The sequence below is a fragment of the Pseudomonas sp. Pseusp16 genome (assembly GCF_047324915.1).
GTDB classification, from domain to species: Bacteria; Pseudomonadota; Gammaproteobacteria; order Pseudomonadales; family Pseudomonadaceae; genus Aquipseudomonas; species Aquipseudomonas fluorescens_CD.
This window is the reverse complement of the sequence record NZ_CP168522.1, coordinates 6927484-6974647: the sequence shown is the minus strand read 5'-3', so window position 1 is coordinate 6974647 and position 47164 is coordinate 6927484. Positions and strand designations below refer to the sequence as shown.

Here is a 47164-nt window from a genome sequence, read left to right as displayed (position 1 = left end):
GCTTTCATCTCAACCGAGGTGCGCATTCTACAGAACTCCCCCTAACACAACACCCTTAAAAGTCTCTGATTTTTTAATAAAATCAATCACTTAAGCCAAGATCAACATCAAGCTGCTCGCTAGCGGGAGGCGAATACTACAGCATTAAAATACGTGGTCAACCCCCCTCTAAAAATTCTTTTCCTTACCGTGACGCCTAGGTTGCCACTATGAAAACTTCCAAGGTCCATACAAGGCATCAGGGCAGCAGAGAACCCAGACCACGTCGTAATTGAAGCCCCCCTTATTTCGTGGAAGCTGACTAACTGTCGCTACCGTCAGCTCTGGGTCGACATCTGCCCGCTACGATTGGCTGCGAATGGCCAGACGCTGACGCTCGCCTGTATCTGGTGGCCATCTAACTCGTCAGGTCTGACCCTGCGACGCGTTACTACAGAGTCCGGCCATGCTGATAGAATCGCTCACGTTATACATAACGCCCTACTGAGAAATGGTATGAATGCAGAATTGACGGAAGAAGAGATGCGCCGGGCGCTATTCGGTGGTTCTGAGCCCCATGCGCCGGCAATTAACTCACACGTGCAAAACACCGTCCCGGATGTCGTAATCGTGCAACCGGTAAAGGCTGCGAAGAAAAAGGAAGTCTCAAAAGGCTTCACGCCTAGGCTGAGAGTAACGCTGCGGGTGGGTAATGAATTTGAAGGCGAGACGCACGAGATGGTACATGAGGCCGATACGCTGAGTTCCCTAGTTGCAGAGCAAGAAGCTACTAAGAAGGCCAGAAAAAAATTCAGGTTTGTGGAAGTGGTGTCGGTCAAGTCGATGTAAGTTGGCACTCTCACTTGGCATTGAACAACCTTCGGTTACCGCGGGTCACTCGACTGACCGGTCGTGTCGATTGAGGCCTCAAACCTCAGAGTGCGGTAGTAGTATCGCGGACTGACTCTAACACTATCGCTCCATTCAAAATCTCATTGCTTAACTGATCACCAGTCCTAGGACTCGTAGCTGACGGTGGCGATAGGCAGAAAGCGGCCAATAGCGGCCCTTCATGATCGACTGCTATCGGGCTTAACCGTTACAAAACTTTCCTGATTCCCTCCTTCTCGGCGTCCTGCTGACCGTTAAAAATTCTTCCTGTAACTCAATGCTACGCTAACCTCATTACCGAGGATTCGCCACGCCAAACTCTGACCTGCTCCCTTCACTGCTGTTCAAGATCAACGAAAACCAACTCGCCCTCGAAGCCGCCATCATGGAGCTGTCAAATTGGGTCGAGCAGTACGGCTCGACTGAGGTTGCCGACAACGTGCGCGGAGCCCTGGAAGCGATCGATAAAAATGAAGAGTTCATCAAGATGACGCTCGCGGTGATGATGGCGCCGGAGTGACGACTATCGGCCATAAGCGGTCGAGGCTGCATCGCATCGAGTAGAGGTCAGATATGTCCAGCAACTCCATTCGAGCACTGCTCGCCACAATCTTGGTCACGGCCTCCTGCTTATCAGGCGCCACCGAGTCCGACGCAGCGAAAAGTACAGGAGAGAACGATATGTCCCACCCTTCGACATTGTCCTATGAAGTACTCGTTACTGCTGGGGTAACTCGGGCGAGCGACAAACGCCTGCCCAATGGTGATCGCATCGTTTCATCGCCGATCACCTCAACCCTGATCCTCGGGAAAACCGACGCTGTGCTGATCGATCCGCCAATGAGCCGTGAGCAAACGCAGCAGGTCAGCGACTGGATCGCGCAATCCGGTAAACACTTGAAATACATCTACGTGACCCACGGACATGGCGATCACTGGTTCGGTACTGAACAGATCCTCGAGCGGTTTCCAGGGGCGACTGTATATGCCACCGAAGGCACGATCCGGCTCATGCACCAGCAGGCCACTGTCGGACGTGAAAAGGTATATGACAAGGACTTTCCCGGGCTCATTGGAAAGACCGATGTTATTGCTCAACCGATACCCGCTGAAGGCTTCACGCTTGAAGGCAATACCCTCCAGGCTATAGAAGTCGGTCATTCAGATACTGACGACACCACCGTGCTGTATGTACCGTCCATGGGACTGGTGGTGGCCGGCGACATTGCCTATAACGGCGTACACCAATATCTCCTCGAAGGCGGCAACGGGGGGCTCCAAGCTTGGATCAAGGCGATTGACCAAGTAGAAACTTTGAAACCGCGCATCGTTATTGCTGGGCACAAACAGAAAAATCGTGCCGATGATCCAGTCATTCTGGAGCAGACCCGCCAATACCTGTTGGATGCCATAGAACTACTCGCCGAGAAGCCGACCCCACTTGAGTTCTTCGACAAGATGATCGAACTCCACCCCGACCGCATCAATCAAGGACCGCTCTGGTACAGCGCTGTCGGACTGCTCGGAGCCCCGACTGCATCTTCGGACGATGCCCCCAAGCCCAAGAATTAAACTTTTACCCGTCTAGCTGAGTATCCCCCATGCCTACTTTTTTGACCCGTATAGTCCTTCTCGCAAGCCTGGTTGCAGCCCCGTATCTCGCGTCTGCGGCTGAAGAAAAAGTCACCTTTTCCGTTGAGGGAATGAACGTCGTCGGCACTCTGAACCTACCCGACGGCGTTAAGAAGCCCCCGGTAATTCTGTTACTTCACAGTTTCGGGGGCAGTAGGGATGAGGGGATCATTCCGGCCGTCAATGAAGGTATCTATGCCCGTGCCGCACGTCTTTGGGCCGAACAAGGCATTGCCAGCCTCCGCATCGATTACCGTTTTGACGGCGACAGTGAGGGTGCCAAGACCGACGGCACACTCGATACGTATGTTGTAGATGGGCTGGCTGCGCTCGACTTTCTGGCCAAGTCCAGGCGCGTCGATGCCAGCCGCATGGCTCTTGTTGGATGGAGCATGGGCGGAGCAGTTGGTGCTGCTGTAGCAGGACGGACCCCGCATAAACTCGACGCGGTCGCACTCTGGAACCCCGCAACCAATATGGGAGCCGCTTTCCCGTTGCTGTGGGGCGCCGAGAAGATCAAGGAAGCGTTGCACAGCGGTGACACCCCCGTCGCACTAGCACTACCTAGTGGTGGCGAGGTCAAGCTTAAATCCGCGTTCTTTATCAGCTTGATGACCCTCGATGCCGCCGCCGAGATCACCCGTTACAAGGGGCCGCTGCTCGTCGCCGTCGGCACTAACGACGATATCGTTTCTCCGCAGCCAACCCTCGGCAAAAGCTTTATCAGCTATCACCCTGGAAAACATGAGTTGCTTGTCCGGCCCATGGATCACTTCTTCAACATGAAAAAAGACGAGAAGCAGATCGACGAGCTGATCTCGACGACAGCTACCTTCGTCAAGAAACACACCCACTGATCCCGGTATCCCCGACTATTTCAAGTTGCTTGAAACGAGTCCCTTGCCGTTGATTAATGACTGGCAAGGGGCCTAGTCGCTGGAGCCGCATCACGTGACTGTGTTCGGCGAATGAGTGAGCGTCAACACGAAGACCACGCAACGGCATCTGGACTCTGACGTTGACTAGAAAAGAACCGTTCCGTGTCTCAATCGAATCAACAAAAGCAGCCGTTTTCTGCCCTTCACGACTGACTGCTTTGGGACTGCTGCCCTGCGTGACAGGCAGCGAACGGCCAGAAGCAATCAGTCACTTTTTGGAGCTACGCTGGCTCTGTATGTTGCATTCGTCGAAAAGCGCGCCCTTAAAACTGCATTTTCATTACAATTCAATGACAGGCGTTTCAGGCCAGAAGATGAGAGTCAGAGCTACAGTCATATGCGAGAGAGATAGGGAAATCTTGTTCGTTCGCAAACCGAGATCAAAATGGTCTTTGCCTGGTGGCAAGGTAGAGGCTGGCGAAGCTATCGCGGAAGCTGCAGCGCGAGAACTCCAAGAGGAAACCGGGCTAAACGCTGATCAGCTCCTGTACATTTTTGAGCTCGATGCAGGAAGCACACGCCACCATGTTTTTGAGGCCTCTGTTCCAGATGCCGAAAACGCCACACCTCAAAACGAGATCACTGAGTGCATCTGGCATTCCTTGAGTACGTTTCATGACCTAGACACAAGCGAAGCTACGAAGTCTATTGTCAGATCATTTCTACGGCGCCTTTAGTCCCTCCTGAATCATCCTGTCGCATTGTTTCGAGCGACCACTTCACGCCCTTCGTGACAGGCAGCCAAAAGCAGGCGTTCGAAAGCCTCTAAGAGACCGAGAGCGAATTGACTAGTCCGATTGCGTACGTGGGCGATACATGTAGTGCGCCACCATCACAATAAGAAGTTTGCTGACGACGAAGCTGCTTATTGGCGTACATCGCGGCATCGGCACCGGCGAGCAGCTCACCCAGAGGCTTCAGCTCCTTCGGCGAGCAACGAACAGCGCCGATACTTAAGCCGACAGGATAACGGCAACGATCACTACCATTGAACTCATCGACCAGTGTTTGCACACGAGCAGAGAGAGCATCGACCGACTCCCTCACGTCGACAGCCAAGACTACAAACTCATCCCCCCCGATCCTAGCAACAACATCGCTAACTCTAAACGCTGCCTTAAGCACCTGCGCCGCAGCTATGATCGCCAAGTCGCCCGCCTCATGGCCATGGACATCATTAAGTTTTTTCAGGCCGTCGAGATCAATAAAAAATAGCGCGCAGGGTTGATCGTTACGGCGAGCTGAGCGTAATAGCTGGTCAGCCAAAAGGAAAAAACTGCGGCGATTGTGCAAGCCAGTCAGTTCATCCGTCAGCGACAGTTGGCGCACGTCATCTTCGACCTTTTGTCGCTGCAACATTTCGTCCATTAGTTTGCGGTTCACCGCTTCGAGTGCACTGGTTCGCTCGACCACCCGCAACTCAAGGGATGCATTCAAAGCAGCCAGTTCCGCTTGGGCACTTCCTCTCGACTTATCGATCTGATGAAGATGCCTCGCAGTTCTCAGGATTACCGCAACGAGCGTGGCTATGCTCAGCGTCGCCATCAACGCTAAGCTGAACCGCTTGTCGTAGTAGCCCAGCGTTTCTCCGACTAGCAGGGCACCTCCGATGCAGAGAATTACTACCGGGATACTAGCCAGCAAGCTTCTGGCAACCTCGCCACCCGCTGTGTCGCTTATCAGCAACTCGACGAATTCCGAACGTTCCTGGATAACCAGCAGTCCGGTATTGAACAGGATCAGCGAAATAGCCGTATGGATGGCCATTGAGCTATAGAGACCCACCGAGTAGAGCGCACTAACGCTGAACAAATAACCAACAAGCGCCATCAGGCTTACAAATAGCGCTGACGACGCAAAAAAATGCGGCAGTAACGGCCGCCCCTCAAGAAGCAAGCCAAAGCCAGACAGCAGAAGGCACAGTGCCGTCGCGGGAGCCATTCGCCCCGGAAAAGTAACGGCTTGGCTGTGTTGAAGCTCGAAAGGAAGTAGCAAATCAATCGCTAGATCAACCGACAGGACATACTCAACTAGAGTCAACCCACCAACAAGTATCACCAAGACAGCGCCAAGCCGTCTTATCAGGCCTCCGGCCAGGGAAGCTCTGAACGTAGCGCACCACAGCCCCACTCCGAGGACAGTGAACATACTGGCGGTATTGACCATCATCGCAGTCCAGCCAGGATGCACGGTTCTCAGCGCGGGCACATCAAACTGCCACCCAGCCAGCACACCTATGCCGACTATCATCACAATGGAGGCAGCCAACCGGGCATAGGTAATGAATTGACAAAGCCTTTTTACCTGGCTGACTTCGGGCTCCACCCTCATTGCGTCTCCTGTAACGAGTGATTGAATGCCGGCATTATGCAATCACGCATTCTGCCCTGCCAATGCGCACAGACTGCCTAGAGGGATCAGGATCGGCGACCGGCAGAGAACGGCCAAAAGGAGTCAGTCGCAAGTGTCCAAATCGGTGAGTAAACTTGGTCGTCTCGTTCACGGTTTATCTGTCGAGCTTCCGTCATCGTTGAAGAAATCGTCCGCTTCAACCATGCCGAAATTGTCAGTTAATTTGTCCTTTTCATTTTCACTGAACATCGTTTGGGCACGCCTTTCCTGCTTAAGGCTGGCAACTGTCTGGAAAAAGCAGCGTTCACACAGATGTATCTCATAGCGCTCACCATCGTGGGCCGAGCCGTATCCCCAGTGGGCCTGCAACATGGCGTATTGGAGGCCATATTCCTCGACGCGAGTGCTTTCGAGGCAGACATCGCACAGGATGTCGCTGACGATCTCAACTTCTTTCTTTTCTTTGATCTTCATCATCACCTCCCGTAGCCCAAAACAAACCCACCTAGAAAAGCATAGTAGACACTGAACAACGACAAAACACTGCCCACGGGAAGCCGCATACACCGCATTCATTCTTTCCGGCTTAGTCCCCTACAATCTCGGATCGTTGCCTTATGATTTAGCCAGCCGCTATCGGCCGATTCTGTTGAAAAAGTCGGTTCGCCCAAACAGCCTGGTCATTGACTGGTTAAAACGCCTTTTTTTTGCACACTGTTACGTGAAATTTGAGTCCGGAAGCCTCTGCCGAAAGTAAAGATTTCAATCTCGGACGCATACTTTTCTGTTGCGGAAACCATGGTCGACTTTTTCAACAGAATCAACCCATAGCGGACGATCGCAACAGGCGCCTTTCGGCCAAAAGTGGTCTATCGAATTCGCCTAGGAAGTCAGGGGCCATTCAGTGCTCATTTCGATACTTTCGCCAAAATCGTCTTCCAAGGCATTGACTGCATGTAAATCTCGACCTGCGAGAGTCGCTCGAAAGCGGCGAATAGATGTCGCGAGCCATTCGTTTTCTGGCATTCCTTCCTCACGTAGCAACCTATTGGTTCTCTCCAAAACAATATCTGCATCGACCATCAGATCAAGGGTGCTCCGATCGCAAATAATACCCGGAGGCAACATAAGTGCAGCCAACGATGCTATAGCGACCATGGAGTCCAATTGCGAGGTAAAGCTTTGTCTCAGATCTTCATCCCAATAATTGCTGTTGATCATGCAGAAAATCGCCTCGGCATCAGGGAGTCTGCGAAGTGGGATGCCTTCCAGCACGGCTGAGCGATACCGAGGTAGCTCTCGTTCACGTAATGCCATGGTCTCGCTCAAATCATAGATTTGATCGCCATTACCTTGGCGAGCAAAGGACGTTAGCCCATGAGCAAATAGATGCTTTCTTAATATCCAGGGAGCGATTAGAAGATCTCCATTGTTGATCAAGGCATCCATGATGTGCCTCAAACGTGATGCCCCTCCCTCTACAGTTTTAGCAAGACGCCAAAGGATTGAGCCGATATCGTCGACGAAGCCACGCTCTGCCTCCTCATTCGAGCACCAATCATGTTCACGGATCAGTACTCTTGAGAAAGCGCCCCAAAAAACTTGATCGCCAAATTGAGGCAACATAAGTGAAAGGTCGCCGATTCGATCCAGCAAGGCCTCAAGTCGACCCGCTCGCTGCAAAGGTCTAAGTTCATTGACTAACTCATCCGGGCTGGTGAGAGCCCAGAGCCGCTCAATGTGTAGTCTGGAAAACTGTGATGGTGGATTTCCTAAATAAAGCAGCCGGGTAAGATTTCTGCGCTTCGCAATCCTGTGGCCGTCGGAGGTTTCGATAGAACGCTGCCGGCTATCGCTGAAACGAGGGAAAAGTAGCTGCAATATTTCTAAATGGCTCTCAGCAGATACGCCAAGCACATCCACTAGTGTTTCGTTAGTATCATTATGGTTTCTTCGCCATCGTTGCTGTCTTATTTGTTCGGCGACACTCGGATCATTCACAAGAGTCTGAATTTTGTCCGAGATATTCTGGCGTATGCCCGGCGCCTTGGTGACTAACCAGCTATAGGCTAGTACCTCAAAAGGGCATATCTCCCCACGCACGATTTCCTCCAGCACAGAAAACGCGCCTATCAACCGCTTGATCTCGCGCGGGGTTCGAACAACCCGAAGCAGCTGGTTGAAGATTTCAGTCTGATAGGGTTGCGTGACCGCAGGCATTGCAACGCCGTTGTTTTTCATCGCATGGAGTAGCAGATTGCGGGAGTCGTCTTCAAACAAAGGCCGCAAAGGAATAGGAAACTGGATTATTTTTTCCAGGTAGCTTTCGCCAGTTCTTTGCCTGTCCTCTAGGCTGTCTCCTCTGCCTAGAGCTTGAGCCACTCGGTCAGGGTCATAGGCCACAAGGTAGGAAATGCCTTTTATGTCACCTACCGCTTTGACGAGCTGCGCGACCGCACGCACCTCTTCATCTTCAACACGATCTAGTTCGTCGATCAACACTACAACGGCTACTTTTTCGTCTGCGAGTTTTGTCTCTAGGCTTTTCCGCTCTTGGATCGCAGATAGCTCTTTCGGTTTAATCGACGCGCTGACTATTTTCAGAAGCCATCTGTTCCAGAATGTTGTGGCTGCGCCGCTCCCGATAAATACATCAATCAGACCAGCAGTCGTTGCACCCACATACTTAATCGAAGCCTTGTATCGCTCTAGCTGTTGCAGCAGCTTTCTTGTTTTTTCAGTGGTACTGTATCCAAGTGCCTCCCGAAGGCTATCGAAATATGCCTCTATCAATTCGTCTCGACCTTTGAAGAGCCAGGGATTCAGAGTCGCCACAACCACATATTCCATCTGTTCGAGTTCAAGGCCAAGCAGGTTCAATACGCTGGATTTACCCAAACCCCATTCGCCTGTGAGCCCAACCACAAATCCGGTCGCCCGGCGGGATTCCACAGCACCCGAGCTGGTGTATTCAGTGTGAACAAGCGTCTTAACCAAACTGGCTACAAACGGACCTCGTTCCAACGCGTCTGAGTCAGGGTTTTCAATGGCGCGATCCTGGCGGGCAATATGATCAATATTTTCCACGATCAAACTGATCCTTCTTTGGTTGACTCGATTGCCACAGCCCTACGCTCTCGTGGCAAGGTTTAGGCATTCCGCCAATCTGCGCAGACGGCACCATCAATACCGTCACGCCAGCTTAGCGTACAAAGCGTTGCAAACGCCGCTACTGAGGCAATCCCCAACACGGCTTTACACAGCAAGGGTCGGTTGCAGCCCTTGATGACAGGCAGAAGTCGGCCATTTCCGGTCAGTCGTGTAAGACATCAACTCGCCTTTGTGATTGTGAGCCTCACCATCCCTCATCAGGCTGGACCTCCCCATCCAAGGGTCTGAAGGACACGGCGAACTTGTTTGGCTCCTATCTCCGTTTCGCAGAGCATGATCGGAGCAGTCCCACCGAGCGCTTTATTTGGTGTCGACATCCAATGTGCGGCAGTCACTGGTGTCTCAAATATCTCCTCGGCCAAGTGACTGACTGTAGCAATTCTGTCCAAACGCTCGGAGGCGACAGGGCCAAGGTTCATTTGCGCCCGCCGCAGTCTTTCAAGCGTCGCAATTGATGCATTGAGCAGCGTTTCCAACTGGCGTTCTTGAAGGTCGAAGGCCCAGCGAAAAACCTGGATGAGGTTAGCGGGAAACCCTACTTTTATTTGCTGCAGCCTTTCCGAATCCGTCAGCGACTCTCGATCGGAGCTGAATCGCCAAAAGGCCGCAATGCCCTCCTCACGGGACACCTCCTTCTTTTTTGCCGGACGTCGAGTCGCAGGTGAAGTGCTCATCAACACGTCCTCCCAATGATTTCCCATCAAACGGAATATGAGCTATCTCCCGTCTAACCGGAACTGCCATTGAGTGCTAGTGCAATTCCGAAACGCACTAGGTCGATAAGGCGATGGAGCCATTTCCCCTAGGCGTATCAACAGCTCAGGATCAGCGGCTGTTGGCCGATGATGGGTAGCTGGCGGTCAATCGACACTTGAGCTCAGGAAGGGCTCGATCAGGCGGTCGACTCTTCGCTCTTCGAGCTGCCCTGCCCGCAGTATCTCGTTTGCATTGGGATAATGCCGTAACAGTTGGCGGGCCTGACGTCGAATGGACTCGGACAGCGCGGGATCTTGCGCCAGCTCGACCAGAAGGTCTCGCGTCCGAATCAGCGCGCGTGTGCGCTCGCACGGCATCGTCATGGTGTCCTCCTCGCACGAACAGGGCACGGCGCGAGCCGCGCTGAGCCTGATGGCTGCCGACGAAGTTTTCTGCCCCGTCAATCGCCTTAAGCCTACACCGAAAACCAACTGCACATTGATCCTATCGCCCGGATCAATCCGGGCTTTCTGTGAAGAACGCCCCTCGCCTCCGCGGCGTACTGCCAATCGAGCCTTCGCGCGCCAAAAACGCCCTGAGGTTTGAGAAACTTGGTTTCTCAAACCTATTAAGCCGCCCACATCCAGCCGTGATTAACCACGTTTTACAGCTGTTATTCCGTAGGCCATACCGCAGTACGAAATCATCGCCGCGCAGTCATTTTGACTCATCCGGGTGACGTGAGTTAGCTATGCGCGGTATCGCAAGATGTGCGGCATTCAGCTTTTGTGACCTCCAAAAAATGACCAAAGGGACTCGTTGAACGCCAGTTGGTGCCCAGCTTAAATCAATGGTTTCGCTTTCGATAACAGCCTGCATCAAGCCACGCCTTCCCACTTCAAAGCTTCAAGTACACAACGAATTTGCCTGGCTCCGATCTCTGTCTCGCAGAGCATTATCGGTGAACAACAATAAACCTGATGAATCTGCAATCGTCCTCAAGGTGACCAGGCGGATCACCCCTGTCGTATTCCTGCTCTAAATCGTCTCGTACCTCGACCGGGCCGACATCGGTTATGCCGTGTTGCAGATGAACAAGGAACTGGCCCTCTCCAGCGAGGCCTTCGGCTTTATTCCGGGGATTTTCTTCATCGGTTATTCCTCTTGTGCCGAGCAACGTGCTGCTCAACTAGTTCGGCGCCCGAGTGTGGATCGCCCGGATACTGGTGACCTGGGTTTCATCGCCGCCCTCACCACCTTCGCCCAGACCACCAACCAGGCCGAGGTCGGTTTCTTCCCCGGCATCATCGTCTACCTGACCTACTGGTTCCGCTCCAAAGAGCTGGCAACCACCGTCGCCCTGTTCACCGCGGCTATCCCGGTCAGCTATATCATCGGCGCGCCGACGAGCACAGCCAGAGCGCCGCCAATGGTTTGTCGAGCGGAAGAAGGCTGAGGGGTTTGTTCTGGCCGCTTTGATTAAGAGTTCGCAGACCGACGTTAGCGTCGCGCCGTCGGCATAAGACACGCCCTCTGGCTTCAATCCCCCCTGACCCAACCCAAAATGCGCATCAGCGCTTGAAGATATCGAGGACGGGGCGGAGTAAAGTAGCGACAGCCGTTGGTTTGTAACGATCTAACGATGTGATGGAGGTGAGCATGACCATGCCCTGCGAGCGTACGCGCAGCATTATCCATACAGGTGATTTTTTGCGCGACCTATCAAAAAACCCGTCTGTTCCAGAATTGATTCGCCGCAAGGCCAAGCACCTGCTACGCCACTACCCGGAACCCTGGATCGTGCTCAGCGTCGGACAATTCGAGGAACTGCTGCAATCTACCGCTCCTGACGATCCAAAGCGGGAGATGGCGATCCAAATGCACTCAGCTATGTTTAGCTCGAGCCTCGAACACTAGCCCGGTCACTAACTATCGCGGTTTTCCGTGTTCGAGACTTCCGTTTGGACACTGGCTTCTGATGTAACTGTATGAGTTGCTGCTCCAGAGTTTCAGCTCGAGCTTGTTGCGCTGCCGCGCGTTGCTGAGCTTGACTGAGCTCGGTTTTTATTGACTCCAAACGCCGTTGCAACTGCTCTGTTTGCCGCTCGGCTACCTTGAGCTGAGTCGTCGTGGCTTTACCCTCCTCTCGCGCATGATCGACCTCACGGTGCGCGCGGTCTTCAACTCCGCGTACATAGACCTCCAGTGCCACACGCTCCTGTTCGGCCTTAAGCCTTGTCGTCTGTAAATCTTGCTGTAGTTCTTGATTGTGCTGCCGGGATTCGCCGCGCTCGCGGAACAGTCCTTCACGCTGACGCTGCAGGTCTTCGATTTGTGTCTGGCGCTGCGCCAGCAATTGCTCCAGGTCCGCTAGGCGGGTCTCCGCGACTTGGCGGGCCGCCAAGGCGTCCGCGGTCTGCTGGCGGTCTTGGCTCGCCTCCAGGCGCACCCGCGCTTCCCGGGCGGCCAGCTCCTCACGCTCAGCAACGAGCACCTGACGTTGTCCCGCCAGCGCCTGTTCCGCCAAGCCTTGGGCCAGTGTCGTTGCCTGCTGCCACACCTTAACAAAGTCCTGTGCCACCTCAGCCGGCAACCCCGGCAGCCGGCTTTCGCTGCGCATGCGCCCAGCCAGCTGTTCCCACCACTGATCGAGCAAGGCGCCGACCCGCGCCGGGCTGCCACGACCGAGCTGCAGGCGCACGCGTTCAACCGTTGGCCGCTCGCCGCGCGCCAACACGGCGTCCGCGGCGGCAAACACGTCGTTTTCTGGCACTCCTACCGCCATACCCAACCCTCCGCTATATTGGGTCTGATAATTGGTTCTTATCCGACCTAGCACCTATAGGAAAATACGGTGGACGTATTAGATAAAACGAATCAACCGATTCCAGCGACCGAAACGCGCCTGGAACCCACGGTATTGGCCCGCAGTACGCAAGCCGCCGCCGAGGCGTTCATCGCCGCTGGCACCGCGGCCAACACGGTGCGCAGCTACCGCAGCGCCTTGGCCTATTGGCAGGCGTGGCTGCAGCTGCGCTACCAGCGGGCGCTAGGCGACGCGCCCCTGCCCGTGCCGGTCGTCGTGCAATTTATCGTTGACCACCTGGCGCGCCCGGTCCCCGACGGGACCTGGCACCACCTGTTGCCGGCCGAGACCGACCTGGCCCTGCGCCAGGCCCGGGTCAAAGGCAAACCCGGGCCCCTGGCCTTCAACACCGTCAGCCATCGCCTGGCCGTGCTGGGCAAATGGCACAAGCTCAAGCACTGGGACAACCCCTGCGCTGCGCCGGCGGTCACCACCCTGCTGCGCGAAGCCGGCAAGGCCCAAGTCCGGCAGGGCATCAGCGTGCGCAAGAAAACCGCGATCACCCGCGAGCCGCTGCAGGCGTTGCTCGCCACCTGTACCGATGGCCTGCGCGGTGTGCGTGACCGGGCCCTGCTGTTGCTCGCCTGGAGCGGCGGTGGTCGGCGCCGCTCGGAAGTGGTGGCGTTAAGAATAGAAGACCTGCGCCGGCTGGACGAAGAAACCTGGCTGTACTGCCTGGGTGCCACCAAAACCGTGACCAGCGGCGAGGTCCGCGAAAAGCCGTTACGCGGCGCCGCGGCGCGGGCCCTCGACGCCTGGCTCGCGGTGGCGCCCTGCCCCAGCGGACCGATCTTCCGGCGGCTGCGCCAGTATGGCGAGGTGGCGCCGACCGCCCTCAGCGGCGATGCGGTGGCGCGGATGATCCAGCGTCGGGCGAAGCTCGCGGGCCTGGCCGGGGATTGGGGCGCACACAGCTTGCGTTCCGGTTTTGTCACCGAGGCCGGACGCCAGGGGGTGCCGCTAGGCGAGGTCATGGCCATGACCGAACACCGCAGCGTCAACACTGTCATGGGCTACTTCCAGGCTGGCTCCCTGCTGTCCAGCCGGGCCACCCGCCTGCTCGAGGAGGAAGATGGCGAGGCCCCAGTCGGCCCTGCGTGATCCGCTAGGGCTGACTGACGGACACGCTGGCGCCCCGCGTGAGGCATCGGCCGGGCCCCCTAAGCCAGGGCTACCAGCGAAAGCGCGGCCGCAGGGAAAAGCGCCAGGCCCTTGGCTGTCCAAAGGCGGCCAATGGCCAGCACAGATGCCCCCGCCACCTGACTAGTGTCGAGCCGCCAAGGCTGGCGGCATCACCTGCAAAAAAGTGCATCCAACGCATCCCTATAGACCTTGGCTTGCTACCGAAGCTCGACGAGTCATTGCTGGAAGACCCAGGTCTGCCCGAGACAACGGGTCCAGCTCGCTGTGACTCAGCCCGTGCGCCGGCCCTGGCGTTGCACTCAATGGTTGGCGCAACGCCTCAAGCCGCAGCCCCAGCACGCCCTGCGCCGCTTCCAACAGCGGCCTGAAGTCCCGCCACAGGCTATGCACCGCGCCGTCGGTTGCCGACGCGGGGCCCCAGCGAGCCTGCAACGGCCACGTGACGACTGAACAGCTCGAGTTACCCCGCGTGTAACGCCTGCGCCTGCTCGTGCTCACGCCAGCGGCGCCGCGCGTTAACTGGCTGGGCGAACACCCGCTCGTACTGCGCCCTGCCCAGGCTTTTTCGCCGCGCCCCGCGCAGCGACTGTCGTGCCCTTGGCGGTTTCGCGAGACTGACGCAGACGCTCGCGCAACCGTTCATGGCCTGCCAGTGAACGCTGGCGCTGCTCGGCCAACACTTGCCGTTCCTTGCCCAGTCGCTACTCCAGCGCCTGCCGCTGCAGGGTGAAGGCCTTTCTCCAGCACCCAGCGCTTGTCAGCCCCCGCCTGCCGCTGGCGCGCGCAAGCCTGCTCGGCGTTCATGCCCCGCCTGCGCGGTCGCCTGTTGCCACAGCCTGGCCAGGACTTCGTTGAGCGTGGTGGAAAGCGTCTCCTTGTGAACTCGAGCGACCCGTTGCCCCCACTATCGATCGAGCAGCGCGCCAATACCTGCCGGGCTCCCGCGCCCGAAGTGCGCACGCACACGATCGGGGGGTGGCATGGCGGCCACCGATCAGGACCGCGTCGGCTGCAACAAAGAGGTCTTCATCACTCAGGTCTACGCTCATGCCTGATTCTCTGCGCCACTATTGGATTGGCTCACGATCGGGGTATGACCCAGGCGAACGGTTGTGTGTGGCCTCGCGAGGAGTCGCACCAGCGCCATGCCCCCGGTGCAGCCTCGGCAAAGCTGACATGATCGCGTTGCGCCTGACGCACCCAGTGCCGCGCCTGACTGACGAGATCCCCTCTGGTTAAACTGACAGCAGGGGCACTGGTGAGCAAACGGGCCAATGCATTTCGGTTCCCTAGCAAACGCCAAAACAGCAGGCGCTCGCTGAAACCCCAGCCCTGCAGCCAGCCTCTGGCTTGCAAGCGCCGCCGGAGTCGTTGGAAACGGGACAACTGATATTGGAAGCTGGCGCGTGTGTTTGGCCAGTCACTGACCCGACCAAATTTGCCCAGACGGTAGGCCTCTTCCAGGAGTACGTAAAGGTCTAGCGGATCAATCCGTCCCGGCAGATCCAGACAAGCGCACAACACGTAATCAGTGAGCACCCGGCGTAGCCATACATGTGACCAGTAGTCTTCAGTGCGCTCACTGCCCAGCAGCGCCAGCAGACCTGCCAGTCGCCGCCAATTCGGCACGCCACACAGCCGAACCAGGCGCCCAGCGGAGAAGTAGTAAAACACCCGTCCATTGAGGCGTAATTGCATGGCCCAGCAACCGGTGTCCTCCAGCGGATGAAGCAGGCGTTGCAGCAGCGGCCACAGCGGATCGTCCAGCACCGTCTGCAAGATCGGGAAATCCTCAATCAGGGCGGCGCGCACGTCGCTGCGCGGCAGTCGGCCCGTGAGGTAATCGGCCCATTTGTGATTGAGCGGATCCGGCAGGGCTCGCCCGGTGCGCCTGGCCCACCAGGCGTTTCCCCAACGCGTAATCGCCGGTCCCGTGGGTGCAAATCCCGCCAACTCAGCCAGCGTGTGAGCAAAGAACATTGCCCGCAGTTGACCCACCGTCTTGTTGTCCGACATCAGATGAGCTCCCCGTACAGGTGCCATCACCGAGTTGCTCATCATGGACCTCGCTGGTGAAGATTGCTGAAGGATGTCTCTATGCCCTGTGCGGTGCGGTCAATGCACAAACTTTGAGTGCCTTTGAAACAGCCGGATTAGAGCTATTGATGCATTTTTTGGGGTGAACAATCTCGGTTCGTTTTTTCAAACCGTCTGTTCGATAAGGATGTCTCTATGCCCTCTGCGGTGCGGTCAATGCACAAACTTTAAGTGCCTTTGAAACAGCCGGATTAGAGCTATTGATGCATTTTTGGGGGTGAACAATCTCGGTTCGTTTTTTCAAACCGTCTGTTCGATAATGAACATTGCAAACCTTGGCCCTTCGTTACCTGAGGAGCTCGGAAATGTTGACCAGTATCCGCAGCATGCCGCGCGATCCGGCTCCTGCTTTCCCTTGGCCACCGGCGGGTCATCGCAACTTTTCGACGACCTTTGCGTCCCGCAAAAATCACCGCTCGCTGCGCTGTGGTCCCCGCTTGCAGGCCGATGACTGCGTACGTCTGGAGCGTGCCCCCCAAGTGGAGCAGTACCGGGTTGAGCTGCATGTGTTGACCGGGATCGCCGGCACGGCAGAACACCGTTATGCCCCGCTTTTCTTGATCGCCCATGTGGATGGCGGGGGTGGTGATTACGAGGTACAAGCAGACGTTGTCCAGATGCCGACGCAATGGATGAAGCCTCTGGCCGCCTGCGACCGCTTGTGTCGTGAGCACGGCTGGGAGTTCCACCGCGTCACGGCCACCAGCGTCCACGGGCCGACGTTGGTCACACTGCCGAAGTTGTACCTGCGCATGGAGATCGTCATGAGTATTCGGGTAGATCCATAAATTCCGGCAGCCTGGGTCAAAGTCGCCTCAACGCCATCACGTCCAGAATGCCAGGGCCCGGTCGGCAGCCGCTGCGGTGTGCTGAATTATTCCGCCCTATTGCGCCCCGTTGACGCGGGCAGGCCACCCTCCCCGGACCGACCCGCTCTGCAATTCAAAGGAGACATGCTATGAGCACGTTAAGAGTTCGCCACGAGCCGACGGTGTTTAGCGTCGGCGGCAGGCTGTACCGGCTGGCTGACTACAGCCCGACCTGCGTGCGCCTGCAGGACGTGCTGGACGGATACTGCTTGTCATTCAACCGAGCCGAAGTGCTGCAGATGATCGCGCAGCAGGACCTGATCATCCTCAGGCTCTCGCCCCTAAAACGCGGGTGTCCAATGGACCCTCGCTACCGGCAGTACCTGCCGGATTGGGCTCAAGGGGACGCCCCTGAACGCCGAGTCGAAGCGGCGGATCTGTCGAAACAGACGACCCGACGGCCATCGGTGAGCCCGTGCGACGCGCCGAACGATGAATCTCGGAGCAACGGCGCAGTGCACCATCCGTGCCGTTGCGCCAAACAACTGCAGCAGCTCCTTGCGCGCTCAACCCGTCCGGGCTACCCCGCTAGGGCGCCCATGCGCTCGATCATCCTGGATGAGGTCTGGTACTTTCAGCCCCCTGCTGCTGTGACCCGGGAGCAATCCCTGATCCTGCATAAAATCTACGCGCAGGCGTCGAGACTGTGTCCGGACTTCGGTGGAATTGCGCGCGGCAAGCAGAGCGAAAAGCACTCGCTGTCGGAGCGCCGCAGCCAGACCGCGCCCATCGCCCCTGGCGGCCGCCGCCTCAAGAAATCCACTTCGGCCTTCATCACGCTACATCTGACCCAACCTGATCAGCCGGTCGTCGGCCTGGCGCGAATGGCCGATCGCGGCGCCGTTGAGCGTGCAGAGTGGCGGCGGGCAATGGCTGATCGCCAACTGATCTCGACGCCGGACGCAGAGGTGGACGATGTGGAATGAACAGGCGTGGCTGGCCGGTGATCGTGCGCCCGTGCGCGACATTCGTCGCAAACGGCGGGGTTACTACATGATCTGTTTCCCGTCGCTGAAAAACCACAAGGTCGTGCTGTGCGAAGGCTCGGTGGAGGCGGCGTACTGCGTGTGGCTGGAATGGGACCACGATGTGATTGCCTATTACCCGCAGCCCTACACCTTCACCTGGGAAACGGAACGTGGGCCCATGCGTTACACCCCCGACTTTTTTGTGCAGCACGCGCAAGCGGCCAATCATTTCACCGAGGTCAAATCGGACTTTCGGCAGTTAAAGGAACCCACCCGGTTCAAACTCGAGAGCTTCGTGGGGCAGTGTGAAGCCTGGCAGATCGAGTGGCGCCGCGCGGACAAACGGCAACTTATGTCGCCTATCTTCGCCAACCTGCGATACCTGTACTTTCAAGGGTTTGGCGTTAACGACCGGGAGCAGGCCTACCTCGTCGATTTCCTGTCCCACTACCAACACTGTTTCACCCTGGGTGAATTGCTCAGCAGTGCTTACCCACCGAGCCTGCGGGCTGTCTACCACTGGTTATTTCGGGGTGAGCTGAGCACCGACCTGAACCAGCCGCTGAACCGGTGCTCGCTGATTCAGCAGAGGGCAGTGTGAAGACGCTGAGCGTGCCGCCACCTGGCGTCGGCGGACGCTACCGGATGGACGATGGTCGGCTGTATGAGGTCATCAATGTCACCCGCGAACTCGTTTCATTTCGGGACACCCAAGGCAAGCGCACGTGCTTTCTCACGCCGGAAGATCTGCAGGCCTTGCAACTGAAAAAACAAATCGTGCTGGCCGAGTGCCCGCCGATCGAACAGTCCGCCGCGGCACGGTTTGTGGCCTCAAACGAAGCCGACGTGAAAGACGCTCAACGTAAGTACTACTACGTCATGGGGTTACGGAACGCCTTCCAGGGGGCATTACCCCGCGCGGCCTGCGTCGAAAAGTTGAAAGCACTCGCGACCGAACGCGGGGAAAGCAAGGGCCCCAGTTACACCACCGCGTGGCGATGGACGGCGTTAAGCAAACAAGGCAACTGGTCACCGTGGTCATTACTCAAACAGAAAAGTGACCTTCCACGTGGCAAACAAACTCCGGAAGCCGTGCGCAGCCTTATGCTGCAAGTGATCGAGGATAGGGAGGATGGGTACCACACTGGGCAGCAAAGGAGTATCGCGCTGGTCTTCCAGCTAATCAAAGGTGCCATCCTCAACGACAACATCGTTCGCAGCAGCACTCATTCGAGCTTGTTGTCCATACCCTCTCTCTCCACCGTGCGCCGAACCATCAAACGCCAGTGTCACTATCGAACGGACAAGCTGCGCTTGAGCGGCAAAGCGGCCGAGCAAAACAACAAGTTCGGGCCGGCCTGGCAGGAACCCCAGTACTTATTGGAGCAGGGCGAAATTGACTGTCAATCGCCCTGCGACCTCATGCTCGTTGATGACCACGGCGATCCGTTGGGTAAGGTGGCGCACTTGCAGGCGATGATTGAACTGAAGAGTGGCAAAATCCTCGGCCATGATCTGTCCCTGATGCCGCCCTGCGCGGGAAAAACCCTGAAAACTTTGCGCATGTCCCTGCAAGACGTGCCAGGCGAAGAATTGGAGCGCGGCAAGCTGGTAAAACTCAGCGGCGATCGCGGAATCGAAAACAACAACATCAATGTCAAAACGGCGACCCACACCTTGGGCATTGAACTGGATTTACCACCGCCCGGTGCGCCCGACGCCCGTCCCCACATCGAAGCTTTTTTTAACACGGCCAACACTTTTTTCCATAGCCTGCCAGGCACCACGTTTTCCAATCCTGAGCAGTGTGGCCAGTATGATTCGGCGGCGCACGCCTGCCTGACCATTGAACAACTGCAGGATGCCTTTGCAGACTGGCTGGAAAATGTCTACCACACCCACCCGCTCACTCGCGGACGGACAAAACTGTCGCCGAATGCCCGCTGGGCCAAAGCCATGGCCCAGCAACTGCCGCCGATCAAATATTCAGAAAAGGCGCTGAATGCAGCGCTGCGGTCGACAAAACACTGCAGGATCCATCACGGCATCGTCGGCTTCGACCGCTTGCAATGGAGCGGCCCGGGTTTGGCGGAGCTCGCGCATGAGCTGAAACCGGGGCAGAAGGCAGTCCTCTTGTACGACATCGCGGACTTGGGGCAGGTCTGGGTGCACCACCCGGACCGCCCCGAACCGTTAGTGCCCGCCGACGCCCGCGATCCCCACTATCAGAATGGCTTGAGTCTCTACGAGCACCGCCTGGTGATGGAAGCGATCGTTGCTGAGGAAAAAAAATTCTCCGCCGACCAAGGTTGTTTAGCCCTGGTTCGCATTCGCCAGAACATCAAGGAGATCGAGAAGGAATTCTTCATGCGGAAAAAACGCCAGGCACGAGAACGCCGCAAAGCCGCGACCAAAGCCGCAAAAAAAACGGGGAAAGCGAGCCGGGCCCGCTCACTCGAACCGCCAGCACCCAAGCCCAGCGCGCCGCCCAGCGGGGCAGGCCTAAAAGCGGTGTACCTCGAGGATCACTGAAGTGGACATCACAGCCACGTTAAAAACCTTCAGTAAATACACAATTCTGCATTCTCAGTACCAGAATGCGATTGATACGGTGCTGGCCAGTATCGAGACGACCGAGGAGTGCGAAGACCCCTCCTGCCCGATAATGATGGGGGAAAGCGGAACCGGTAAATCCAGCATCTGCAAACGTTTGGAGCAACTCATGGGGAGGCCGGCGTCCCTGTTAAAAGCCGACGGGCTGCTTATTAAGAGCTTGCCCTGCTTATACTTGGAGTTACCCGCCCGCCCGACCATCAAATCGGTCGCGGGAGCCATTCTGGAAAAACTGAAGATATCTACGATCAACAAAGGAACATCCGCCGAACGACAGATTCTGACCGCTCTGGAATGCCGTCAAACGCGATTGGTCATTTTGGATGAGTTTCAGAACTTCGCCAACAAAGGGGCCGCTATAACCAAAAAAGAAACCTGCGGTTGGATAAAATACATGCTCAATGAGAGTGGAATCACCTTTTTACTCTCCGGAGAACCCTTCGACGCGGGCATCATCGATCCGCAGAAACAAGTATCACAGCGATATCCGTACCGGATCGAACTATCGAACTTGATTTACAGCGCGGACCCTCAATCCGAATTCAGAACCATCCTCGGTTTGTTTGCAGCAGAAATCGAAAAACTGGGACAACTCCATTCCGATCTTTTTCTGGGAGATCTACATATGTCAGCCGCCCTGTACATGGGAAGTGGAGGAAATATGCGAGGAATCCGTCGCCTCTTGCATGCTGCATTCAAGCGAGCGTTGATAAGAGGCGATGGAAGGCTGACCATCGAGGATTTTGCAGAAGGTATCAAGAGGCTGCACCTGCCCGATCGAATTAAAAAAGAACAAAATCCCTTTTTAATCAGCACTCAAGAGATCATGAAGGCGCTCGGCCAATGAACGCGCTGTCGTTTGTCGCACGCCCTTTTTACATGGAAAGTCCGACGAGCGTTCTCATACGCACCGCGAAATGCAACGGTTATCGGGACGTGTGGGACATGTGTTTGGCATTGGGTATTTCTCAGTCTTCTTATCCACGAGATATTCGACTTCGGGATCATCCGCTGTGCAACCTTTTGTGCAATGAAGCGCCGTGCCTGGCCAATGCTTTACGGCAAGTTTTCTTCGAACATCCGGCAAGCCAACATTTGCACGGCTTCCATATCATAGTGAACAACCAAGATGTTTTCACAGGGTCGTTAAGAGGCCAGTTTCTCTCATGTCCCCTGTGCCTCAAGTTGGGCTATTCACGGGTTCCGCAAGATTTTACTTTTTTTGACTTTTGCCCAGCGCACAATGTGTTGCTGACGTCAGTTTGCCCGAATTGCGGCCACATCAATCAGTGGAAAAAAATCTGCGGTTTTACCTGTAAATGTGGATTCAACCTGGCGGATGCTGAGGTACTCCCATACCGCCACAGACACTCGATCGTCCTTCCCTCGATCTTTGCTGTTCAGAACGCTAGCCAGTTCATCAACGATTATCTATACACGGAAGCACAAAAAATAAATTTGGCTGCCCCCTATCTGATCGAAAGTACTTCAACCCAGGAACTTCACGCACAAATACAGACAGCCTTACAAGTGGACTTGAGCAGCAACCGGCAGCTTCCGCTAAGTGTGTTTGAGTCCATTTGGTTAACGGTCAAGGACCCAACACTGCGAGGGTTCGCCATCGACTATCTGCAAAAAAATCATCAAGCTTCCGGCCCATGTGATAAACAGCACTGTTGCGCGGCGATCAAGCTCACGTTTTCTCAATTACGGCATGCAATCCACGCGAGCACTCTTACCACCCGATTATTTATTAACGAAATGTCAATAACAGGAAGCCCTTTCCCGGTTACAAATACAATTGGCTACAGCCATCCCAATCTGTGTACAGTAATTAAGGCCGGACTTGAGCTGAGCCGTCAGCACAACGCCTCGCAGCAAAAAGAATATTGCTCATTAAACGAAGCAGCCTTTCTACTTCACACCACGCAGATGTCAATGCAGCACGCCGTGAAACGCGGCTTTTTCCCCAACGCGGTCTCAGGTAATCATGTGACCTTTATTCCTTACACCTCGGTGCAAGAGTTTAAGACTCGATTTGTATTTTACAGCGAAATCGCCGATTCGCTCGGTATCTCCGGAAGGACGTTAAATAGAATCGCCAGCCAACTGGGCCTGATCCCCGCCTGCGATCGCAATAGGTATGAAGCAGCAATTTATCTGAGAAGCAGTGTGGATTTCGCTCGGATGCGAGAGCAACTGAAGCAAGTGAGACGAGGAAAAAGTGAACGTTCGCCAGCCATTGAAGAGGTCAGGACTCTCGCCCAACAGTTCGGCCTCAGCGTGATGGTGTTAAACTCTATTCTTAGATTATATTGTGGATGTAATACCCCAAAAGAGCTTCTGCCCTTTCAGCGGCTCGCCTTGCATCAATGGTTATCCACCCACATCACTCTCAAAGCCGCATCCAAATTGCTCAACACAAACGTGCCCATGCTCAACACCCGCTTTATAAAGACTAACCTCGTGCAAAAAATTGACATTTGCAAAAAAGTTAGATTTATAGCGACGGAAGACATAAAATTTATGGACGCTCACTTAAAAAAATATATGTCGCGTATAGACGCCAGCAGGTTTTTGTGCATTTCAGACTCAGTCATTATCCAACTAGTAAATCAAGGAAAGCTAAAGCACACGCTCCTCAAAACCTCTACAGGACGCACACAAATTCTTATCGAGATTTAACCGTCCAGGTTAAAAGCGTTTGCGTGATAATTGCAATAGACTTGCCCAGCTATTTACCCTCCACCTAATCATTCCTTCCATCCGATATGCCCGTCGCAAAGACATACTGTTCAAAACTATTGAACTATTACCCAATGAGTTCCATTTTTTACGATTTTTCGTTCCATATTTAATGACCTATCAACGATAACTCATTGATTATTCTTTAGTGAGTTTTCATTTTTATTGAACTCCGCCGCTTGGACATCGATTTTCCGTCGCGGCCGATGGCCAGGAAGGACTGGAGGCATGGAAAGACCAACCGTTTGATCTGGTGATCGCCGATTGCAACATGCCGGTCATGAACGGTTACGAGCTGGCCCGTGCCATTCGCCAGCATGAACGACAAAACCATCGTCCTCCCTGCACTATTCTCGGCTTTACCGCCAACGCCCAGCCGGAAGAAGTGCAACGCTGCAAACAGGCCGGAATGAACGACTGCCTGTTCAAACCCCTCAGCCTCGGCGCCTTGAGTCAATGGTTGCAGGGCATTGAACCCACCCATGCAGTCCCGGCGTTCAGCCTGCACGGATTGAAACTGCTGACCGGGGGAAACCCGATGTTGAACCGGCGATTGCTGAACGAACTGGTGAGCAGCAACCGCCAGGATCTGCAAACGCTGCTATCGCTATCCAGTTTCGGGGATACGCAGGCGCTGCAGGACATTGCCCACAAAATCAAAGGCGCAGCCCGGATAGTGCAGGCCTCCCGCCTGATCGACCGCTGCGAGGCACTCGAAGCAGCCTGCCATGGGGGTTTCGATCGCGGAACATTGGCTGAATGCTGCAAATCCATGGAGCGCACCATGCTGGAGCTGGAGGACGCGTTACTACGTCAGATCGAGGAGTACGACGAAGGCAAAGTGACAGAGCCTTAACTATGCTTGGACCCTCGGCAGGGTGTTGACCATCATGGAGAAACCCGTAATGCCTGACCCACTGCGCACGGATCCACGCCGGTTTCCACTGCATGTCCATATCAGCGTGATGTTCACCTTTTTGTTGCTGCTGACCGGGGTGGTGCTGGGTCTGTTCAACTATCAGCAAACCACACAGATCATACTGTCCAGCAGTGAAAAACTGTTCAATCGCATTGAGCAGGATGTCCGCCTGGACCTGCACGCAACCTATGAACCCATTCGTCATCTGTTGAGCCTGCTGGCACTCAATCCGGCAGGCCAGTCCCCTGATCTGGCACAACGCCTGGCACTGCTCGGACCGTTCAGCCAGTCACTCGAGGACAACCCCAATCTGGCTTCGCTGTACCTGGGCTACGACAATGGAGACTTTTTCATGGTCCGCCCGCTGCGCACCCCAGAGGTCAAAGCCCTGGTCGGGGCTCCGGACACGGCGGCTTACCAGGTCTGGAGCATCGAGCACAACAGCAGTGGCCAGGCCCATTCCCAGTCCTTGTTTTTCGACCGGAACCTGGCACTTGCAGCCCGTCTGGAAAACCTGAACGACACGTATGACCCGCGCAATCGCGCCTGGTTTATCAGCGCGCGCAACGAAAACGACCAGATCACGACCGAACCCTATATCTTTTTTTCCACCCACAACATTGGCACGACGCTGGCGCGACGCAATGGCGACAAGGCAATCATGGCCGCTGACCTGACCCTGGCCGAACTCAGCGCAACTCTGGCCAAGCACGTCGTGACCCCCAATACCGAAATCGTGCTGTTCGATGCCCAAGGCAATGCCATTGCCTACCCTGACAGCCGCAGACTGATCATCGATGATCAGACGTCCCGCCTGATCAAGGCGGCGGATCTGAGCCCCGGCCTGGGTGCGTTGCTCAACACCCCCCCTCAAGGCAGTCGCCTGAACGCCAATGGCCGGCAGTGGATCGTGGCCCGCAGCAGCATGCAGGAAGGTGGCCCCCAAGGCCTGCAACTGGCTCTGCTGGTACCGGAAGACGAGTTGCTTGTCGACGCTTACCGGATGCGCTGGCAAGGCGCGCTCATTACCCTGGCAACGCTGCTGTTATGCGTGCCGCTGGGCTGGCTGACATCAAGAGTCCTGGTCAAACCCTTGCGCGCCCTGGTGCAGGAGTCCGATGCGATTCGCAGTTTCGATTTCAATTTTCCGCTTTCCCGTCGCTCGCTGGTGCTCGAAGTCGACCAACTGAGTGTGTCGATGGCACGGATGAAAGACACACTGGCGAGCTTCTTCCAGATCACAGACAGCCTCAGTGCCGAAACCCGTTTCGCCCCGCTGCTGGAGCGGGTGTTGTTTGAAACCGTGAAAATCGGCCAGGCCCAGGCCGGCCTGATCTATCTGCGCGAAGGTGATGGCCAGCACATGAAACCCCACGGGCTGGTCATCAATAACGCCGCCGAAAACCTGCAATCCTTCGACATCCGCGGACACTCGCTCGATAACGCACAAAGCCCCCCATGGCTGCACCAATTGGCAAACGTCGACAATGTCGTCAGCAATCTGGGTTTCGAGCAGGCGGGTGATCTGCAGAAAATCCTGCTCGCACTGAAAAGTCCTCGGGTCCATCTGATCGGAATCCGCCTGCACAATCGTCACAACGAAACCGTGGGCCTGCTGGTGTTGCTATTGGCCGACAGCGGCGATCAGAGCGATCTGGACAAACTGCGGCCGGACCGCATTGCGTTTCTCCAGGCAGTGTCCGGCGCAGCTGCCGTGTGCATCGAAAGCCAGCGCCTGCAAGCCCGGCAAAAACAGCTGCTGGACGCCTTCATTCAACTGCTGGCCGGTGCCATCGACGCCAAAAGCCCCTATACCGGCGGCCATTGCCAGCGCGTGCCGGAACTGACCCTGATGCTTGCCCGGGCGGCGGCAGCCAGCCAGGAACCCGCCTTCAGCGCCTATCAGCCGACCGACGATGAATGGGAGGCACTGCACATCGCCGCCTGGCTGCACGATTGCGGCAAGGTCACCACGCCGGAATACGTCGTAGACAAAGCCACGAAGCTGGAAACCCTGACCGATCGCATCCACGAAATCCGTACCCGCTTCGAGGTACTCAAGCGCGATGTCTGGATCAGCTACTGGCAGGCCATTGCCCTGGGCGGTGACGAACAATCGCTGGCAGAACTGCGCAATGCCAGCCTGGCCGGGCTGGATGATGATTTCGCCTTCGTTGCCCGCTGCAATCTCGGTGGCGAAGCCATGGCCGACGCTGATCTGCAACGCCTGCGCCGCCTGGCTGAACGCACCTGGACCCGGACCCTGGATGACCGGCTGGGCGTGTCCTGGGAAGAAAACCGGCGTCAGGCCCGAACGCCCGCCCCCACCCTGCCCGTCAGCGAACCGTTACTGGCGGACAAACCCGAGCACCTGTTCGAACGCGGCGAAAACGAAGTGATACCGCAAGATAATCCCCTGGGCTTCAAACTCGACGTCCCGCTCCACAAATACAACCGGGGTGAGCTGTACAACCTGAGCATTGTCCGGGGCACCCTGACGAGCGAGGAGCGTTATGTCATCAATCACCACATCGTTCAGACGATCCTGATGCTCAACCACCTGCCATTCCCCGGGCACTTGCGCAGCGTCGCGGAAATAGCCGGCGGGCATCACGAAAAAATGGACGGCAGTGGTTATCCGAAACGCTTGAAGCGAGAAGAAATGAGCCTGCCGGCGCGGATGATGGCAATTGCCGATATCTTCGAAGCGTTGACTGCCGCCGACCGCCCCTACAAAAAAGCCAAGACCTTGAGCGAGGCGCTGGGCATCATGGCAATCATGTGCCGTGATGCCCACATCGACCCGGAGCTGTTCGGGCTGTTCATCAAGGCACAGATCCATTTGCAGTACGCCAGGCGCTTCCTCGCCCCTGAGCAGATCGATGCAGTGGACGCGCCGGCCCTGCTGGCCAAGGCAGGCCTGGCGTCTTGATCAGCAGTCGGTCAGGCGCAGGAAAATCGCCGCCAGCTGTTCGATTCCGGCCTGGTCCTGTGCGGTGAAACGCGCCAGTTTCGGACTGTCCAGATCAAGCACGCCGATCAACCGGCCGTCCTTGACCAACGGCACCACCAGTTCGCTGTTCGAGGCGCTGTCGCAGGCGATGTGACCGGGGAACGCATGCACATCCTCAACCAACTGAGTCTGCAAGGTGGCTGCCGCTGTCCCGCAAACACCGCGCCCGAACGCAATCCGCACGCAAGCGATCTGCCCCTGAAACGGGCCCAGCACCAATTCCTCATTGCGGTTGAGGTAAAAACCGGCCCAGTTCAGGTCATCGAGCTGATTGAACAGAAACGCCGAGAACTGTGCGGCATTGGCGATGAAATCCCGCTCGTCCGCCAGCAAGGACTCCAGTTGCGCGTGCAGCATGCCGTAGCCTTCGAGGCCCTGGCCGCTCTTTTGTAAATCGATCATGCCTTGTGCTCCAACAGTTTCAGCCCGACCCAATAACGGGCAAATTGATAAGCGCAACGTCCATTGCGATTGCCCCGGCCGGTGGCCCAGCGTACCGCCAGAATGTCCAGTTCTTCCGTGCGCTGCCACGCCAGTCCGGCCTTGCCGGCCAACTGGCCGATCCAGTGCTCGACGACGTTCAGGAAGTGTTCCTGGGTAAACGGATAGAACGACAGCCACAGACCGAAGCGGTCCGACAGCGCGATCTTGTCTTCCACCGCCTCGCTGGGATGCAGTTCGCCATCGACCCGTTTCCAGTTTTCGTTGTCGCTTTCCTTTTCCGGCACCAGGTGGCGACGGTTGGACGTGGCGTACAGCAAAACGTTGTCCGGCGCCTGTTCCAGCGAGCCGTCAAGGACGCTTTTGAGCACCCGGTAATCGCCCTCGCCCGACTCGAACGAGAGATCATCGCAAAACAGCACGAAACGCTGAGGCAGTTTGGCAATCTGTTCGACCACTCGCGGCAGGTCTGCCAGGTGATCACGTTCAATCTCGATCAATCGCAAACCGGCTTGAGCGTGCTCGGCCAACAAGGCGCGCACCAGCGACGACTTGCCGGTGCCGCGCGAGCCCCAGAGCAAAGCGTGGTTGGCGGGCATGCCATCGAGGAACTGTCGGGTATTGCGACCAAGCTGCTCGACTTGCCGGTCGACGCCGATCAGGTCCGACAGGCGCATGTCGAGGCTGACCTCCAGCGGCATCAGATAACCACCGCGCGACTCTCGCTGCCAGCGCGCGGCCAGGCATTGTGTCCAGTCGATGGCTGGCCGGGGTGCCGGCAGCAACGGCTCGATACGGGCCAGAACGGCATCGGCGCGTTCAAGAAAAGCATTCAATCGGGAATCCACGACTTCTCCTCGGGCACGTTCACAGTAATGATGGTGATGCAGCGACGAAACACAGCGTCAGACAACTGGGTGCCCCCCCGCGGTACAGGCCTCGCGAGAACATCAGTAGGCAGGCATGATCGACTATGCTTGAGCAGCGAAAGGAAACGGAAGTGGTTCACCCCCCCATGGACATCAAATTCACCAACCGGCTGTCGTTCAAGCAAGCCCGGCTTACCGTGCTGGTCGGTTTCATTCTGGGCACGCTGCTCAGCCTGCTGCAAATAGGCATCGATTATGCCAGTGAAGACGCCTCCATCAATCGTGAAATCCTTTCGCTGCTGGAAATCAGCCACAATCCGGCCTCGCGAATCGCCTACAACATCGACGCCGAACTCGCCAAGGAACTGACCCTGGGCCTGCTGCGCTCGCCGGCGATCATCAGCGCGAAACTGACCGACAACAACGGCACCGTGCTGGCCAGCGTCAAGCGACCCGGCGTGCAAAACGGTTACCGGATGTTCAGCGACTTCCTGTTCGGCGCCAATCGACAGTTCGAAGACCGACTTTACCTGGATAACTTGCCCAACGAGTCCCTGGGTACGCTGCGGCTGAACGTCGACACTTACGCCTTCGGCGACCGGTTCCTGCGCCGGGCCGAAGTGACCCTGCTCAACGGCTTCGCCCGCAGCCTGCTGCTGTCCGGCATCCTGCTGGCGCTGTTCTATGTGATGCTGACCAAACCACTGGTGCGGGTCATCCGTGAGCTCAGCGGTCGCGACCCGAGCAGTACCGAACCGACATCACTGGAATGCCCCGCCGGGCACGCCAACGATGAGATCGGTGTGCTGGTCAAGGTTGCCAGCCAGCAGTTCAAGAACATCGCCACCGAAATCCAGCAGCGGCGCAACGCGGAAAACCGCCTGACCGAGTATCTGGGCCAACTGGAAAACATCGTCTCGGCCCGCACCGCTGAACTCAAGGCGATCAATGACCGGCTGAGCCAGTCCAACCAGGAACTGGAGGTCGCCCGCAGTACAGCCCTCGACATGGCCGAAGCCCGCTCGGTGTTCCTGGCCAACATGAGCCATGAAATTCGCACGCCCCTCAATGGCTTGCTCGGGATGATCGCGCTGTCCCTCGACGGGCCGCTGAATGCCGAACAACAGCAACAGCTGTCGATCGCCCATGACTCGGGCAAAGTGCTGGTGGAATTGCTCAATGATATTCTCGATTTGTCGAAGTTCGATGCCGGTCAACTCGAACTCGAACACATCCCCTTCGACCTCGGCTCACTGATCGAAGACACCGCCAACCTGTTGTCGCAGAACGCCGCCCCCAGCGTCGAACTGACCTGCCTGATCGACCCGCATTTCCCCGCGCTGGTGCTCGGTGATCCGACCCGGGTCCGGCAGATTGTCAGTAATCTGCTGTCCAACGCCCTCAAGTTCACCCGTTTCGGGCGTGTCGACGTGCGCCTTTCGACGCTCGGGGACGGTGTCAGAATCGAAGTGTGCGACACCGGCATCGGCATCCCTCAGGATGCCCAGGTCAAGATCTTCCAGCCTTTCACCCAGGCCGGTGCCGGTATTACCCGCCAATTTGGCGGCACCGGGTTGGGCCTGGCGCTGACCTACAACCTTTGCGAAGCCATGCAAGGGCGCCTGACGATCAGCTCCGAGCCGGGTTTTGGCAGCCAGTTCTGCGCAGACTTGCCATTGCCCGGCCATACCCGTGCAATGCCTGCCCTTTCGCTCAAGGGCAAAGTCGTCGCCATCACGGCCGCCAGCAGCGGGCTGGGCGAATTGCTCAACAGTCTGTTGCCTGGCTGGGGGCTGGACTATGAACGGCGCTCCATGGATGACCCACTGTTTGGCCTGACAGCCGACGTGCTCATCACCGACTGCCCCGAATGTCTGTTCAGTTTGCGCCCCACCCTTGGTGCCCCGATCTTGCTGGTCACCGCTTATGGCAATTTCATGCCCAGCGAAGAGGCCAACGCCCTCGCCCCCTTGCAACAACAGGCACGCCCCCTGGCTCGCAATATGTTGTATCAGACATTGCGGCGGATCCTGCAGCCGGAAACCCACCCGATCAACAATGCCCGACTCGACACGCAATGCCCGCAACGCCGCGGGCGCGTACTGCTGGTGGAAGATAATCCGGTCAACCAACTGGTGGCCAAGGGCATGCTCGGCAAACTTGGCTGCGAGGTCACCACCGCGGCTCATGGTGCTGAGGCCCTGGATCAACTCGATCTACGGGATTTCGACCTGGTGCTGATGGATTGCAACATGCCGGTGATGGACGGCTATGAAGCCAGCCGGCAAATCCGCCGCAGCGGACGCTGGCCGCAACTGCCCATCGTCGCCCTGACGGCCAACGCCATGTCCGAGGAGCGCGAACGCTGTCGTGCCGCGGGCATGAGCGACTACCTGGCCAAACCCTTTCGGCGAGAAGAACTGGCCGCCCTGCTGGACTTGTGGGTTCCCGCTACGACAGCGCTTTAATCTGTCCCAACAGGTGATCGAGACCATCGCGCAACTCGTTGAGACGATTCAGATCGACCCCGCTGTCGCACAATAGACGCGCCTTGAGTGGCCCGACCTGATCGCGCAAGGCCATGCCGGCCGGCGACAGGCTCAGATGCACCTCACGCTCATCGCGCGCCGAACGCTGGCGCTGCACCAGTTGCAGTTGTTCGAGGCGCTTGAGCAACGGTGTCAGCGTGCCGGAATCCAGGGCCAGACGCTCACCCAATGCCTTCACGGTCGGTTGCTCCGGGGCTGCTTCCTGCCACTCCCAAAGCACCAGCATCGCCAGGTACTGGGGGTAAGTCAGGCCCAACTGATCGAGCATTGGCTTGTAGGCGCGAATGACCGCACGGGAAGCCGCGTACAGCTTGAAACACAGCTGGCTGTCGAGCTTCAGGGAATCGACTGACAAGGTGTTCATTTGAGCAGGGCTTCGATCTCGCGGGTCAGGTCCTGCGGCTTGGTCGCCGGGGCGAAGCGCTTGACCAGTTGCCCGTCCTTGCCGATCAGGAACTTGGTGAAGTTCCACTTGATGCCCTGGGAACCCAGCACACCCGGTGCGCGCTTTTTCAACTGCACGAACAGAGGATGGGCGCCGGCACCATTGACTTCGATCTTTTTGAACAACGGGAAGCTGACACCGAAGTTCAGTTCACAGAATTCGGAGATCGCCCCTTCATTGCCTGGCTCTTGCTTGCCGAACTGGTTGCAGGGAAAGCCGAGCACCACCAGGCCCTGGTCCTTGTAGGTCTGCCACAGCTCCTCGAGGCCTTTGTACTGCGGGGTGAAACCGCATTTACTGGCGGTATTGACCACCAATACGGCCTTACCAGCGAAATCAGCCAAGGTCTTTTGCTCGCCCTTGATGGTGGTGCAAGGGATGCTCAGCAGGTTGTCGCTCATGATGAAAGCTCCGGATTCGGGAAGATGAGACAAACATAGCGAGCAATTGAATTGTGTGCAATTTAAATTATCAAACGCCAATCCACTACTGTAGGAGCGAGCTTGCTCGCGATGGACCAAAGAATAACTCGGGGCACCAGGCTTCCCGCGGTATCGTTGACGACCATCGCGAGCAAGCTCGCTCCTACAGGGCTCGCATTACTCGCGAGGTACGAGGTCCAGGCACACCGAGTTGATGCAGTAACGCAGGCCGGTAGGCGGTGGGCCATCCGGGAAAACGTGACCCAGGTGCGCGTCGCATTTGGCACAGACCACTTCGGTGCGGATCATGCCGTGGCTGACATCACGGATTTCGGTCATGGCGCTGTCACCGATCGGCGCGTAGAAGCTCGGCCAGCCGCAGCCGGAATCGAACTTGGTCCTGGAATCGAACAGCGGTTCGTTACAGCAGATGCAGTGGTAAACACCGTCGACCTTGCTGTCGTTGTACTTGCCCGAAAACGGTCGTTCGGTGCCTTTGAGGCGGCACACGTTGTACTGCTCTGGATCGAGCATCGCCTTCCATTCTTCCAGGGTTTTTTCCAACTTTTCCATCATCACACCTCAGCGGCTGAAAAAGCCCGATCTGTACCTTTTCCACGGATCGGGCGGCACGTATGATTGCGCCTCGTCAAACGCCAGTCTGGCAGCCAGACCACGCGCATTCAAACGGAAATATGGGTGCTGCATCTCAAGGCGTCAGGCCTGTGTGAATACGCAGGATTCCCAGCACGGTTGTTCAAACGCCGTCTGGATCGTTCATTTTCGGGAACACATCGCCATGCAGGTCAGCAAATCGAACAAGCTCGCCAACGTCTGCTATGACATTCGCGGCCCGGTGCTCAAGCACGCCAAGCGCCTGGAAGAGGAAGGCCATCGCATCCTCAAGCTGAACATCGGCAACCCGGCGCCTTTTGGATTCGAAGCGCCGGACGAAATCCTCCAGGACGTGATCCGCAACCTGCCGACCGCGCAGGGCTACAGCGACTCCAAGGGCTTGTTCAGTGCGCGCAAGGCCGTGATGCAGTATTACCAGCAAAAGCAGGTAGAAGGCGTCGGCATTGAAGACATCTACCTGGGCAACGGCGTTTCCGAGCTGATCGTGATGTCGATGCAGGCCCTGCTCAACAACGGCGACGAAGTGCTGGTGCCTGCGCCTGACTACCCGCTGTGGACCGCAGCTGTAAGCCTTTCGGGCGGTAATCCGGTGCATTACCTGTGCGACGAGCAGGCCAACTGGTGGCCGGACCTGGCCGACATCAAGGCCAAGATCACCCCGAACACCAAGGCACTGGTGATCATCAACCCGAACAACCCGACCGGCGCGGTGTACTCGAAAGAAGTACTGCTGGGCATGCTGGAACTGGCCCGCCAGCACAATCTGGTGGTGTTCTCCGACGAGATCTACGACAAGATCCTCTACGACGATGCCGTGCACATCTGCACCGCGTCACTGGCGCCCGACCTGCTCTGCCTGACCTTCAACGGCCTGTCCAAGTCCTATCGCGTCGCCGGCTTCCGTTCCGGCTGGATCGCCATTTCCGGCCCGAAACACCACGCCCAGAGCTACATCGAAGGCATCGACATGCTGGCGAACATGCGCTTGTGCGCCAACGTGCCGAGCCAGCATGCGATCCAGACCGCCCTGGGTGGCTATCAGAGCATCAATGACCTGGTGCTGCCGCCGGGCCGCTTGCTGGAACAACGCAACCGCACCTGGGAATTGCTCAACGACATTCCGGGCGTGAGCTGCGTCAAGCCGATGGGCGCACTGTATGCATTCCCGCGGATCGACCCCAAGGTTTGCCCGATCCATAACGACGAAAAATTCGTCCTCGACCTGCTGCTCTCCGAAAAGCTGCTGGTAGTTCAAGGCACCGCATTCAACTGGCCATGGCCAGACCACTTCCGCGTCGTGACCCTGCCACGTGTCGATGACCTGGAGATGGCCATCGGACGCATCGGCGGCTTCCTCAAGTCCTACCGCCAGTAAGCGGCCAGTCACCGTGCGACGCTCCTGCACGTCGCACGGTGATTCATCCGGCAACACTTTTTTGCATTGCGCCGCTGGCTGCCGCTTTGCCCGCCGCCAGATAACGCTTTGCTTGCTCGCGCCTGACAAAGGCGGGGCCTTCGACATGAACTGACTGACAAACACTTCCCGCACTCGCGCCGGAAACGCCCTGCAAGCAGCTAGACTGTTGCCGTAGGACACAGTTTGAAATAGTCACCCGGTTGAATACCCCGGTGCAGCACCTTATATACCCCGCAGTACGCTACATCTTTAGTATGAGGAGATTTCTACAACCATGATGCGCATCCTGCTGTTCTTGGCCACTAACCTGGCGGTCGTGCTGATTGCCAGCATCACCCTGAGCCTTTTCGGCTTCAACGGGTTCATGGCGGCCAATGGGGTTGACCTCAACCTCAATCAGCTGCTGATTTTCTGTGCGGTCTTTGGTTTCGCCGGTTCGTTGTTCTCGCTGTTCATCTCCAAGTGGATGGCGAAGATGAGCACCAGCACCCAGATCATCACCCAGCCACGCACCCGTCACGAGCAATGGCTGCTGCAAACCGTCGAGCAACTGTCCCGCGAAGCCGGGATCAAGATGCCCGAAGTCGGTATCTTCCCGGCCTACGAGGCGAACGCCTTCGCCACCGGCTGGAACAAGAACGATGCATTGGTCGCGGTCAGCCAAGGTTTGCTCGAGCGCTTCTCGCCGGATGAAGTGAAAGCTGTCCTGGCCCACGAAATCGGCCACGTAGCCAACGGCGACATGGTTACCCTGGCGTTGATCCAGGGCGTGGTGAACACCTTCGTGATGTTCTTTGCACGGATCATCGGCAATTTCGTCGACAAAGTGATCTTCAAGAACGAAGAAGGCCAGGGCATTGCCTACTACGTGGCGACCATCTTCGCCGAACTGGTTCTGGGCATCCTGGCCAGCGCCATTGTCATGTGGTTCTCGCGCAAGCGCGAATTCCGGGCCGACGAAGCCGGCGCAAACCTGGCCGGCACCGCCGCGATGATTGGCGCCCTGCAACGCCTGCGAGCGGAACAAGGCCTGCCGGTGCACATGCCCGACACCCTGAACGCCTTCGGCATCAACGGTGGCATCAAGCAAGGGTTCGCTCGCATGTTCATGAGCCACCCGCCACTGGAAGAGCGTATCGACGCCCTGGCTCGTCGTCGGAGCTGATACTTCTGCTGCAGAAATCAAAACGGGGCGATCTTATCGCCCCGTTTTTTTTTGCTAATGGCTCGTCAGCCGGTAAACCCGCTCTTCCAGTCGCGTGACACCCGCCTGCAGAAACTTCTCGCTCTCACTCAGCACGTCCTGATCCTCCAGAACCTTCAATGCCCACGACCCGCCCAACAATCTCTGCACCTCATCATCCAGTACGGCAAACGGCGGTCCGTCCATCTGTACCTGGTCATAGTCGAGCGTGATCAATAATCCGCGACACTCTTTCGGCAGAATCCGATTCAGGTGCGCGGCATATTGCTCACGCATCTTCGGCGGCAACGCAATCAACGCGGCGCGATCATAGAGCGCGGAGCAATCAGCAGTGTCACCGGCCGTGAGTTCAAAGAAATTGCCACACCAAAGCTCGATGGAACCTGCCCGATAGACCTTGAATGGCCCCTGCTCGCTCACTGCCGGATCAAAGCCATGTTCGCTGAAAAACTCCTCGACGGCTTTTTCCGACAGTTCGACTCCCAAGACCTCATGGCCTTGATGGGCGAGCCAAAGCAAATCCAGGCTTTTTCCACATAACGGCACCAACACGCGTGCCCCCTCTTCAAGGCTTAACACTGGCCAGAACCGCTTCAGATGAGGGTTCACCTGCGGCAGGTGAAAGCCGATCTGATTCGACGCCCACTTTTTGTGCCAAAACTCAGGCTGCATAATTAACCCCGAAAATTCGATCAAAACGCCCTAAAACTTATATTAGATTTAGATTAATGATCTGACTGAAGATGTTGCATCTTAACTCTCAGGAGCTCATTCATGTTCCCCAGCCTGTACATATCCCACGGCTCCCCCATGCTCGCCCTGGAACCCGGTGCCAGCGGGCCGGCACTCGCCCGCCTGGCCACTGCGATGCCGAAGCCCAAAGCCATCGTGATTGTATCTGCGCACTGGGAAAGCAATGAGCTGCAGGTCAGCGGCAATCCACAACCGGAAACCTGGCATGACTTCGGTGGCTTTCCCAAAGCCCTGTTCGAGGTCCAGTACCCCGCTCCCGGCGCCCCGCAGCTGGCAGATGAGGTAGTCGAGCTGTTGAAATCCAACAACCTTCCTGCACGCATCGACAGCAATAGACCTTTCGACCATGGTGTCTGGGTACCTCTGTCGCTGATGTACCCGCAAGCAGACATCCCGATTGTGCAGGTATCACTGCCCACCCGTGGCGGCCCCGCCCTGCAGACCCGCGTTGGCCACGCGCTGGCCAGCCTGCGCGAGCAAGGTGTCCTGCTGATCGGCTCCGGCAGCATCACTCACAACCTGCGGGAACTGGACTGGCATGCCGGTCCCGAAAGCGTTGAGCCCTGGGCCCTGGCGTTTCGCGACTGGATGATCGAGAAGCTCGCAGCGAACGACGAAGCCGCGCTGCACGACTATCGCGCACAAGCACCGAATGCCGCGCGCAACCATCCCAGCGACGAACACTTGTTGCCGCTGTACTTCGCCCGCGCGGCCGGGGGGGAGTTCAGCATTGCCCACCAAGGGTTCACCATGGGTGCGCTGGGCATGGACATTTACCGCTTCGGCTGACAGCCAGACCGCGTCGCGGCCTTCGTCGGAACGCCGCCCGGAGCAAGCCCGCTCCCACAGGAGATCACACTCCAATGTGGGAGCGGGCTTGCTCGCGAATGGCAGCAACACAAGTCAAACGCCGACCACAAACAAGCAGGCAAAAAAAATCCCCGAACCAGTCGGGGAATTTTCATGTTCGATCAATCAGCCCGAGAGCGGATCAATCTTCGCGGTAGCGACGCAGCTTCAACTGCTTACCGGCAACGCGAGTGTCCTTCAGCTTGGTCAGCAACTTCTCAAGACCATCTTCCGGCAGCTCGACGAGGCTGAAGCTGTCACGCACCTGGATGCGACCGATCGCTTCACGCGCCAGACCACCTTCGTTGAGGATGGCGCCCAGCAGGTTCTTGGCAGCGATACCGTCACGCGCGCCCAGCGCGGTACGGCAACGTGCACGGCCTTCGCCCAGTGGCATCGGAGCGCGACGCTCGCGGTCACCACGCTCAGGACGGTCACCGGAACGCTCTGGACGATCGCCACGCGGTGCATTGTTCGGCACCAGTGGACGCTCTTTCTCGATAGCGGCCAGGTTCAGCGCTTGACCGTTGGTTGCCTTGCGCAGCAGGGCAGCGGCCAGGGCACGCGGGCTGCAACCGATGTCGGCGGTCAGGCGATCCAGCAGATCACCGTGAGTCGATTCGGCCTCGGCCACCAGCGGCGACAGGCTGTTGGTCAGCTTCTTGATGCGCGCATCCAGAACGGCTTGAGCGTCCGGCAGGCGAACTTCAGCAACCTTCTGACCGGTTACACGCTCGATCACTTGCAGCATGCGGCGCTCGCGCGGAGTCACCAGCAGCAGCGCACGACCTTCGCGACCGGCACGGCCGGTACGGCCGATACGGTGAACGTAGGACTCAGGATCGTACGGCATGTCAACGTTGAACACGTGAGTGATGCGTGGAACGTCCAGGCCACGAGCGGCAACGTCGGTCGCCACAACGATGTCCAGACGGCCATCCTTGAGGGAGTCGATCACGCGCTCACGCTGGTTCTGGGCGATGTCACCGTTCAGCGCGGCGGCTTTGTAGCCTTTGGCTTCCAGGGCACTGGCCAGATCCAGGGTCGCTTGCTTGGTGCGTACGAACATGATCAGGGCGTCGAAATCTTCCACTTCCAGCAAGCTGAGAACGGCCGAAGTCTTCTGGTCAGCGTGAACCAGCAGGTGAGCCTGCTCGATCGCGGTAACGGTCTGGGTCTTGCTCTGAATCTTGACGTGCTTCGGATCGCGCAGGTGGCGTTCGGCGATGGCACGGATCGATTGCGGCAAGGTAGCCGAGAACAGTACGGTCTGACGGGTTTCCGGCATGGCCTTGAAGATGACTTCCAGGTCGTCCATGAAGCCCAGCTTGAGCATTTCGTCGGCTTCGTCGAGAACCAGGTGGTTCACGGTCGCCAGTACTTTTTCGTCGCGACGCAGGTGGTCGCACAGACGGCCCGGAGTGGCGACAACGATTTGTGCGCCATTACGGATTGCTTTCAGTTGTGGGCCCATCGGCGCGCCGCCGTAGACAGCCACAACAGTCACGCCCGGCATTTGCTTGGCGTAGGTTTCGAAAGCGGTTGCAACTTGTAGCGCCAACTCACGAGTTGGGGCCAGGATCAGAGCTTGCGGCTCGCGCTTGGACGGATCAATGCGGTGCAGAATTGGCAGAGCAAAGGCAGCGGTTTTACCGGTACCGGTTTGCGCCTGACCAATCATATCGTGACCGGCGAGAATGATCGGGATCGACTGCTGCTGAATGGCCGAAGGCTCTTCATAGCCGGTAGCGACTACTGCAGCGACAATATTGGGATGAAGTTCAAGAGCGGCGAAGCCGCCGATTTCCTGGGTCATGGGTCTGCCTCTAAGTGCATCCGCAAAGACCCATGCTCCAAAGCTGCGCATGCCGTGTTGAGACTCAAGAGTCGCCCTGGCAGCTTTGTCGGCGGGGATTTGCGAAAACGAATGAATGAAAAGAATCGTCAAGGAGAGTCCGCGGTGCGGACGTGCAGCCGAAGCTGACTTCGGGGAATTGCTCTACCTAAACGCGGCCCGGCTAAAGGCCGGCGCGCACTATACCGGAATTCGCCCAAAAAGGGAGCTTTTTTTATCGATAATCCACCGGGTACACCGTTGTGTCACAGGCTTTGCGAATAATCGGTCAGCCGTCTATTTTTCAAAGGCCCGGCCTTGCGGGTGATGGCGCTAAAACGGTTCACCCTTTGCCGTGCAGACCGCAGGTCTCCGCACGCCTTTCCTACCCCGAGGATCGCTCCATGAATCAGCCCAGCTCCAGTCGAGTCAGCCGCGAACGGCGTGGTCATGTGTTCCTGATCGGTCTTGATCGGGTGGCCAAGCGCAACGCCTTTGACCTCGACCTGCTCAACGAATTGAGCCTGGCCTATGGCGAGTTCGAAGCCGACAGCGAGGCCCGCGTAGCGGTGGTGTTCGGTCATGGCGAGCACTTTACCGCCGGGCTGGATCTGGTCAATGCCAGCGCCACACTCGCAGAAGGCTGGCAAGTCCCCGCTGGCGGCTGCGATCCGTGGGGGGTGTTCGCAGGTCCCAGGGTCAACAAGCCGGTAATCGTCGCCGCCCAAGGCTATTGCCTGACCGTTGGCATCGAATTGATGCTGGCAGCCGACATCAACCTGTGCGCCAGCAACACCCGGTTCGCCCAGATGGAGGTGCAGCGTGGAATCTTCCCGTTCGGCGGTGCCACCCTGCGTCTGCATCAGGTCGCCGGCTGGGGTAATGCCATGCGCTGGTTGTTGACCGGGGATGAATTCGACGCCCGTGATGCGCTGCACTTGGGCCTGGTGCAGGAAGTCATGGCCAGTGAGGACTTGCTGCCCCGGGCGGTTGAACTGGCCGAGCGGATCGCCCGTCAGGCACCGCTTGGGGTGCAGGCGACGCTGATGTCGGCGCGACAGGCCCGGTATGAAGGAGAAACCGCAGCGGCACAGGGATTGCCCGCGCTGGTCAAGAAGTTGATGGCTAGCGAGGATATCAAGGAAGGTGTGCGGTCGATGGTGGAGCGACGGCCTGGGGTGTTCAAAGGGATTTAGCTCTTTATCGCCAGTCAGAAAGCCATCGCGAGCAAGCTCGCTCCTACAGTGGATCTTCGGTGTCCACAAGACCCCGTGGGAGCGGGCCATCACTGACAACTCAGGTCGCCGGGCGAATGCACTTGATCAACGAATCCAGCGAATACCCCAGCCGCGGTGCCAGCGCTTCGGCGCGGGTGATCAGGCCGTCCATGTCCAGTTCCTGATCCAGCTCCGACGGCACGATCAGAATCACGTTGCCCTCCTTCACCGGCAGCTCCCAGTAATGTCGATGGTACAAACCGCGCAACAACGCGGCGCCCAAGGGTTTGCCATCATCGGTAGCCCATTGATTGATGACCAGCCAGCCACCCGGATTCAATCGCTTCTGGCAGTTTTCCAGGAAGCTCCAGGCCAGGTGCCCGACACCCGGACCGACATCGGTATAGAGGTCGACGAAAATCAGATCCGCTGACTCGGCAGTGTCGAGCAACTCCAGCGCATCGCCAACGCGGATGTACAGGCGCGGATCGTCATCCAGCCCCAGGTACTCAATGGCCAGGCGCGGTACGTCCGGGCGCAGTTCAATGGCTTCGACATCTTCCAGCGGCAGGAACTTGAGACAGGCCTGAGTCAGCGTCCCGGCGCCGAGGCCGAGAAACAGTGCGCTTTCCGGATGCTCGTGGCACAGCGCGCCGATCAGCATCGCCCGGGTATAGTCGTATTCGAGCCAGCTCGGATCGGCGGTGAACACGCAGCTTTGCTCGATGGCATCACCGAACTCGAGAAAACGGTAATCGGCCACTTCCAGCACACGAATCACGCCGAACTCGTCCTGTACCTCGGCGAGCAGATGCTCGACGCGCTCCTCAGTCATTTCATCTCCTGATCGTCACCGGGGCCGGCAACGCAATAACACCGCGTGCAGAGAGCGGCAAAGGCGAGATTGTCGGCGAAGCGAAGGGAACAGGTCACGCACTAATTTGCTGATAACATGGACGTCCAAGCGAAAACACTAGAGACCGTGATGAGCCAACCCTGGAGCCCCGACAGCTGGCGCGCCCTGCCGATCCAGCAACAACCCCAATACCCCGATGCCGCGCATTTGCAGCAGGTCGAGCAGACCCTGGCCAGCTATCCGCCACTGGTGTTTGCCGGTGAAGCCCGGGAGTTGCGCCGTCAGTTTGCCGAGGTGACCCAGGGCCGCGCGTTTCTGTTGCAGGGTGGCGACTGCGCCGAAAGCTTCGCCGAATTCTCCGCCGCAAAAATTCGCGACACCTTCAAGGTGTTGTTGCAGATGGCGATCGTGATGACGTTTGCCGCCGGCTGCCCGGTGGTCAAGGTCGGGCGCATGGCCGGGCAGTTCGCCAAGCCGCGCTCGGCCAACGACGAAACCATCGATGGCGTGACCCTGCCCGCCTACCGCGGCGACATCGTCAATGGCATCGGTTTCGACGAAAAAAGCCGCGTGCCGGACCCTGAGCGCCTGTTGCAGTCCTATCACCAGTCCACCGCCACCCTGAACCTGTTGCGCGCGTTCGCCCAGGGCGGTTTTGCCGATCTGCATCAGGTGCACAAGTGGAACCTGGACTTCATCGCCAACTCGGCGCTGGCGGAAAAATACAGCCACCTGGCTGACCGCATCGATGAAACCCTGGCGTTCATGCGCGCCTGCGGCATGGACAGTTCGCCGCAGCTGCGCGAAACCAGCTTCTTCACCGCCCACGAAGCGCTGCTGCTGAACTACGAAGAAGCCTTCGTGCGGCGCGACAGCCTGACCAATGATTACTACGACTGCTCGGCCCACATGCTGTGGATCGGCGACCGCACCCGCCAGCTCGACGGTGCCCACGTCGAATTCCTGCGCGGGGTGAACAACCCGATCGGGGTCAAGGTCGGTCCGAGCATGAACCCGGACGACCTGATTCGCCTGATCGACATGCTCAACCCGGACAACGACCCAGGCCGCCTGAACCTGATCGCACGGATGGGCGCGAACAAGGTCGGCGATCACCTGCCGCAGCTTATCCGCGCCGTCCAGCGTGAAGGCAAGCAGGTGCTGTGGAGTTCCGACCCGATGCACGGCAACACGATCAAGGCCAGCAGCGGCTACAAGACCCGCGACTTCGCGCAGATCCTTGGCGAGGTGAAGCAGTTCTTCCAGGTGCACGAAGCCGAAGGCAGTTATGCCGGTGGTATCCATATCGAAATGACCGGGCAGAACGTCACCGAGTGCATCGGTGGTGCGCGGCCGATTACCGAGGACGGTTTGTCGGATCGCTACCACACCCATTGCGACCCGCGGATGAATGCCGATCAGTCGCTGGAGCTGGCGTTTTTGATTGCCGAGACACTGAAGCAGGTTCGGCGGTGAGTCAGTAAGGTCTTCCTTGCCTGACAGGCCGCCTTCGCGAGCAAGCCCGCTCCCACAGTTGATCGAGTTGCCCGAGCAAACGCGATTCAATGTGGGAGCGGGCTTGCTCGCGAAAGCGTCAGTTCAGTCACCATCAATCTGCGCCAATGCCACCCGCAACCTGTCCGCACTCGCCCGCGGGCAATTCAACTGAACCTGCGCCAACCCCAGCCAATCCGCCATCTGCCGCAGATTGACCGCCAGTGCCAGCATCCCCTCGTCATCCAGACCGGATTCCTCTTCATGCACCGCATGCACTGCCAAACGGCCGGTCGCCCGTTCGGCGCGCAGATCGACCCGTGCGGCAATCCGTTCGTTGTGCAAAAACGGCAGGACGTAATAACCGTAGACGCGCTTGTCCTGCGGCGTGTAGATCTCCAGCCGATAGCGGAAATCAAACAGCCGCTCGGTCCGATTGCGCTCCCAGACCAGCGAATCGAACGGCGAGAGCAATGCACTGGCCGCGACTTTGCGCGGCACTTTTGGCTTGGGCAGACAATAGGCCGGTTGTCGCCAGCCCTGAACTTCGCAGGTCAGCAATTCACCGGCCTCGACCAACTCAGACAGACGCAGGCGGCTGTCCACAGGGTTCAGGCGGAAATAGTCACGCAAGTCCTTCTCCGTAGCGACCCCCAAGGCCGTTGCCGCATGCCGCAACAGGCCGCGCTGGGCGTCAACTTCACTCAGTTCAGGTTGGGCAAGAATCGTCGAAGGAATCACCCGCTCCGGCAGATCGTAGAGCCTTTCGAATCCGCGCCGTCCGGCAACGGTGACTTCACCGGCAGCGAACAGCCATTCCAGCGCATGCTTTTCCGCGCTCCAGTCCCACCAGGGCCCAGCCCGTTCCTGACGGGTCGACAGGCTCCCGGCGCCAAGCGCGCCCTGCTCCTCAACCGAAGCCAGCACCCGCCGAATCGTGTCTTGCTGTTCACGCCCGAAACGCGCCAATTGCTGATAAATGTCTTCGCCACGACTTGCACGCTGCATGCGCCAACGCATCAACGGGTACAAGGAAAGTGGCAACAACGAGGCTTCATGGCCCCAGTACTCGAATAGTGTTCGTCGACGGCCCTGACTCCAGGCAGCCTGGTCGAGCAAGTCGGAAGAATAATTGCCGAGGCGGGAAAACAGCGGAAGGTAGTGCGAACGCACCAACGCATTGACCGAATCGATCTGCAAAATGCCCAGCCGTTCGATCAGGCGATTTAGCGCGACAGCCTTGATCGCCGCTGGCGGCTGCCGCCCGTTGAACCCTTGGGCGGCCAGCGCCAGACGCCGAGCCTGTTTGAGGGTAAAGGACAATGTTGCGGGCATGGGCATCTCCTTGTCTGCTCGCAACCTACCTCACCGGTAAGGGGTTTGTGTAGCGTGGCTTTCATCAATTAATTATCGAGTCATTTATGCATCGGATCATTCCAGAACGGTTTGATTGACTCGTTCTCCACATCCGCACGGCTCATGCCGATGTCCTTGAGTGCTTCGTCGCTCAAGCTCGCCAGCAGTTCGCGCTCGCGATGCAGTTCGTACCAGCGGCCGACCTTGTGCAGCAGATCGGAAATCAGGTGAATCGAGTGTTTTTCTGCACCATGGAACTCGTGTTGACCTTTCATCTTGTTGCCCTCCGTTTGGATGGCTCCAGTCTCGCGCCGGGTCTAAGATCAATCCAACGAATGTTTCTGATGTCACATATCTCGGAGATTGATGGATGTCCGCCTACCCGAGTATCGATACCGAAGTGTTGCGCACCTTCGTCGCCATCGCCGACCAGGGCGGTTTTACCCGCGCTGGCGAAATGGTCAACCGCACCCAGTCAGCCGTCAGCATGCAGATGAAACGACTGGAAGAAGATGTGCTGCAGCGCCAGTTGTTCCAGCGCGACGGACGGCAGGTGCGACTGACGGCCGAAGGCCAGGTGTTGTTGGGTTATGCGCGGCGGATCCTCAAGCTGCACAGTGAGGTCTTCAATACCCTGCGTGAGCCCGACATGATCGGCACAGTGCGCATCGGTACGCCGGACGATTATGTGATGCGATTCCTCCCGGGGATTCTGCGCCGATTTGCCCAGTCCTACCCGCTGATTCAGATAGAAGTGCACTGCGAATCATCGAAACAGCTGTTGATGCGACAAGATCTGGACCTGTCCATCGTGACCCGTGAACCGGGCAGCGAAATCGGCCAGCTGTTGCGCAAGGAACGCTTTGTCTGGGCCGAGGCGCAATGCTACAGCGCTCATGAGCAGACCCCGCTGCCGCTGGCGATGTTCAACAGTGATTGCTTCTGCCGCCAGTGGGCCTGCAATGCCCTGGATGCCCAGGGGCGCGATTACCGGGTGGCGTACAACAGCGACAGCCTGTCGGCGATCATGGCCGTGGTCAGCGCCGGCCTGGCAGTCACCGCGCAGCTTGAAAGCCTGATCACCGCGGACATGCGCATCCTCGGTGAAGCCGAAGACCTGCCGCTGCTGCCCGAAGCCAGCATCATGCTCGTGCGCAACCTGCATAACCCGTCACCGATCACCGAATGCCTGGCCGAACACATCGTTGAAGGCTTCAAACTTTGAAGGCGAGCATCACCGCACAGAACACCAGGAATCCACAAAACAGCCCGCGCAGCAGCCGCTCCGGCAAAGCGTGGGCAACTTTCACGCCCCAACTGATGCTCATCAGCCCCCCGACCGCCAAAGGTAAACCGATCACCCAACTGACCTGATGGTGCGCGGCGTAAGTCACCAGCGTCACCCCCGTACTCGGCAAGGCCAGCGCCAACGACAACCCCTGCGCAACCACCTGGCTGGTGCCGAACAGACTGGTCAGCACTGGTGTCGCCACCACCGCTCCCCCCACGCCGAACAACCCGCCCATCGTGCCGGATGCAGCGCCAAGCAGGCCCAGCCAGGGCCATGAGTAATTCATCTGCGAAGCCGCGGGTGCGCTCGCGACGAACATGCGAACGAGGTTGTACGCCGACAGCGCGATTAGAAAGGCGACAAAGCCTATGCGCATGGTTTGTGCATCAATGCCCACCGCCCAGATCGATCCGAGCCAGGCGAAGCAGAACCCCATGCTGGCCAGCGGTAACGCGTGGCGCAGTTCGATCCGGTTGCGCTGATGATAGCGCCACAGCGCCAGCATCACGTTCGGCACCACCATCACCAGCGCTGTGCCTTGGGCAATCTGCTGGTCGAGCCCGAACAGCACGCCCAGCAATGGAATGGCAATCAGGCCGCCGCCGATGCCAAACAACCCGCCGAGCGTGCCCAACGCAGCGCCGAACACCAGATACATCAAGAAATCAATCACAGCATTTTCCCCGTTGCTGTCAGGCCTTTGATCCTACGCAGTTGCTTCTAGCGCGGAAACGCACAGCGACGCACAATGGCTGTGCCAAATTCGCACAAGCGCAGACCCGCCATGAACCCCAATCAATTGACCGACCAATTGGCCTTGTTCCTTGATGTGCTGGAAACCGGTAGTTTTTCCGCCGCCTCGCGCCGTCATCCGATGACCCCTTCGGCCGTGGCAAGGCGTATCGACAGCCTGGAAAACGCGGTCGGCAGTCAGTTGTTCATCCGCAGCACTCATGCGGTACGCGCCACCCCGGCGGGATTGGCCTTTGCCGAGCGAGCACGGCGGATCGTCGCCGAGCTGCGCCTGGCCCGGGCCGAAGCGGTTTCCTTGAGCAGCGCGCCGGAAGGTCTGATCCGCATCGATGCACCAGCAGCCTTCGGGCGTCGGCACCTGGCACCGGTGATTGCCGATTTCCTCATGCTCTATCCGGGTCTCGACGTGCAACTGCACCTGATCGACAGTTTCGTCGACATGCAGGGCCAGAACCTTGGCAAGGTCGATCTGGTACTGCGCGCCGGGCAATTGGCCGATACCCGGCTGGTCGCCACGCCACTGGCGAGCATGGTGCGTATCGCTTGCGCCAGCCCTGATTATTTGCGGCGTCGCGGCGTGCCGACCGATCCGTCACAGCTGATCGAACACGACGGACTCGACTGGGATGGCCTGGCCCCGCTTTTCGCCTGGCGTTTCGAGCGGGACGGGCAAATGCAGTTGCACCGACCGGCGCGGGTCCGCATGAGCGCCAACAATGCCGAGGCACTGGTATGCGGCGCATTAGCCGGACTGGGTATCGCGCACCTGCCAACCTGGCTGGCCAGCGAGTACCTGTTGCGCGGTGAGTTGCTGCCGCTGTTCTGCGACAGCGGCCTGCAGAAACCGGAAAGCGCCGGCATCTATGCGTTGCGCCTGGAACAACAGCCCAACTCCCGCAGTCGATTGTTGCTGGAGTACCTGAAAACCCGCTTCAGCCCGGTTCCGCCCTGGGATCTGGAGCTGCAAACCCATTTGCAACGGCACTGATCAGAATTATCTGGCGCATTAAAGATTCGCCCGCTAGATTCCTGAGATCACAGATCAAGGCTTCGACATGACCACCGAGCGCAACACTCCGGACAACTGCGACAACCTGCTGCTGGACAATCAGGCCTGCTTCGCACTGCATTCCACTTCGCTGATGATGACCAAGGTCTACAAACCCTTGCTGCAAGCGCTGGGCCTGACCTACCCGCAATACCTGGCGATGATGGTGTTGTGGGAACGGGACGGTTTGACCGTAGGCGAAATCAGCACGCGGTTGCTGACCGACCCAGGCTCGTTGACACCGCTGCTCAAGCGCCTGGAAGCCGAAGGCCTGCTCAGCCGAACCCGCAGCCGTGAAGACGAGCGCGTAGTGATCGTCGAACTCACCGAACAGGGCCGGGCGTTGCGCGACAAGGCCCGCGATATTCCCCAGTGCATCCTCGGCGCCAGCGGGATGACTCTGGAGCGCCTGCAAAACCTGCAAGCGGAACTGCAAGCGCTGCGCAGCCACCTGCAAGACAGCCTGTAGTCTCCAATTCACCACAAATCCCCTGTGGGAGCGGCGGTGCGGCGATCCGACTTGCTCGCGAAAGCGGCTTGGCATTCAACACCTATGTTGACTGAAGCACCGCCTTCGCGAGCAAGCCCGCTCCCACATTTGTTTTGCGTTGGGCCGAAAAATCGGGTTCGCCATCTACTCCTGAAAAATTCCCCTCAAAAGCTCTAGTTCAATACTTCCAACCAAAACCACCCCATAGCCTTTGGCTTTTTTCAGGTTTCTTTGAAAATTTATCTTGCGCACTAAATATTAGAGCGATACATTTATTTCGCACTTACTTAGCGCGCAAACATTTAGCACAAATACACAAACCCTGAACGAGGCTTTCACCATGCAAAC

At 57.8% G+C, this 47164-nt stretch carries 44 protein-coding genes and 1 pseudogene (1 of these 45 cut by a window edge); 26 read left to right on the top strand and 19 right to left on the bottom strand.

All coding sequences use genetic code 11. From position 1 onward, the window contains the following. The first annotated feature begins 495 nt into the window (after positions 1-495). The 5 genes from ACEN8Q_RS31740 (at position 496) to ACEN8Q_RS31720 (ending at position 4117) form a co-directional block, all read left to right on the top strand. Positions 496-828, top strand: coding sequence for a hypothetical protein (locus ACEN8Q_RS31740; protein ID WP_413704249.1), 333 nt, complete (start codon positions 496-498; stop codon positions 826-828). 367 nt (positions 829-1195) lie between these two features. Beyond that, positions 1196-1390, top strand: a complete 195-nt coding sequence (locus ACEN8Q_RS31735) for a hypothetical protein (RefSeq protein ID WP_413705530.1) — start codon at positions 1196-1198, stop codon at positions 1388-1390. Between the two features lie 53 nt (positions 1391-1443). Next, positions 1444-2442 carry an MBL fold metallo-hydrolase gene (locus ACEN8Q_RS31730; protein ID WP_413704248.1) on the top strand — a complete coding sequence of 333 codons (999 nt, stop codon included), beginning with the start codon at positions 1444-1446 and terminating at the stop codon, positions 2440-2442. Between the two features lie 29 nt (positions 2443-2471). Continuing rightward, the gene (locus tag ACEN8Q_RS31725) at positions 2472-3359 is read left to right on the top strand and encodes an alpha/beta hydrolase (RefSeq protein WP_413704247.1); all 888 of its coding nucleotides are present in this window, start codon (positions 2472-2474) and stop codon (positions 3357-3359) included. 395 nt (positions 3360-3754) lie between these two features. Next, positions 3755-4117: an NUDIX hydrolase gene (locus tag ACEN8Q_RS31720; RefSeq protein WP_413705529.1), complete on the top strand. Its 363-nt coding sequence runs from the start codon at positions 3755-3757 to the stop codon at positions 4115-4117. Positions 4118-4205: 88 nt separating this feature from the next. On the opposite strand, the gene ACEN8Q_RS31715 is transcribed toward ACEN8Q_RS31720, so the two are convergent. From ACEN8Q_RS31715 to ACEN8Q_RS31695, 5 genes are all read right to left on the bottom strand, one after another. Further along, positions 4206-5771 (bottom strand): diguanylate cyclase domain-containing protein, encoded by a 1566-nt coding sequence (locus ACEN8Q_RS31715; RefSeq protein WP_413704246.1) that lies wholly within the window; start codon positions 5769-5771, stop codon positions 4206-4208. A 168-nt stretch (positions 5772-5939) separates the two neighbouring features. After that, positions 5940-6266 carry a hypothetical protein gene (locus ACEN8Q_RS31710; RefSeq protein WP_413704245.1) on the bottom strand — a complete coding sequence of 109 codons (327 nt, stop codon included), beginning with the start codon at positions 6264-6266 and terminating at the stop codon, positions 5940-5942. Between the two features lie 408 nt (positions 6267-6674). Continuing rightward, on the bottom strand, positions 6675-8879 hold the full coding sequence (locus tag ACEN8Q_RS31705) for a KAP family NTPase (protein ID WP_413704244.1): 2205 nt from the start codon (positions 8877-8879) through the stop codon (positions 6675-6677). Between the two features lie 281 nt (positions 8880-9160). Then, positions 9161-9637 carry an antitoxin Xre/MbcA/ParS toxin-binding domain-containing protein gene (locus ACEN8Q_RS31700; RefSeq protein ID WP_413704243.1) on the bottom strand — a complete coding sequence of 159 codons (477 nt, stop codon included), beginning with the start codon at positions 9635-9637 and terminating at the stop codon, positions 9161-9163. Positions 9638-9823: 186 nt separating this feature from the next. After that, positions 9824-10042 carry a BPSL0761 family protein gene (locus ACEN8Q_RS31695; protein WP_413704242.1) on the bottom strand — a complete coding sequence of 73 codons (219 nt, stop codon included), beginning with the start codon at positions 10040-10042 and terminating at the stop codon, positions 9824-9826. A gap of 707 nt (positions 10043-10749) precedes the next feature. Between ACEN8Q_RS31695 and ACEN8Q_RS31690 the strand changes: the two genes are divergently transcribed. Then, on the top strand, positions 10750-11115 hold the full coding sequence (locus ACEN8Q_RS31690) for a hypothetical protein (protein ID WP_413704241.1): 366 nt from the start codon (positions 10750-10752) through the stop codon (positions 11113-11115). 203 nt (positions 11116-11318) lie between these two features. Then, entirely contained in the window at positions 11319-11576 is a 258-nt protein-coding gene (locus ACEN8Q_RS31685; protein WP_413704240.1) for a BPSL0761 family protein, read from the top strand. On the opposite strand, the gene ACEN8Q_RS31680 is transcribed toward ACEN8Q_RS31685, so the two are convergent. After that, positions 11554-12444: a DNA-binding protein gene (locus ACEN8Q_RS31680; RefSeq protein ID WP_413704239.1), complete on the bottom strand. Its 891-nt coding sequence runs from the start codon at positions 12442-12444 to the stop codon at positions 11554-11556. The genes ACEN8Q_RS31685 and ACEN8Q_RS31680 overlap by 23 nt on opposite strands. A gap of 69 nt (positions 12445-12513) precedes the next feature. On the opposite strand from ACEN8Q_RS31680, the gene ACEN8Q_RS31675 reads away from it, so the two are divergent. Beyond that, entirely contained in the window at positions 12514-13626 is a 1113-nt protein-coding gene (locus ACEN8Q_RS31675) for a tyrosine-type recombinase/integrase (RefSeq protein ID WP_413704238.1), read from the top strand. 557 nt (positions 13627-14183) lie between these two features. Here the strand turns inward: ACEN8Q_RS31675 and ACEN8Q_RS31670 are convergent. Further along, the gene (locus tag ACEN8Q_RS31670; RefSeq protein ID WP_413704237.1) at positions 14184-14348 is read right to left on the bottom strand and encodes a hypothetical protein; all 165 of its coding nucleotides are present in this window, start codon (positions 14346-14348) and stop codon (positions 14184-14186) included. Positions 14349-14748: 400 nt separating this feature from the next. Further along, positions 14749-15684, bottom strand: coding sequence for a hypothetical protein (locus ACEN8Q_RS31665; RefSeq protein WP_413704236.1), 936 nt, complete (start codon positions 15682-15684; stop codon positions 14749-14751). A gap of 386 nt (positions 15685-16070) precedes the next feature. Between ACEN8Q_RS31665 and ACEN8Q_RS31660 the strand changes: the two genes are divergently transcribed. The 8 genes and pseudogenes from ACEN8Q_RS31660 (at position 16071) to ACEN8Q_RS31625 (ending at position 26811) form a co-directional block, all read left to right on the top strand. Continuing rightward, positions 16071-16553 carry a hypothetical protein gene (locus ACEN8Q_RS31660; RefSeq protein WP_413704235.1) on the top strand — a complete coding sequence of 161 codons (483 nt, stop codon included), beginning with the start codon at positions 16071-16073 and terminating at the stop codon, positions 16551-16553. A 170-nt stretch (positions 16554-16723) separates the two neighbouring features. Next, positions 16724-17560, top strand: a complete 837-nt coding sequence (locus ACEN8Q_RS31655) for a hypothetical protein (protein WP_413704234.1) — start codon at positions 16724-16726, stop codon at positions 17558-17560. After that, complete coding sequence (locus ACEN8Q_RS31650; protein WP_413704233.1) at positions 17550-18203, top strand: TnsA endonuclease N-terminal domain-containing protein; 654 nt, start codon at positions 17550-17552, stop codon at positions 18201-18203. The genes ACEN8Q_RS31655 and ACEN8Q_RS31650 overlap by 11 nt, the downstream gene beginning before the upstream one ends. Beyond that, positions 18200-20134 carry a hypothetical protein gene (locus ACEN8Q_RS31645; RefSeq protein ID WP_413704232.1) on the top strand — a complete coding sequence of 645 codons (1935 nt, stop codon included), beginning with the start codon at positions 18200-18202 and terminating at the stop codon, positions 20132-20134. The genes ACEN8Q_RS31650 and ACEN8Q_RS31645 overlap by 4 nt, the downstream gene beginning before the upstream one ends. A 1-nt stretch (position 20135) precedes the next feature. Further along, positions 20136-21062, top strand: coding sequence for a TniB family NTP-binding protein (locus ACEN8Q_RS31640; RefSeq protein WP_413704231.1), 927 nt, complete (start codon positions 20136-20138; stop codon positions 21060-21062). Beyond that, complete coding sequence (locus tag ACEN8Q_RS31635; protein ID WP_413704230.1) at positions 21059-22900, top strand: hypothetical protein; 1842 nt, start codon at positions 21059-21061, stop codon at positions 22898-22900. The genes ACEN8Q_RS31640 and ACEN8Q_RS31635 overlap by 4 nt, the downstream gene beginning before the upstream one ends. A 238-nt stretch (positions 22901-23138) precedes the next feature. Further along, positions 23139-23816, top strand: a pseudogene (locus tag ACEN8Q_RS31630) (response regulator); the annotation flags it as partial. Between the two features lie 49 nt (positions 23817-23865). Beyond that, complete coding sequence (locus tag ACEN8Q_RS31625; protein ID WP_413704229.1) at positions 23866-26811, top strand: HD domain-containing phosphohydrolase; 2946 nt, start codon at positions 23866-23868, stop codon at positions 26809-26811. On the opposite strand, the gene ACEN8Q_RS31620 is transcribed toward ACEN8Q_RS31625, so the two are convergent. Then, entirely contained in the window at positions 26812-27294 is a 483-nt protein-coding gene (locus tag ACEN8Q_RS31620) for a GAF domain-containing protein (protein WP_413428666.1), read from the bottom strand. It lies immediately after the preceding gene. Then, on the bottom strand, positions 27291-28181 hold the full coding sequence (locus ACEN8Q_RS31615; protein ID WP_008017184.1) for an ATP-binding protein: 891 nt from the start codon (positions 28179-28181) through the stop codon (positions 27291-27293). Before ACEN8Q_RS31615 ends, ACEN8Q_RS31620 begins: the two co-directional genes overlap by 4 nt. A 125-nt stretch (positions 28182-28306) precedes the next feature. Between ACEN8Q_RS31615 and ACEN8Q_RS31610 the strand changes: the two genes are divergently transcribed. Then, positions 28307-30670, top strand: coding sequence for a response regulator (locus tag ACEN8Q_RS31610; protein WP_413428664.1), 2364 nt, complete (start codon positions 28307-28309; stop codon positions 30668-30670). Here the strand turns inward: ACEN8Q_RS31610 and ACEN8Q_RS31605 are convergent. From ACEN8Q_RS31605 to msrB, 3 genes are all read right to left on the bottom strand, one after another. Further along, complete coding sequence (locus ACEN8Q_RS31605) at positions 30654-31115, bottom strand: MarR family winged helix-turn-helix transcriptional regulator (RefSeq protein WP_085715311.1); 462 nt, start codon at positions 31113-31115, stop codon at positions 30654-30656. The genes ACEN8Q_RS31610 and ACEN8Q_RS31605 overlap by 17 nt on opposite strands. After that, complete coding sequence (locus tag ACEN8Q_RS31600; protein ID WP_008002671.1) at positions 31112-31597, bottom strand: glutathione peroxidase; 486 nt, start codon at positions 31595-31597, stop codon at positions 31112-31114. Before ACEN8Q_RS31600 ends, ACEN8Q_RS31605 begins: the two co-directional genes overlap by 4 nt. A 198-nt stretch (positions 31598-31795) precedes the next feature. Then, positions 31796-32191 (bottom strand): peptide-methionine (R)-S-oxide reductase MsrB, encoded by a 396-nt coding sequence (msrB, locus tag ACEN8Q_RS31595; protein ID WP_322616287.1) that lies wholly within the window; start codon positions 32189-32191, stop codon positions 31796-31798. A 226-nt stretch (positions 32192-32417) separates the two neighbouring features. Here msrB and ACEN8Q_RS31590 point away from each other — a divergent pair, with 226 nt between their 5' ends. Beyond that, positions 32418-33629 (top strand): pyridoxal phosphate-dependent aminotransferase, encoded by a 1212-nt coding sequence (locus tag ACEN8Q_RS31590; RefSeq protein WP_008017190.1) that lies wholly within the window; start codon positions 32418-32420, stop codon positions 33627-33629. A gap of 316 nt (positions 33630-33945) precedes the next feature. Next, complete coding sequence (htpX, locus tag ACEN8Q_RS31585; protein ID WP_046043402.1) at positions 33946-34836, top strand: protease HtpX; 891 nt, start codon at positions 33946-33948, stop codon at positions 34834-34836. 54 nt (positions 34837-34890) lie between these two features. Here the strand turns inward: htpX and ACEN8Q_RS31580 are convergent, their stop codons facing one another. Then, positions 34891-35547, bottom strand: a complete 657-nt coding sequence (locus ACEN8Q_RS31580) for a thiopurine S-methyltransferase (RefSeq protein WP_413428662.1) — start codon at positions 35545-35547, stop codon at positions 34891-34893. A gap of 102 nt (positions 35548-35649) precedes the next feature. Here ACEN8Q_RS31580 and ACEN8Q_RS31575 point away from each other — a divergent pair, with 102 nt between their 5' ends. Continuing rightward, positions 35650-36417, top strand: coding sequence for a DODA-type extradiol aromatic ring-opening family dioxygenase (locus ACEN8Q_RS31575; RefSeq protein WP_413704228.1), 768 nt, complete (start codon positions 35650-35652; stop codon positions 36415-36417). Positions 36418-36619: 202 nt separating this feature from the next. On the opposite strand, the gene ACEN8Q_RS31570 is transcribed toward ACEN8Q_RS31575, so the two are convergent. Continuing rightward, a complete protein-coding gene (locus ACEN8Q_RS31570; protein ID WP_007973525.1) occupies positions 36620-38293 on the bottom strand; it encodes a DEAD/DEAH box helicase in 1674 nt (557 codons plus the stop codon). A 422-nt stretch (positions 38294-38715) separates the two neighbouring features. On the opposite strand from ACEN8Q_RS31570, the gene ACEN8Q_RS31565 reads away from it, so the two are divergent. Continuing rightward, entirely contained in the window at positions 38716-39507 is a 792-nt protein-coding gene (locus ACEN8Q_RS31565) for a crotonase/enoyl-CoA hydratase family protein (protein ID WP_413427935.1), read from the top strand. Positions 39508-39607: 100 nt separating this feature from the next. Here the strand turns inward: ACEN8Q_RS31565 and ACEN8Q_RS31560 are convergent, their stop codons facing one another. Beyond that, positions 39608-40363, bottom strand: a complete 756-nt coding sequence (locus ACEN8Q_RS31560; RefSeq protein WP_413427934.1) for a spermidine synthase — start codon at positions 40361-40363, stop codon at positions 39608-39610. A gap of 150 nt (positions 40364-40513) precedes the next feature. Here ACEN8Q_RS31560 and ACEN8Q_RS31555 point away from each other — a divergent pair, with 150 nt between their 5' ends. Next, positions 40514-41860, top strand: a complete 1347-nt coding sequence (locus ACEN8Q_RS31555; protein ID WP_413427933.1) for a class II 3-deoxy-7-phosphoheptulonate synthase — start codon at positions 40514-40516, stop codon at positions 41858-41860. Between the two features lie 123 nt (positions 41861-41983). On the opposite strand, the gene ACEN8Q_RS31550 is transcribed toward ACEN8Q_RS31555, so the two are convergent. Both ACEN8Q_RS31550 and ACEN8Q_RS31545 read right to left on the bottom strand, forming a co-directional pair. Continuing rightward, complete coding sequence (locus tag ACEN8Q_RS31550) at positions 41984-43213, bottom strand: winged helix-turn-helix domain-containing protein (protein ID WP_413427932.1); 1230 nt, start codon at positions 43211-43213, stop codon at positions 41984-41986. An 80-nt stretch (positions 43214-43293) separates the two neighbouring features. Then, the gene (locus ACEN8Q_RS31545; protein ID WP_413427931.1) at positions 43294-43509 is read right to left on the bottom strand and encodes a DUF1127 domain-containing protein; all 216 of its coding nucleotides are present in this window, start codon (positions 43507-43509) and stop codon (positions 43294-43296) included. A 95-nt stretch (positions 43510-43604) separates the two neighbouring features. On the opposite strand from ACEN8Q_RS31545, the gene ACEN8Q_RS31540 reads away from it, so the two are divergent. Further along, positions 43605-44459 (top strand): LysR substrate-binding domain-containing protein, encoded by an 855-nt coding sequence (locus ACEN8Q_RS31540; protein WP_413427930.1) that lies wholly within the window; start codon positions 43605-43607, stop codon positions 44457-44459. On the opposite strand, the gene ACEN8Q_RS31535 is transcribed toward ACEN8Q_RS31540, so the two are convergent. Next, positions 44449-45198: a sulfite exporter TauE/SafE family protein gene (locus ACEN8Q_RS31535; protein WP_413427929.1), complete on the bottom strand. Its 750-nt coding sequence runs from the start codon at positions 45196-45198 to the stop codon at positions 44449-44451. The genes ACEN8Q_RS31540 and ACEN8Q_RS31535 overlap by 11 nt on opposite strands. A 111-nt stretch (positions 45199-45309) precedes the next feature. On the opposite strand from ACEN8Q_RS31535, the gene ACEN8Q_RS31530 reads away from it, so the two are divergent. From ACEN8Q_RS31530 to ACEN8Q_RS31520, 3 genes are all read left to right on the top strand, one after another. Next, a complete protein-coding gene (locus ACEN8Q_RS31530; RefSeq protein WP_413704227.1) occupies positions 45310-46266 on the top strand; it encodes a LysR family transcriptional regulator in 957 nt (318 codons plus the stop codon). A 67-nt stretch (positions 46267-46333) separates the two neighbouring features. Continuing rightward, entirely contained in the window at positions 46334-46795 is a 462-nt protein-coding gene (locus ACEN8Q_RS31525; protein WP_085715321.1) for a MarR family winged helix-turn-helix transcriptional regulator, read from the top strand. 361 nt (positions 46796-47156) lie between these two features. Then, on the top strand, positions 47157-47164 hold the beginning of the coding sequence (locus ACEN8Q_RS31520) for an organic hydroperoxide resistance protein (RefSeq protein ID WP_413427928.1). The gene runs 412 nt beyond the window's last position; the window shows 8 of its 420 coding nt (coding positions 1-8); the start codon lies at positions 47157-47159; its stop codon lies off the right edge, out of view.

Bases quoted from the DNA above. Each gene is read 5' to 3' on its own strand.
- ACEN8Q_RS31740 (WP_413704249.1), top strand. From the start codon at position 496: ATGAATGCAGAATTGACGGAAGAAGAGATGCGCCGGGCGCTATTCGGT.
- ACEN8Q_RS31730 (WP_413704248.1), top strand. From the start codon at position 1,444: ATGTCCAGCAACTCCATTCGAGCACTGCTCGCCACAATCTTGGTCACG.
- ACEN8Q_RS31725 (WP_413704247.1), top strand. From the start codon at position 2,472: ATGCCTACTTTTTTGACCCGTATAGTCCTTCTCGCAAGCCTGGTTGCA.
- ACEN8Q_RS31720 (WP_413705529.1), top strand. From the start codon at position 3,755: ATGAGAGTCAGAGCTACAGTCATATGCGAGAGAGATAGGGAAATCTTG.
- ACEN8Q_RS31715 (WP_413704246.1), bottom strand. From the start codon at position 5,771: ATGAGGGTGGAGCCCGAAGTCAGCCAGGTAAAAAGGCTTTGTCAATTC.
- ACEN8Q_RS31710 (WP_413704245.1), bottom strand. From the start codon at position 6,266: ATGAAGATCAAAGAAAAGAAAGAAGTTGAGATCGTCAGCGACATCCTG.
- ACEN8Q_RS31700 (WP_413704243.1), bottom strand. From the start codon at position 9,637: ATGAGCACTTCACCTGCGACTCGACGTCCGGCAAAAAAGAAGGAGGTG.
- ACEN8Q_RS31695 (WP_413704242.1), bottom strand. From the start codon at position 10,042: ATGACGATGCCGTGCGAGCGCACACGCGCGCTGATTCGGACGCGAGAC.
- ACEN8Q_RS31690 (WP_413704241.1), top strand. From the start codon at position 10,750: ATGAACAAGGAACTGGCCCTCTCCAGCGAGGCCTTCGGCTTTATTCCG.
- ACEN8Q_RS31685 (WP_413704240.1), top strand. From the start codon at position 11,319: ATGACCATGCCCTGCGAGCGTACGCGCAGCATTATCCATACAGGTGAT.
- ACEN8Q_RS31680 (WP_413704239.1), bottom strand. From the start codon at position 12,444: ATGGCGGTAGGAGTGCCAGAAAACGACGTGTTTGCCGCCGCGGACGCC.
- ACEN8Q_RS31665 (WP_413704236.1), bottom strand. From the start codon at position 15,684: ATGTCGGACAACAAGACGGTGGGTCAACTGCGGGCAATGTTCTTTGCT.
- ACEN8Q_RS31660 (WP_413704235.1), top strand. From the start codon at position 16,071: ATGTTGACCAGTATCCGCAGCATGCCGCGCGATCCGGCTCCTGCTTTC.
- ACEN8Q_RS31655 (WP_413704234.1), top strand. From the start codon at position 16,724: ATGAGCACGTTAAGAGTTCGCCACGAGCCGACGGTGTTTAGCGTCGGC.
- ACEN8Q_RS31650 (WP_413704233.1), top strand. From the start codon at position 17,550: ATGTGGAATGAACAGGCGTGGCTGGCCGGTGATCGTGCGCCCGTGCGC.
- ACEN8Q_RS31635 (WP_413704230.1), top strand. From the start codon at position 21,059: ATGAACGCGCTGTCGTTTGTCGCACGCCCTTTTTACATGGAAAGTCCG.
- ACEN8Q_RS31625 (WP_413704229.1), top strand. From the start codon at position 23,866: ATGCCTGACCCACTGCGCACGGATCCACGCCGGTTTCCACTGCATGTC.
- ACEN8Q_RS31620 (WP_413428666.1), bottom strand. From the start codon at position 27,294: ATGATCGATTTACAAAAGAGCGGCCAGGGCCTCGAAGGCTACGGCATG.
- ACEN8Q_RS31610 (WP_413428664.1), top strand. From the start codon at position 28,307: ATGCTTGAGCAGCGAAAGGAAACGGAAGTGGTTCACCCCCCCATGGAC.
- ACEN8Q_RS31605 (WP_085715311.1), bottom strand. From the start codon at position 31,115: ATGAACACCTTGTCAGTCGATTCCCTGAAGCTCGACAGCCAGCTGTGT.
- ACEN8Q_RS31600 (WP_008002671.1), bottom strand. From the start codon at position 31,597: ATGAGCGACAACCTGCTGAGCATCCCTTGCACCACCATCAAGGGCGAG.
- msrB (WP_322616287.1), bottom strand. From the start codon at position 32,191: ATGGAAAAGTTGGAAAAAACCCTGGAAGAATGGAAGGCGATGCTCGAT.
- ACEN8Q_RS31590 (WP_008017190.1), top strand. From the start codon at position 32,418: ATGCAGGTCAGCAAATCGAACAAGCTCGCCAACGTCTGCTATGACATT.
- htpX (WP_046043402.1), top strand. From the start codon at position 33,946: ATGATGCGCATCCTGCTGTTCTTGGCCACTAACCTGGCGGTCGTGCTG.
- ACEN8Q_RS31580 (WP_413428662.1), bottom strand. From the start codon at position 35,547: ATGCAGCCTGAGTTTTGGCACAAAAAGTGGGCGTCGAATCAGATCGGC.
- ACEN8Q_RS31575 (WP_413704228.1), top strand. From the start codon at position 35,650: ATGTTCCCCAGCCTGTACATATCCCACGGCTCCCCCATGCTCGCCCTG.
- ACEN8Q_RS31570 (WP_007973525.1), bottom strand. From the start codon at position 38,293: ATGACCCAGGAAATCGGCGGCTTCGCCGCTCTTGAACTTCATCCCAAT.
- ACEN8Q_RS31565 (WP_413427935.1), top strand. From the start codon at position 38,716: ATGAATCAGCCCAGCTCCAGTCGAGTCAGCCGCGAACGGCGTGGTCAT.
- ACEN8Q_RS31560 (WP_413427934.1), bottom strand. From the start codon at position 40,363: ATGACTGAGGAGCGCGTCGAGCATCTGCTCGCCGAGGTACAGGACGAG.
- ACEN8Q_RS31555 (WP_413427933.1), top strand. From the start codon at position 40,514: ATGAGCCAACCCTGGAGCCCCGACAGCTGGCGCGCCCTGCCGATCCAG.
- ACEN8Q_RS31550 (WP_413427932.1), bottom strand. From the start codon at position 43,213: ATGCCCGCAACATTGTCCTTTACCCTCAAACAGGCTCGGCGTCTGGCG.
- ACEN8Q_RS31545 (WP_413427931.1), bottom strand. From the start codon at position 43,509: ATGAAAGGTCAACACGAGTTCCATGGTGCAGAAAAACACTCGATTCAC.
- ACEN8Q_RS31540 (WP_413427930.1), top strand. From the start codon at position 43,605: ATGTCCGCCTACCCGAGTATCGATACCGAAGTGTTGCGCACCTTCGTC.
- ACEN8Q_RS31530 (WP_413704227.1), top strand. From the start codon at position 45,310: ATGAACCCCAATCAATTGACCGACCAATTGGCCTTGTTCCTTGATGTG.
- ACEN8Q_RS31525 (WP_085715321.1), top strand. From the start codon at position 46,334: ATGACCACCGAGCGCAACACTCCGGACAACTGCGACAACCTGCTGCTG.